Raw genomic sequence first — 55,205 nt, 5'->3', positions numbered from 1 at the left:
GCCTCAGATAGGCGCGCTTCATATCGGTATCATCGAAGGAATAATCGAAGAGGCCGTCCGCTGTGATACCGGAGACGCCGATCACGGCGACATCGAACCACAGCGCCTCGAACTGGGCGATGGCCGCAGGCCCGCCGGTCGACATCTCGTCGGCCCGTACGCGGCCGCCGGCAACATAGACTTCGGGCACACCGCCATTCAGCGCCGCCGCGATCCTGAGGCTGTTGGTGAACACCTTGGCGTGCGGAAGGTCCCTGAGGTGCTCGGCCATCAGATAGGTGGTGGTGCCGACATCCAATGCGATCGTGCGGTATCCCGAAACCAGCGCGGCCGCGGCCGTGGCAATCGCGGCCTTCGGGTCGCGGCGCTGGCGCAAGCGCGAATCGAAACTCGGCTCTTCGCTGTCCATGGCGACCAGCGGCGGGTTGTCGGCCTCGATCGCGCCGCCATGGATTCGGACCAGCCTACCCTCGCGTTCCAGTTCGACGAGGTCGCGGCGGATCGTCATGTCGGAAACGGCAAGTTCGGCCGCTGCCGCGGCGACGGTGAGCGACCCCGTCCGGCGCAGCAAAGCCAGGATGCGTGCCTGCCGGTCGTGCGCGAGAAGGCGCTGACGATCGGCGTCGCGCGGTGCGCCATGCGGCGATGTCTCAGGAAGGGTGGTGTCGTCTGCCATCGATGTATCCGGTGGGTAAGCCGCCGACGAAGCGGTCTGCTGATCTTCACACTATCGCATGATCGAACATTTTCAAACAAAAATATGTTTGCAGTGTTCGATTTTATTGGTATGCATCTCGATATCAACAAAATGCGTTTCGCCATCAAGCAGAGAGAATACGACCATGCCAGCTGTCTCCGTCACGCCTCCCGTGCTTGCCGAACTCGCGGGCAAGCGAGCCTTCGTGACGGGCGGTGGCGCGGGGATCGGCCGGGCGATCGCGACCGCCCTGACGCGGCAGGGCGTCGCCGTGGCGATCGGCGATCTGGATCCCAACGCGGCACGTCAGGCGGCTGAGGAAATTGGTGGCGGTGCCGCCGCCGTCACGGTCGATGTCCGCCGCCGCGATTCCGTCGAGGCGGCCTTCTACACCGTACTGGAAGCGCTTGGCGGCTGCGACATCCTGATCGCCAATGCCGGCGTGTCCACCATGCAGCACGCGCTCGATCTGACCGACGAAGAGTGGGACTTCAACTTTTCGGTCAATGCCCGCGGTGTATTCCTGGCAAATCAGATCGCTGGACGGCATTTTGTCAAGCAGGGCACGGGCTGCATCGTCAACACCGCCTCGCTTGCCGCGAAGGTCGGTGCGCCGCTCCTGGCGCATTATTCGGCATCCAAGTTCGCCGTGCTCGGCTGGACGCAGGCCTTTGCCCGCGAGCTCGCGCCCAAGGGGATACGCGTCAATGCCGTCTGTCCGGGGTTCGTCAAGACCGGCATGCAGTCGCGCGAAGTCGAATGGGAGGCGCATCTGCGGCAAGTCACGCCCGAACGGGTGGTCGCCGACTATATTGCGCAGACGCCGCTCGGCCGGCTCGAGCTGCCGGAGGATGTCGCCGACGTCGTCGTGTTCCTCTGCTCGGATCAAGCCCGCTTCATGACCGGCCAGGGCGTCAACGTGACCGGCGGCGTCTACATGACCTGACGGCTTTCGGCGGCTGTAGCCGGATACTGATGCGGGCACGCGCCTATCCAAAAAAGTGAACACATATGATCAGAAGTTAGGCTTTTAATGTTATATTTTGTTCTCTAAGATGACCGTTCGCTCGACTTCGGCCTTCGGCGTCAGCCGGGTCAGACCGGTTCATGAGGAAAGTCTATGGCGTCTATCGAGCTCGATCGCGTTTCCAAGCTCTACGGCAATGGCAATTACGGGGTGCATGAGGTCGATCTCACCATTCCCGATGGTGAATTCGTGATCTTTCTCGGTCCGTCGGGATGCGGCAAGTCGACGACGCTGCGGATGATTGCCGGCCTGGAGAGTATCTCCTCCGGCGATCTTCGCATCGGTGGCAAGAGCGTCGCCAATGTCGCGCCGCGCGACCGAAACGTCGCCGTGGTGTTCCAGAGCTACGCGCTCTATCCGCACATGTCGGTGCGGCAGAATATGGCCTTCGGGCTGAAGATGCGCGGCACCGACGCGGCGGTCATCGATGCCAAGATTGCAGACGCCGCTAACCTGCTCGGTCTGCAGAATCTTCTCGGCCGCAAGCCGGCAGCGCTTTCGGGTGGCCAGCGGCAGCGTGTCGCGCTCGGCCGGGCGATCGTTCGCGAACCGGCGGCCTTCCTGCTTGACGAACCGCTGTCCAATCTCGATGCGCAACTGCGTGCCGAGATGCGGCTCGAACTCGTGAAGCTGCACCGGCGCCTCGGCCGCACCATCGTCCATGTCACCCACGACCAGGTCGAGGCGATGACCATGGGCGATCGCATATGCATCATGCGCGATGGTCGCCTGATCCAGGCCGGCCGGCCGCTTGAAGTCTATGCCGACCCGGTCAACACCTTCGTCGCACGCTTCCTGGCGACGCCGCCGATGAACCTCATTCCGGCCACGCTTCAGGCCGCACCTGGCGAAGGGCTCTCCGTCCTGACCGACAGCGGTGCCGTGCTTGCCGTCCCCGCCCGCCACCGCAACGCTTATGGCGAGCGTGCCGGGCGCCGCGTCATTCTGGGCGTGCGGGCCGAGGATTTCCACGAAAGCCCCGACAAGCCGGACTGGCAGAAGATTGCCGTACGGGTTGTGGCCGTCGAGGCTCTCGGCGCCGAGAACGTCCTGATCGGCCAGATTGCCGGTCACGCCACCGGCAGGGATGATGCTCACCCCGCGGGGGGCGACAAGCCGTTGGAGATCGCCGCCCGCCTCAGCCGTTATTTCACGGCGCCCGTCGGCTCGATGGTCGAACTCTACATCGACCCGCTGCCGATGCACCTCTTTGATCCCGAAACCGAACTGGTCATCGCGCGGCCGAGCCTCATGGGGGCCACGCGATGACCAGCATGGACAGAAACGAACGGCCGGCCTTTCGTCGCCGCTTCGGCTTGCATTTCGGGCTGATTGTCGTCTGCGCCATCGTGCTGCTGCCGCCGCTCTGGGTGCTGCGGACAAGCTTCGTCCCCGAGCAGTTGTCCTACAGCAACGAGCTGATGCCGGCCTTTACGACGGACAATTATTCGGCGCTGCTGTCGAGCCGCTTCGGTCAGTCCTACCTCAACAGCCTGATCGTCGCGCTCGGCTCGGTTCTGCTCGCATTGCCTTTTGCCGCCACCACCGGCTATGCCTTCGCCCGCTTCCGCACGGGCGGTCGTTGGGCGCGTTTTGCCGTTCTGGCGACGCAGATGTTGCCGCCCGTGGCGCTGGTGCTGCCGACCTTCACGCTGTTCCGAAGCCTGGAGCTCAGCAATTCGCTGACGGGGCTGATCATCGTCTATGCCGCGCTCAACCTGCCTTTCCTGACCTGGATACTGATGGGCTTCTTCGAGGGCATTCCAGTGGATCTGGAATGGGCGGCGATGACCGACGGCGCGACCGCCTGGGGCGCCTTCTGGCGTATTGTCCTGCCGGTGTCGATGCCCGGTATCGCGGCCGCCGGCGTGCTTGGCTTTATCCTGGCGTGGAATGAGTTTTTGTTTGCCCTGGTTTTGAGCGGGCCGAAGACGGCAACCATACCGGTTGCGCTTGCGGCGTTGCAGACCTCGAACGGCGTCCAGATCGCCAAGGTTTCTGCCGGCGTCGTCCTTGCCATCCTGCCGCTGGTCGTGGCTTCCCGCTTCATCCAGCGTTTCATCGTCCAGGGCTTGACGTTCGGCAGCGTGAAATAGGCCGGCCGCTCCGAGAGCCGACATGGCTCGCTAGCCGGTTATGAAATCGTGGCGGGATCACCGCCGCGTCCAGAGGGAAAGAGGAGTAGAGAGTTATGACTTGGAACAAGCAGACCTTGATCAAAATGCTGATGACGGCCGTGAGCGGGGCAGCTGTTGTCGGCGCATCGCTTCCGGCCAGGGCGGCTGAGCCCATCACCTTGCACGCCTTGATGGAGGACGTGCCGGAAACCAAGATCATTGAAGCGCTGTTGCCCGAATTCGAGAAGCAGACCGGCATCAAGGTCGAGTTCGAGAAGATCGGCTATCCTGACATGCACGACAAGCTGGTGTCGCAGCTGACCGCGCCGCAGAGCTATTACAATGTGCTCGAGGTCGACTTCCTGTGGGCCGGCGAATTTCCGGCGGCCGGCTGGCTGGCCGACCTGAAACCCTTCGTCGAGAAATCCAAATACGATCTGAGCCCCTTCATTCCCTCGACGCTTGACCTGCTCGGCCGAACCAAGGACCAGCTGTTCCTGGTGCCCATGTACAACTACTCGATGGGCCTCCTCTACCGGAAGGACCTGATCGGCGATGAGAAGCTCAAGGCCGCCTACAAGACGGCAACCGGCAAGGAGCTCGCTTTGCCGACGACGCTCGAAGATTATGTGGCGATTTCCAAATTCATGAAGGCCAATGCCGGCGTCGCCGGAGCCGCGATGCAGGGCCAGCGCGGCGATCCCAACAGCATGGAATTCTCCAACTACCTGTTCTCCGCCGGCGGCAGCTACCTCAATGCCGACGGCAAGGCGAGCCTCGACACGGCAGAGGCCAAGAAGGCGCTCGATCTCTATGTCGACAATATCCAGCACGGCGCCCAGCAGGGTGCCGTGTCGGCGACGCTCGACGACACCATGCGCCTGATGTGCAGCGGTTCCGCCTTCAGCATGGTCACCTATTGGTGGATGCTGCCGCAGATGGACGATGCCGTGAAGTGTCCGACGGTCGCCGGCAAGGTCGGCCTGTCGGTGATGCCGGGCGGCCATGGCGAGAGCGGCGGTTGGGGCTGGGGCATTCCCAAGAACACGTCGCCGGAAGAGCAGGAAGCCGCCTGGACCTTCATCCAGTGGGTGCAGAGCAAGGATGTTTCGGTGAAGCGCGCGCTCGAGGGCCACGCGCCCGTGCGCAGCGATGTCTATGCCGATGCGGCGGTGCTGGCGAAATATCCCTTCTACAAGACCGCTCAGGATGTGGTGGCGACCGGCAAGTCGTTCCCGATCTTCACCTATTCGGCGCAATACGAGGATCTGCTCGGTACCCAGCTTTCGCTGGCGGCTGGCGGCCAGGCGACATCGGACGCGGCGCTGAAGGCAGCTTCCGACGGCCTGCAGGGGCTCCTCGACAAATAGCGGTCCGGCTCGGCAAGGAGATCCGGCGCGGCGGTGTCAGCCGCGCCGGATCTTCCAGACCCCGGATCTTGACGAGATCAGCAACGCCACCCCCACCAAGGCTCGGCCACGATGCACAATGCGATCAAAAAAGGATGGGCTGCCCGTGGCCGCGAGTGGCGGACCGGCTGGGCCTTTGCCTTGCCCGGCCTGCTGCTGCTGGCGATCGTGATGGGCTTTCCCCTGGCCTATGCCTGCATCCTCTCGATCTCCTCGATGACCTTGATCAAGCCGCAGCTCCTGCCGCTTGTCGGGTTAAAGAATTTCGCCTCGATGATCGGCGATGAGCTGTTCTGGAACGCGCTCTGGCTCACCGTGCGCTATTCGGCGGTGACCGTGGTCGGTGAATTCGTGATCGGGCTCGGCATCGCCCTGATGCTCAACCGGACGGTCCGGATGAAGCCGGTCTATTTCGCGGTTCTGACCATTCCCATGGCGATGTCGCCAATCAGCGTCGCCCTGATCTGGCGCATGCTGCTCCAGCCCAATCTCGGCATCGCCAATCATCTCATGGAGATATCAGGCCTGCCGCGCCTCGACTGGCTAGGCACGCCAGGCATGGCACTCTGGACGATGGCGGCGATCGACATCTGGCAGCAAATGTCCTTCGTCGTGCTGATCCTCGCCGCGGGGCTCGCCGCTTTGCCGCGCGATCCCTATGAGGCTGCTGAAGTGGACGGCGCGCGCGGCTGGCAGCAATTCCTCTACATCACGCTGCCGATGCTTCGGCCGGTCGCGGCGATCACCATCATCATCCAGCTGATCAACGAATTCCGGACCTACGATCTGCCCTATGTCCTGACCAAGGGCGGGCCGGGCAACGCGACCGAAGTGCTGAGCTTCTTTGCCTATCGCCGTGCCTTTCTCGGCCTTTCGCTCAACGAAGGCGCGGCAGCCGCGTTCGTGCTGCTGCTGATCGTCCTTCTGCTCACCGTGATCTTCTTCGCCGTCCTCGAACGCTCGCAATCGGGAGAGGGCCGGAAGTAGGGCTGTTAAGCCTTGAGCAATCTATGCGGTCTATCCTGGCTTGCAGATTGTCGAGGGAACATGAAACGCCAGCCGCTTCTGCTTTTCGCCTTTCCGTTTCTCATTCTGGCGGTCCTGGCAGGGGAGCGCATGGCGACCTTGTTGCTGGGCATCTATCCAGCCAGCCCCACCGCATGGTGGCTATGGCTTGAACTGCGCCCTCTGTCGACGGTGCTTTGGCAGCAGGTGGATGTCTGGCTGGGCGGTTCCATGGCTTTCGAAGCCGCTATCCTTGCCGCCGCATCGATCGTCTGCTGGATGGCGTGCCACGCCAAGCGGTCGGCTTTCTTCTTCCTCGCCAACCATATCGCCCTGATTTTCGCCGGGCTGATGATCGCGGTCGGCAGCCATTCGGAAACGGCGAGCACGATTGCCGAATTTACGTCGCCCAAGGGTCTTCCGTATTCGCTGGCCGTCGATTTCACCTTGAAGAACAGCCTGGTGCTGCTTTTGGGCTTCGTGGCCTGTGCCTACTGCCACATCGCCTTCCTCACCGAGGTGCGGGAGCGGTCCGTCCGGGCCATCCGCATCCTGGCGCTGCAGCGCGATCTCTAGATCATTCGCCACTTACACCTTGCACGATCCGGGCTCTGCCGGGTCTAGTTGATCCGGCGGTAATAGACCTTGCCGTCGGGCTGCTGGATGCGCTGGTAGTTGGAGCTGGGAGCAGGGGGCGACGCCGATGCGATTCTCCTCCTGGGTGCGGGCGCTTCGATGACGCCGGGTTCGCTCGCGCTCTCGCCGCCGAGGGCTTCGGGCGCTTGCGCCAGCGTGCTGGTAGCGATCTCGGAGGGTTCTTCCGCACCCGGCATGGCCTCGCCGCCGGCGACCGGCATAGTCTGCCCAAGCCGGGCAATGCTGGCATCGATCTCGTTGAAGCTGCCTTGCAACTGGCTGTCCAGTTTCTCGAACCGGCTCTGAAAACCGTTGTTGACCGTGTCGAGCCGGGCTGCGATCCGCTGCTCGAACGCGCCGAGTTGCTCCAGCCGCGCCTCGACGAAACGCAGGTCGCTCATGCCCCGATAGAGATAGACCGCGGCCGCCATGTTGACTGCGGTGATCAGAAGCGCGCCACCGGCGACGATGACGGCGATCGTCTTTGCCTTGCTGGGTTTCCCGGCGGCAGCCGGTTCGCGCTGTTCCTGGTTTCCGATATCGATCGCCGGCATGTCCGGTTCGCTGATCATCGTCATTGGACCACCACCTTTGCGCCGACCGCGACGCGTTTGAAAAGATCGATCACATCCGTGTTGGTGAGGCGAAAACAGCCCGATGTCCCGTCGAAGCCGACACCCGACGGGTCGTTGGTGCCGTGTATGCGGTAGAGCGTGTCGCGCCCGTCCCGCGACAGGTAGAGCGCCCTTGCGCCGAGCGGGTTGTAGGGGCCGGCGGGCACCATTTTCGGCAGCTCCGGCTGGCGGGCGCGCATTTCCTGCGGCGGGCGCCACTCCGGCCATTCGGTCTTCGCCCCGACCTTGACGATTCCGGTCCAGCCGAACCCGTCGCGCCCGACGCTGATCTGGTAGCGCAGCGCCTGGCCCTGGCGGGTCACCAGGTAAAGCGCCTTCTCGTCCTTGCGGATGATGATCGTTCCCGGCTGCTCGGCGGTTCTAAAGGCAACGGCCTTGCGCAGGCTGGGTCCCATCGCCGGCAGCGGCGGCCGCTCCGAAAGTGCTGATCGCGCCTCGGCGAAGCCGTGGACGGACAGCGCCAGCGCCAGGCCGAGCACGCAGGCGCCGGCGAGCTTTGGGGCGATCCGGTATCTATCGGGCAGCGTCATCGAGCCGCTCTTTGAACATCCGCTTCAGATCCTTGTTGAAGCGCGCCCGCCCATCCACTTCGGAAGGCGGGATGGCCCGGTTCAGCGCATCGGTCAGAAGCGCGTTGTCGAGCGCGACCGACTTGATGTGCGGCGCCTTGAAGATCTTTTCGAGCTCGCTGCGCGAAAAATGGTTCCCGAACCATTTGCGCTTGTGCTTGTTGGCGACCAGCGTGATGCTGACCGCATTGCCGCGCAGCTCGCGGATCTTTTTGTAGAGCCGCTTGCCTTGCCGCAGCGAAGCGACATTGAGTTCGAACACGATGAAGATCTCGTCGCTCGTCGACAGCACGGAATTGTGCCAGGGCGTTTCGAGATTGGGCAGGTCGATGACGATGTCGTCGAAGCGGTAGGCGACGAGGTCGAGCAGCCGGAAGACGAAATCGCTGCCATGCGGCTCGAACGGCAGTTGCGGCCGCTCGAATGCGTAGAGGGTGAGGCCGGACGGGCGCGACAGCTTGATGACGTCCATCAGCTCGACATCGAGCCGCTCCGGCTGGCCGATGATGCCGGCAAGGTCGAACTGGTTGAACAGATTGAGATAGGCGCCGCAATTGGCGCTCTGGAAATCCAGGTCGACGAGACAGGTGGACGCCGCGCGCTCGCCCGATTTCGACGCCAGGAATTCGGCCGCCGACAGCGCCAGCGTCGTGGCGCCGGCGCCGCCGCTGGCGCTGATGAAGGTGATGATCCGGCTCTTGGTTCCCTGGTTGCCGGTGTCGTGGAAGGTCACCGCATTGAGCAGTTCCTTGCCGTCGAGCGGCTTGTGCAGCCAGTCCGAGGCGTTCATGCGCACCAGCACGCGCGTCTGCTCCGAGCTCAGCTCGTCGGAAACCGCGATCAGCGGCACGCTGGCCCACAGCGCGCGCGCCTCGACGATGCCGGGCCTGCCGAGCAACTCGCCATTGCCGAGATCGAGGATGACGATGCCCGGGCGCGTGTCGGCCGGCGGCCCCTTGAGGAAGTCGCTCGTCTCGGAAACCCTGACATCATAGATCGCCAGCGCATCGAGCCGCGTCGCCACATCGCGCTTGAAATTCGGATCCGACGAAAACAGCGCCACCTGCTTGCGCTTGGTCGGCGTGACCTTGGTGTTGATGGCGTTCATGGCCAGGTACTCTTCAAATCTTCGCCCGTGACCGTGCTCAGCATGGAGGGCATGGTGATGTTTCCGAATCCGAGCAGTCCGCCCAGGAAGAAGAACTGGAAGGGATGATTGGTGATGCTGACCGTGATGGTCGGCACTGGCCCGCCGGGCCGCGTCCAGTAGCCGAGGCCGGAGGCCTGGTATTGAATACTGACTTCGGACTTGGCCAGCATCGGCAGGAATGTCTGCATTCCGGCCCGGCTGCTGTTGCCGCTGAAAATGAAATTAAAGGCATCCTGGCTTACATTGAGGTTCTGGCATGTAGCGCCTGTGCCGCAAAGGCAAGTTACGCTTCCCGCGGTATTGGCGGTGCAGATATAGTTGTAAGTGTTTGCGGGTACCGCAGTGCCAACTTTGGTTAAATCGCTCTGCGTTATCGTCTCGGCTAGAAGCCCGCTGGCGACAGGGGTAGAAATCTGCGCCAGTCGTGCGCCGGCTTGCACCGCTTTATTCCCGGCGTTCCATTGATAAAAAGCGTAGCCGAAATCGACGAAGCCAAGCAGAAGCGTTAACAGCAGCGGCATCACTATGGCCATTTCGACCATTGTCGCTCCGGACTGGTTCGCCCAAAACTTGATGCGCTCCGTCACCATCCAATGACTCGCTCCTGATGGGACACGCTGAGGGTCAGTGGACTAAACCCAAGATATGACAGGAATCCGAAGCCTGAATAAGAATAGGAGGTAGTGACGTCCACGACATCAACAGTGGTCGTGCTGCTAAGATAAAGCTGCGTGCCCGTGGCCACATCAACCGCGTCCAGTGAGACCGCCTTGGTGATGTCAACTGTCGCCGGCAGCCATCCGGTCACTCTGGCGCTGCCGTTAGCGACCGCCCCATTGGCAGCAAGGTTCTGGGCTCGGCCCTTGCAAGTCGCCCAATCGCTGCTGCATCGTGCCATGTAGCGACCCGCATCCTCAACGCCGGCTTCGAGAAGCAGGCGCGTGTTCAGGATGTTGGAGAACTCGAACACACCGGCCGACAACAGCAAGACGAGTGGTATCGTGATCGCGGCTTCCACCAAAGCGGCGCCACTTTCGTCGCCTTGGAACCGTCCAATGATTCTGCGGAGCCTGGTCATGTCAGCGCTACCGATACAACTGGGCTTCGTTGCGGAATGCTTTGTCTACAAGAGTGTTATTTGCAAATCCGCCATCGACATCGACGATCTCAAGGCTGATCGCCTTCTCGGCGCCTGTACCGTCCGGATTGTCCTCGTCGTTGGGATTCACCTTCTGGATGGGGTTGTTCAGAAAGACGCTCGCATAGCCATCCGGCTTGACCGCGGTGTGCCCGTTCAGCTTCGCCTGGTTCGCATTGCAGTCGATGATGGCCATGTTCATCAACCGGCGGCTCGGATCCGCCTTGGTCAGGTCTCCCTTATAGCACGAAGGCGTTCCCACTTCGTTTGAAGGCCCTTTCGATTTGTCCCCTACGATCCCGGCCGCGATTTCATAATTGTAGACATCATACCTGGATGCGGGGACGTTACGCTTGAGCGGATCAGTCTTCGCCGGGAGGTTCGGATAGGATGCGTTCTTGTGGTTAGCGGCCCAGTAGGCAGTCCAGAACGAATTCGAGGCGATCGGCAGCGTCATGCCCTTAGCGGAGTCATAGCCGGTGCCGTCCGGGAGAGGCAACGCGGAACCATCCGTCGCGACATCAAACTTGTTGCAATTGCTGTTCTTGCTGGCCCCCTTGCGGACATTGCTCGCCGGGCGGTAGCCAAGGTCTGTGTTGTTTTTCAGATTGCCCTGATAAAGATCGAAGCGGACATTGAGGCCAGTATTGACCTGACCCAAGGTGACACCTGTTTTCGTGGTCAGCGAAGTGCGGCTGTAGCAGGTGCCGGCGGTCCCCTTGGCCATCCCCTCCTGTATCGAGGTCAGACCGTTTTCCAGCAGGCCAAAGTTGCCGGGACCGGGGTTGCTGTCGACCTTTAGGACACGGAATTCTCGGCTATAGGTGTCGCCCGAAGCGAACGCCTGCTGGATCGTCTTGCTGGTCAACGGGTCGTTGGTCTCGAACGGATTGCACATGAAAATTGGCACGGTTTCGCAGATCGACTGGACAAATCCGGCCACCGCTTGTGGCTTTATGTCCATGGTGTTGCTGCCGCCGATAAAGCTTGCCGGAAAGATTGTCGCAAAAGCGCCGGCACCATCCGTCAAGCCGGAAGCATTCACCGTCACCAGGGAGAATGTCACCGCTTTGGGGTCGGTGCTTGCCCAGTTGACACCATTGGCGTCGACACCGGCGGCGCTCAAAGCGATGCTGTCGTCGGCAGGTATCCCGGTCAAATATGTGACGGTCACATCAGCCACGGCGAGCGTGTGGTCGTGAGAGGTAGGACCGTCAGATGTCGAAAACTTGGTTTTGTTGGTGAGCAGGGTTGTCTTCGCCAAATTGGCTCGCGTGATCGAATCCGCTCTGCCGTCCAGTTCCGCAGCCGTCGCAAGCGCTAGCGCATCGACACCCTTCTGCAGATCGTTGTGAAGTCCGTTGGCTCGGCTCATATCGATGGCCAGCAGGGCGAAGCCGATAAGCACGGGCAGCATGATAGCCACGAGGATCATCGCTACGCCGCGTTGATCGTTCCAGAAGGCTCGAATGGTCCCCAACATGACCTTACTCTCTGCTTTCCTGCGCCAGGGGCCCTCGCATGCCCGGCGCCCTCCGCATCCTTCGGTTCAGTTCACGGCGTCACACCTGACCCGCCGACATTGACCGTGATCGCCGGTGGTGGCGGCGGCGGCGGTGGATATTTGTAGCCCTGGGCAACGGCAGCGGCGCGCGCGCCGTCACCCTCGATCTTGGTATTCCTTGAGTTCGGGTTGAGCGGGTCGACCGTCTGCAGCAGCGAATTGAACTTCTGCGTGTCGCCGGCGGCCAGGGTCACCGAATCGTAGTGGTTCAGATAGTCCGCGGCGCAGCCCGACAGCGCGCCGGCACACAGGATGAGGATCAAGGCGCTATTTCTTGACATAGAGCATCTTGTCCTTCGATTTGAAGTCGAGCATGTGGCCATAGGGGCCGGTGACGCCTTCGCCATGTTCATATTTGCGGACCATATCCTTGGTCACCTCAAGCTGGCCGAGCACGAAGAATTCGGGATCGTTGGCAGGCCGTGTCTTGTCGAACGGCGTCGCCAGTTGCTCGCCGGGTTTCACCGGCCGCACGATGTGCGGCGTGACGATCACCACCAGCTCGGTCTCTTCCTTCTGGTTGCTCGAACTGCGAAACAGCGTCCCGATCACAGGCACCTGGCCGAGCCAAGGCACCTGGTCCTGGAGCTTGGTGGTCTTGCTGGACAGAAGCCCGCCGACCGCGAAGCTCTGGCCGTCGCGCAACTCCACGACGGTCGACAGTTTGCGGTTGGTGAAGATCGGGTCGCCGGCGGTGGTGAAGCCGGTCAGGTCGCTTACCTCCGGCGCCAGGTTCATGTGGATCTTGCCGTCGTCGAGTACGACCGGTGTGAACAGCAGATTGACGCCGAATTGCTTGTACGTGATGCTTATCTCGCCGTTTTTGTCGAGAGTGCGGATCGGCACTTCACCGCCGGCGTTGAAGCTGGCCTGCTCGCCGGAAAGCGTGGTGAGGTTGGGGTTTGCGAGCGTGCGCACCGCGCCTTTGGACTCGAGCGCCTCGATGATCAGATCGACCTTGATGTTGCTGTCGATGACGCGCGTGATCAGCGCTCCGAAGGGAGCCGAGTTGGACAGGAGGCCGCTGAGCAGACCGCCCGGTCCGAGCACGACACCGTCCTCGTCGACGGCAGCAACACCGGTACCGGTACGGGTCGTGCCATCGCCGTTCCTGCTCTTGATCGACACGCCGAGATCGCGGCCGGTGTTGCGCTTGGCTTCCAGTACGCGCACTTCCAGATTGACCTGCTGACTGTCGTCGACGATGACGGAATTGATGACGGCGTCGGGTCCATATTGCTGCGCAACCGCCATGATCGCCGCCAGCGTGGCGCCGTCCTTGACATGACCGCCAAGCCTGACCCTGCCGTTGACCGAGCCGACTTCGATGCGCGACTTTGGCGCCACCTGTCGGATCGCCTGCGCCATGTCGCTGACATCGACGCCGACCTCGATCTGGAGGGCGCCGAGCGAGCGCTTGTCCGTCGAGAACAGATTGACCGTGGTGGTGCCGGCGCCCTTGCCGATGACATAAAGCGTGCGGTCGGTCATCGGCTGCGCATCGGCGATCTTCTCGTCGCCGACAACGATGTCACCCAGATTGGCACTCACCTGGATCGTTACCGATTGCGACATTGGCAGGAAGATACGATGGACGCTGGGGGTCGAAACATCGATGAAACGGTCGGCCGCATCGGCCGCCAGGCTCGACAGCAACAGCGCCGCCAGACACGACAACGCGGCCGCCGCTATCCCTAACCAAGAACCCCGCATCCCCGTCTCCCCAATTTACTGCCGGTGGCAGCACCGTTTTATTAGCCGCACCTTATCATGGTTGTCGCGGCACGTCATATGTCTCGAGCTTCACGCCCCGGAATACGCCGATCGTCGCTCGTGCCGGAGGTTCAGGCTGCACGTATTTGACCACTTCCTTGACGACTTCCTTCGTCTCCGGTGCCGCGACAGGAATCGGTTTAGCCCGGCCCAGTTCGTCGAGACGGCTTCCCACTTTTTCCACGGCCTGGGTCAACCCGGCAATCTTGTCCTCGGCGCGCTTGCGCTCGGCTGCAGCCTCCGCTTCCGCCGCTGCCTTCTTGTCGAGCTCCGCTTGCCTGGCGGCGACATCGGCCGGCGTCTCGCCGGTCAGATCGGAAAGCGTCACCCGTTCCGTGGTCTCGCCCTTGCTGGCTGCGGCCTGGCGCAACGCCAGCGACAATTGCCCGGCCCCTGCCGCCAGTGTCAGCTTCTGCGCGTCCCTGGTGCTGGCTTCCAGCGTCACGGACTTCACCACCGTCGGGCTGTCCTTGCTTTCGTCGGCCACCTGGTCGATGGCGAGCACCTTCATGCTCTGCAGCAGCACGTCGACGAAACTCTTATCCGTGCCATCATCGCCGCGCGCCGTGCGGGTGAGTAGAATATCGACCCGGTCGCCCGGGAAAACGAAGCCGGCGACGCCGAGCACGTCGTTGACCCGGATGGATACGGCCTTCATGCCTTCGCCGAGCACCGCCGAAAGCGTGGCGCGCTGGCCGGGGCCGGTGATCTTGGTAGCAAGAATCGGCTCATTGACGCCGATCGCTTGCAATGCCTGCTTGGCACCGTCGCCAGCTAACAGCTCTTTTGCTGATCTGAATGCCCCGGCTGGAACCGCACCCGCCGGCCATGCGACTTCCCGCAGGTTATCCGTGCTCAGAGCGTCACCGAACTTCAGCGGCATTGCCGCAACCACGACCGTGCTGCCTTGGACGAGGCCTGTTTGCGCCATGGCGCTTCGCTGGCCGGCCAGCCAGATATTGACCAGAACCACGGCCAGAACGCCGAACACGCCGGCGAGCACGATCATGATAAGTGTGTTGGCGCGCATAAGCCCAAACCCCAAAAAAGGCAGCACAACGGCCGAGTGACCTGAGTGATTTTCAGGCCCGGATCTGATCCGGGCCTGAACTCCGTTAGCTAATCAGCTGCCGATGCCGGTAGCCGCAGCGCATCCACCTTTACCAGTGACGACGCTAGCGGCCTGCAGGCTATCGCAAAGGTTGGTGAACCGGCCGCTCACCCAGCCGCCGATGGCGATCACAGTAAGGATCGATGCAACGGCGATGATGCCGATAAGGATGGAATATTCGACCATGGCAGCGCCGTTTTCATCGTCACGGAACAGCCGGGTCATCGTCATGAGCTTGTTCATGTCAATTTCTCCCTTTGGAGGCTCGAACCCGACGAGACAGAGCACGGGCCTGAACCCCATCAGCTAATCAGCTGCCGACGCCGGTAGTCGCAGCGCATCCACCTTTGCCAGTGACGACACTAGCGGCCTGCAGGCTACTGCAAAGGTTGGTGAACCGGCCGTTCACCCAGCCGCCGATGGCGATGACGGTAAGGATCGATGCAACGGCAATGATGCCGATGAGGATGGAATATTCGACCATGGCAGCGCCGTTTTCATCGTCGCGGAACTGCCGGGTCATCGTCATGAGCTTCTTCATGTCAATTTCTCCCTTTGGAGGTTGGAACCCGACGAGACAGAGCAAGAGATGAAATCCATACCCAAGCATCCCCCGTCATCTCGATCCTAGGTCCCGAGAAAACGCGGAGTCAAACGAGATTAAGGGTTCCTTAACTTTCATGTACATGATTCGGCAAGAAGATCACAGCTCCGAATGTTATCAACAGCTTGATTCCTTTCATTTTTCAAGCGCCTTAACCATTCGTTCACAATTTCGCCGCGGATGTGGCAAGATTGAGGAAGCATTAGCGATAATGCATATTCCTTTATATCTAAGGGGTTAGCTGGAGACATCGGGCGGTTCGTCCCGAAAAATCGGATGAGTGCGGAAAGCGAAATCGAGCCTGTGGCCACGAACCGGCAGCCATATCAAATAAGTGCGTTATTACAGCCTCATGATCTTAACTATGTATAAAGTATTGAGGGTACGGCGGCCACTTGGGCGCTTGTGCCTGCCGTGGTTAACAGTTAGTTTCCGCTAATGAGGGATTAAGGGGAGTATAAGCGATTATGCTGGGGCGATTCATCAAGGGGCCTAGCGAGCAGCAGCCAGCGCCAAAGGCGGAGTCGCTGACTGTTCTGCCCGTTGCTTCTGCTCCTTCACCAGCCGCTGATATTGAATCGCATGGCAATGATTTTCTGACGATCAAGGTCGAACTGCATCGCCACTTGATCGACCGGTTCAACCTGACCGCGCTTGAAAGTGCTTCCAAGGATGAGATCCTGAATGAGATCCGTCCGATCGTGCGCGAGTTCGTTCGAAATCGGAACGTGCCGTTGAACGCACGCGAGCTGGATCAACTGACCAGCGACACCGCCGACGAGATGCTGGGACTTGGGCCGATCGAGCCATTGCTCAAGGACGATTCGATTACCGACATCATGATCAACACCCACAAGCGCGTTTTCATAGAGCGGCGTGGCATGATCGAAGAGACCGCAATCCGTTTCCGTGACGAGGCGCATCTGTTGCGCGTCATCAACAAGATCGTTTCGGCCATTGGCAGGCGTGTCGATGAATCGTCGCCCATGGTGGATGCGCGGCTGGAGGACGGCTCTCGCGTCAATATTGCGGTGCGCCCGATCTCGGTGGACGGCCCGCTGGTGTCGATCCGTAAATTCTCGAAAAATCCCTATTCGCTCGAACGCCTGATGGCATTCAACTCGATCCGGCCGCCCATGATCGAATTACTGCGGATCGCAGTCCAGGCGCGCAAATCGATCCTGGTTTCCGGCGGCACCGGCAGCGGCAAGACGACCTTGCTCAATGCGCTGTCGAGCTACATCCCCTCGAAGGAGCGGCTGATCACCATCGAGGATGCGGCCGAGCTGCAATTGCAGCAGCCGCATGTCGGCCGGCTTGAGACGCGCCCACCCAATGTCGAGGGTCGGGGCGAGGTGCGCCAGCGTGAATTGCTGAAGAACGCGCTTCGCATGCGGCCGGATCGCATCATCGTCGGCGAAGTTCGCGGCGAAGAAGCTTTCGACATGCTGCAGGCGATGAACACCGGCCATGAAGGCTCGATGACGACCATCCACGCCAACACGCCGCGCGACGCGATCTCGCGGCTGGAACAGATGGTCGGCATGGCCGGGATGCCGATGACGCATGATTCAATCCGCGCACAGATTGCCTCCGCCATCGACATCATCGTTCAGACGCAGCGTCTTTCGGACGGCGGCCGGCGTGTCACCTCCATATCGGAACTGACAGGCATGGAAGGCAATGTCGTGCAGCTTCAGGAAATCTATCATTTCGTCCGCCGTGAGGTGACAGCCGAGGGCAAGGTCATCGGAGATTTTCGCGCAACCGGTGTCCGTCCCCGCTTTGCGCCGGAGGCCGCAACCCTGGGACACCATTTCGCCAAGGACGCCTTCAACCCGCAGGTTGCCCTCTGATGCCGACCGGTCAAGCTCTGCTCTATTTCATCTACATGCTGGCGGCGGCTTCACTCATTCTCGCTGGCGAAGCCTTTTATCTTTCCTTTGCCGGCCGCCGCTCCCGGTCCATGGCAGTCAATCGCCGCTTGAAGCGGCTCGCCGGCGAGGTCCCAGCCGAACAAACGTTGCAGGGATTGCTGCGAGAGCGCGGCCTGACGGACTCCGGCGATTTTCTCTTTGGTATGGTCTGGTTGAACAGGCTCTATACCCAGTCCGGTATCACCGGGAATCCGTTGACCTTCGCCGCAACGTTCCTGCTTGCAGGGCTGGCAATCGCGTTGCTGCTGGCGTTCCTTTTCAATGTATCCACCTTGGCATCGCTTATCGTCTTTCTGGTCGTTGGGCTGGTTCTGCCGCTTCTCGTCCTTCGGCGTGCCCGTAACAAGCGAATCCGGAAGTTTGCCAAACAGCTGCCGGATGCGCTCGACATGATTGTTCGGTCGCTGCGCGCCGGACACCCTGCTTCGGTCGCCATCGGTCTGGTCGCGCGCGAAATGCCAGATCCGCTCGGCACCGAGTTCGGCATCGTCTCCGATGAGATAACCTTTGGCCTCAGCATCGAGCAGGCTGTGCGAAAGCTTTCGCAGCGTGTCGGCTTCGAGGGTCTTCAGCTGCTGTCGGTGTCGCTGTCGATCCAGGCAAAGACGGGCGGCAATTTGACCGAAATTCTGGCCAATCTTTCCTCGGTTATGCGTGAACGGCAGAAATTGCGAATGAAGATCAGGGCTCTTTCGGCCGAAGGGCGCGTCTCCGCGTGGATCATCTCCTTGTTTCCTGTTGTGATGTTCTTCGCACTTCAAATCCTTGCCCCAGCCTATTACGGCGGCGTCTGGGGCAACCCGCTCGTCTACCCGGTATTCCTGATTTTCGGGTTGTGGGCGCTGCTTGGCGACTTCATCATGTACCGGATGGTCACTTTCGATTTCTGACTGGGAGCGACGAAAGAAATTGTTTTCCAACATTCAGGACCTGGGTTTCTTGGTGTCCATTGCCGTCTTTGTGGCGGCGGTGTCCCTCTTCCTGTTCGGTGCGCTTGTCTTCCTCCCGGCTCTGCAGACACGAAAGCTCGTCGCACAGAGCCTGATGGGCGAAGGAATTACAGACCGCCGATCCATGCTCGGACAAGACCAGCTTGCCAAGCTTGCAGCGCAACGGCCGGTCGATGCTTACTTCAAGTCGATCGAGAAGGAGCGGGAAGAGCCAAACGCCTTGGAAGCGAAGCTGTTTCGCGCCGGCTTTTATCAATCAAGCGCACCGCTGATTTATACGCTGTGCCGCCTGGCCGCCGTCTGCGTCGGTTTCCTTGCAATGTATGCACTCCTATCGCGGGCTCTGCCGCCGCACCTGCCGGGTTTCATCACCCTTGCCGGTTCTGCCCTGTTCGGCCTCGCCTGCATGGTGCTTCCCGCCATTCTGCTCGACCGTTTCGAGAACGGCCAGAAACAGATCTATCGCCGAGCCTTCCCCGACTTCATGGACATGATGATCACCTGCGCCGATGCCGGCATGAGCCTGGAGGGGGCAGTCGAACGCGTCAGCCATGAAATGGCCGCCACCCACAAATGGCTGGGAATACAGCTGTCGATCATGAATTTGCAGTTGCGTGCCGGCAAGCCGTTGCGGGAAGCGCTACGTGAACTCGCCGATCGCATCGGACTTGACGAGGCGCGGGCATTGGCCGTGCTGTTCCGTCAATCGGAAGAACTGGGCACCAGCCTCACCGATGCCTTGCGTGTTTATAGCGCCGAAATGCGCGGGCAACGAATTCTGAGTGCAGAGGAACGCGCCAACTCCCTGCCGGTCAAGATGATGATTCCGTTGGGGCTATGCATCTTTCCGGTCGTCATGATGGTCATCATGCTGCCGGTCATCATTCGCATGAAGGGCATTTTCTTCTAGTTTGGTATATCATTTGCGCCTAATGTGAGTCGGGGACCCCAGGGGACACATCTATGAAGAGGGTTATCGCGGCCGCGGCCTGTCTGCTCATGGCGGTGCTTGCCGGCTGCCAGACGGCGGACACAACCGACGGTGTCGTGCGCACCAACGAGCCGTCGAAGGGCGACGTAACGTCTTTTGGCGATGCTTTCGACGGGCTGAAGACGGTCAGCGACGTCGAGTATTACGCCTCGGACCAGGCCGTTGCCGAAGCCAAGAACCAGTTCCGTGCCGAGAATTACGGCAATGCCGGCGCGCTGTTCTTCAAGGCGACGCAATTGGCGCCCAATGATGGCAACGCCTGGATGGGGCTGGCCGCCTGCACCGACCGGATCCACCGCTTCGACCTGTCCGACAAGGCCTATGCCAGGGCCTTCAAGCTGGTCGGCGCGACGCCCGAATATTACAACAACGTCGGCTATTCCTACCTGCTGCGCGGCAAGTTGCAGGATGCCCGCTCGAACTTCCTCAAGGCTTACGAACTGGCGCCCAACGACCCGACCGTCGCCAACAATCTGAAGCTGCTGTCGTCCAGCGTGCAGAATATCGAGCGCTAGCATGCTGCTCGTCGAAGCACTGCTGCTGAAGGTGCTCGCAATCCCTCTGCTGGCAAGGATTGCCTGGGTCGATTTTACCACCCAGAAGATTTCCAATCGCGACGTGCTGCTGCTGCTTTGCCTGGGCGCGGGGGGCTTGCTGCTGTTGTCGCTCCAGTCCGGGTCGTGGTGGGACATGGGACTGAGCGCCGGTGCAGGGCTTCTGTTGTTCGTCGCGTTCTTGCCGTTCTGGGCCTTGCGCAAGATCGGCGCCGGCGATGTCAAGCTGATAGCAGTCGTACCCTTCCTGGTCGGCGGCAGCGGTCTCGCGGTGTTTTCGGTGCTGCTTCTGGTTTTCGCCTTGGCCACCGCGGCGATCGTGAAAAACCCCTTCCTGCTGCCGGCGGGCGCTTTTCGGCTCATCGTCCAGCATCTGGATCGCAAGGGCATGGTGCCGTTCGGCGTGCCGATCTCGCTGGCCGCGATCTGTACGCTGGCGTTCCTGATCTACAAGAGCTTGATCCTGGCGAGCAGTTCTGGGATCCTCAATCAGCTCAACTGACCTCGACAGTTCGCGCGGCTGAACGCGCTGCGATCGACATTTCCCCGAAGCCTTCGCCGGCGCGTTGGCTGACGGAACAAACGAAAAACCCGCCTGTGCGGCGGGTCACTGGCGCAAATCAGCACCATGGACAAAAATGTACCATAGCTGAGTGCAGGGAGTCAAGAAAAAATTCCTATCGCGCTGCCCTGCACAAAAACGACGACACTGCCGAACTGGCTCCCGCCAGGCCTTTCGTCGAAGTTCGGAGCCGTGGGTCCGGTCACGGAGAGCTTGTCGAGAAGCCGGGTCGATGGCTAGATAAACAATCACAGGGAGAAGGCAGCATGGCACTTCACCTTTCGGCGGATGCTCCGGTCTCGGTCGCGGCGCCTCCACAGAAGTATCTGTTCGGTCCGTTCATCGATTTTTTCATGCTCGGCGGGAGCGCGTTCCTGATCCTGCCGATCCTGTATTTCGTGCCGCTCAAATATGAGGGCGTCGTGGCGCTGGCGGCGTTCTTGCTGTCGCATCTCATCAACCAGCCGCACTTTGCCCATTCCTACCAGATTTTCTATCGCAATTTCGCACGCAAGGTGCGCGGTGACGGATACGACAGAAGTCTCCAGATCCGCTACATCATCGCGGGCATTGCCGTCCCAATGATCATGGTCGCTTTCTTCGCCTATGGCTCCGTAACCGGCAACGCCCGCCTGCTGGGATATGCCACCAACGCGATGGGCTTTTTCGTCGGCTGGCACTACGTCAAGCAAGGCTATGGCATGCTGATGGTGGACGCGGTGCTGAAGCGCAAATTCTTCAGCGACCAGGACAAGAAAGCGCTGCTGTTCAACGGATATGCCGTGTGGCTGTTCGCCTGGCTCCAGACAAACGTGGTGATCACCGAAAGGCAGTACTGGGGCCTGGACTACTACACATTCGCTGTCCCGCCCTGGCTCCTCAACATCGCGCTCGCGGTCGCCGCTGCCTCCTCGGCGGCCACCGCCGTGATGTTCGTCAATCGCTGGCGCAAACATGGCGGCGCGCTGCCGTATAACGGCGTCGTCGCTTACGTCGTGTCGCTCTATGCCTGGATTCTGTTCGTGGCCCTAAATCCGCTTTGGCTGCTCGTGGTGCCGGCGCTCCATTCGTTGCAGTATCTGGCGGTGGTCTGGCGTTACCAGACCAATGTCGAGCGCGACCGCGCGGATGCCGTCAAGGATCCGGAATTCAGGGTGCTGTCCATTCTTGGGCCGATGTACAGGCTGCGGGTGCTGATATTCATCGTCGCCGGCACAATTCTCGGTGCTCTCGGTTTCTGGCTCGTGCCGATGGCGCTAAGTGCCCTGGTTCCCTACGACAAACAGGTGCTCGGCTCGTCGCTTTTCCTCTTCATCGCGTGGATATTCATCAACGTGCACCATTACTTCCTGGACAATGTGATGTGGCGTCGCGGCAACCCGGAAGTCTCGAAATATCTGTTCCGCTAACCCTCAGTCCGTTGGATGTTCAGTCCCGCAGGAGATCGAACATCAGCTTGAAGAAGCGGTCCGCGTCGACCTCATGGGCGATGCGGGCATTGTCCTTTTCACCGCGCTCGCCCCAGTAGTCGGCGATGGTCGCGCCGAAGGCGTAGGTGCCGGACAGGTCGACGCCGATATGGGCAGGGCGAGTGCGCACCAAGGTCGGGTCGATGGCCAGCGCCAGCGCCAGCGGATCGTGCATGGCGCCGCCGACGCCCATCGAGTTGCGGTGCAGCTTCTCGTAGAACAGCAGCCAGTCGTTGACGAGCCGGCCGAGCGGCGTGTCGATGGTGGCGAGTTCGGCATATTGCGGCGCCTCGATCAGCACCTGCATGGTGACGTCGAGGCCGACCATCAGGATCGGCACGCCGCTGTCCAGCACGATCTTCAGCGCTTCGGGATCGCAGAACGCGTTGAATTCGGTCGGCGTGATGATCTCGCTCTTGCGGTAGAACACGCCGCCCATCCAGATCAGTTCCTTGATCTTGGGCAGCACGTCGCGATGCTTGAGGATCATCAGGCCGATATTGCTGAGCGGGCCGGTGGCAACGACCAGGATCGGTTCGGGCGCGGCGCGCAGCCTGTCGGCCAGGAAATCGACGGCATGCTGGTCAACCGGCTTGATCGTCGCCTGCGGCAGGTAGGGCGAGCCCTCGAGCCCGCTCGGGCCATCGGCGGTGCCGAGCACCAGCGGGCGCGCCAGCGGGCGGTGACAGCCCTGCGCGACAGGCACGTCGCCGGCGCCGATATACTCCAGGATGCGCAAGGCATTGGCGGTCGTCTTCTCGACCTCCGCATTGCCGCAGGTCGTGGTGACGCCGATGAGTTCGATGGCCGGCGAGCGATGCGCCATGACCAGCGCGATGGCGTCGTCGTGGCCGGGGTCGCAGTCGAACAGGATAGGAGTTGGCTTGGTCATCATGTCGTCTTTCACGCCGCCCGCTCGTAGCGCGCTATGGTTTTCTTGAAGCCGTCGAGGAAACGCCGGCCGTCCAGGCCGGTGCAGATGCGGGTGGTCTTGGGCCCGCCGCCGGGCAGCAGTTGCCGGCCGCGATAGGCGACGGTCTGGCCGCGCGCCAGCCTGCCGTCGAGCACGACGTCGGCGAACAGCGGCTCGGTCATCGTCGCCAGGCCGGGATCGAAAGCCAGCGCCACGGTGATCACGTCATCCATCGGGAACCCGACGAGGTCGAAGAATTCGCGCCAGATGTCGATGTAGATCGGGAAGCTGTCGGCGATCATCTCAAGGACGGGATTGTCCTTGGCGACGGCCTGCATGTCGGCGATGTCGTCGCGCGTCAGCATCGAGTCGGCGACGCGGTTGTCCTCGCAGATGTCGAGGGGGACGAGGATCTTCTCGACATCGGCGTTGAGCACGATGCGCGAAGCCTCCGGATCGGCCCAGATGTTGTATTCCGACAGGGGTGTGATGTTGCCCGGCGTCTGGAAATTGCCGCCGAGCACGATCAGCCGCTTGAGTGCACCGGTCAATCGCGGCTCCTGCAACAGCGCCATCGCCGCGTTGGTCAGCGGGCCGGTCGTCACCAGCGTGATCTCGCCCGGATTGGCCATGACCGTCTCGATGATGAAATCGACCGCATGTCCCGACGTGGCCTGCCGCACCGGCGTCGGCGCCGGCGGGTTGAACTTCTTCAGGCGATCGCCGAAGCGGGCGACAAGCCGTTTTTCGAAATGCACCGGCGCCTCCATGTCGGCCTTGGCGTTGCCGACGATCGGCCGCCACGCGCCGGCGTGAACCGGGATATCGTCGCGCCCGGCGAGCGTCAGCGTGTTGAGGACGACGTTGGTGACCTGTTCGATCGGGCCGGCCGCACCGGTCACGGTGGTCACGCCCTCGAGCCGGAGTTTGGGATTGACCGCTGCAAACAGCACGGCGAGAATATCGTCGCCGGCTGAATCCACGTCGAGGATTATGCGTTCCATAAAGGCTTCCTTCACTGGGGATTTTTGCCGCCGGGTTCGGTGTTCCTGTCTACCGACAGCAGTTTCCGCATCGATTCCAGCGTCTCCGCGATGATCCTTGGACGCGCCCGGTAGGACAGCGCGAACAATGCGATCAGCGCAACGACATAGGGGACGGTGAGAACCAGGTAGGACGGATAGCCAAACGTCTGCAGGCGCAACGAAAAGGCATCGGCGAAGCCGAACAGCAGGCAGCCGGCCAGCACCTTCAGCGGATCGCCGTTGGAAAAGATCAGGATCGCCACCGCCATGAAACCACGGCCCGACGACATGTTTTCGGTGAACATGGTGATGTAGCCGAGGGACAGATGCGCGCCGGCGAGGCCCGCCAGCAATCCGCACAGCAGGGATGCGATGTAGCGGACGCGGGTGATCGAGATGCCAAGCGCCTCGGCGGCTTCCGGCTTTTCGCCGACGACGCGGATATAGAGGCCGAGCCGCGTCCTGTTGTAGCAGACGACCAGCAGCGGCACGGCGATGAAGGCGGCATAGACGAGCGGCGTGAAGCCGGAGATCAGCGGCGCCCAGGAGCCGAGAAGGTCGCGGGCGCCGGGCAGCTGGACTTTCGGCAGGCCGACGATGCCATGACCGACGATCGAACCGCGCGTGCCGAAGATCGCTTTCATCAGCGAGATCGTCATGCCGCCGGCCAGGATGTTGAGCGCCAGCCCGACGACAACTTCATTGGCCTTGAAGCTCACCACCAGGACAGCAAAAACCAGGGCGAAGACGAGCGCCGCCGCAACGCCGCAGGCGACGCCCGCCAGTGCGGAACCGGTCCAGATCGAACCGAGGACGGCGAAGAAGGCGCCGACCAGCATCTGCCCCTCGAGGCCGATGTTGAAGATGCCGGCCTTGGTGGTGAACGAGCCGCCAAGCGCGACCAGAAGGATGGGCGCGGTGGTGCGAAGCGTCGCCGCGATCAGCGCGACGTTGATGAGCTTGTCTAGAATTTCCATCGCCGCTCCCCTGCCTGGCTGTCGCCGCGCTTTCTCACCAGCACCTGGGCCGACACGCTGAGGATGATCAGCGCCTGGATCACGGTGATGATTTCGCGCGACGCGCTGGTATCGACCTCGAGCAGCAGCGATCCGTTGCGCAGGGCGCCGAAGAACAGTGCGGTGAAGATGGTGGCGACCGGCGAGCCATTGGCGAGCAGGGCGGCGATCAGCCCGTCGAAGCCGAAACCGGGAGCAAATCCTTCCATGAAGCGGTGGTGGACGCCGAGCGTCTCGACGCCGCCGGCCAGCCCGCCGACGGCCCCCGAAAGCAGCAGGACCAGGAAGCCCTGCCGTTTCACGTTGACGCCGCCATATTCGGCGAATTTCGGCGCCGAACCGACCATCGTGACGCCGTAACCCCATCTGGTGTAGCGGAAGACAAGGGCCGCGCCGACCGCCAGCACCAGGCCAATGACCAGGCCCCAGTTCAACCGCGAAAAAGTGAAGATCTCCGGCAGATAGGATGTCGCCAGGATCGGCGGCGTCTCCGACCAGCCGCCCGGCCGCTTGAACAGGAAGATGGTGAAATAGGATGTGAGCAGCACCGCCACGTAGTTCGACAGGATCGTCGAGACGACCTCGTTGGTGTTGTAGCGGGCGCGGAAATAGGCGGGGATGGCGACCCAGGCCGCGCCTGCCACGACCGCCAGCGCCAGTGCTGCCAGCGTGTGGATGCCCGCGGGCAGGGGCATGGCAAAGCCGACCCAGGCGGCGGCGAAGCCGCCGAGGAACAGCTGGCCCTCGATGCCGACGTTGAACATGCCGCCGCGCAAGCCGATGCAGGCAGCGACACCGCAGATCAGGATCGGCGTCGTCTGCAGCAAGGTCCCGGCAATCTTCTCCTGATCGCCGAAGGCGCCGCGCAACAGTGTCATGAACACACGCACCGGGCTTTCGCCGACCATGAGGATGATGATCGCGCCCATCAGCAGTGCCACGCCGATGGCGATGACCTGGCCGGAAACGGCACGCAAATGGTCTTTCATGATGCGGTCTCCGCGGCGAATTCCGGCGCGGCCACGCCTGCCATCATCATGCCGATGCGCTCCTCGTCGGCATCATCGCCAGAGACCTCGCCCATGATCCGCCCGTTGAACATTACCAGGATGCGGTCGGCAAGGGCGGCCAGTTCGTCGAGTTGCACGGAAATCAGCAGGATCGCGCGGCCGGCGGCGCGCTGTCGCATGATCTCGTCATGAATGGCCTCCTGGGCGCCGATGTCGACGCCGCGCGTCGGCTGGTCGATCAGCAGGAAATCGGCGCCATTGGTGAATTCGCGTGCCAGAACGACCTTCTGGATGTTTCCGCCCGAAAGCCGCTTGACCGCATCGCCCGGTCCGCGCGCGCGAATATCGAAGCTCTTGATCAGCGTTTCGGCGTTTTGATTTATGGCATTCCAGTTGAGCATGCCGCCACGACTCCATGGTGCGCGATGCTGGCGGCCCATCAGGGTGTTGGCCGCTATCGAAGCGTTGCGATCGACCCCGCGTACCATGCGGTCGCCTGGAACATGGGCGAGGCCTGCCTGGCGGATCGCGGCGGGCGAGAGATCGGTGAGATTCTGGCCCTTCAGCCAGGCCCCGCCATGGCTTGCCGGCCGCAGGCCCGAAAGCACTTCCGCCAGCTCCGTCTGTCCATTGCCGGCCACACCCGCGATCCCCACCACCTCGCCGGAGCGGACCGTGAAACTGGCATCGCGAAGGGCTGGCAGCAGGCGATCGTCGCGCGCCCACAGATCCTTCACTTCGAGCACCACGTCGCCGTGCAGCGAAGCGCGCGGCCGGCGGTCGAAGCTCACTTCGCGGCCGACCATCATGTGCACCAACTCGTCCTTGCTGAGCTCGGCCGTCGGCCTGGTCGCCACCTTCCTGCCGTTGCGCAGCACCGTCACCGTGTCGGACACTTCCATCACTTCTTCCAGGTGGTGCGAAATGAAGATCACCGTCATGCCCTCGGCCACGAAGCTGCGCAGCGTCTGGAACAGTTCGCGGCTCTCCTGCGGCGTCAGCACGGCGGTCGGTTCGTCGAGGATGATGGTGCGCGCGCCGCGCACCAGGACCTTCAGGATTTCGATGCGCTGTTCTATGCCGACCGAGAGCAGCCCGACGCGCTCGGTCGGATCGACCTGCAGGCCGAAGCGCTTCGACAGGTCGCGCGTTCGCGCCACCTGCGCAGCGTGGTCGATCAGTCCATGGCGACGGATTTCCATGCCGAGAAAGACGTTGTCGGCAACCGAGAGCGAGGGAACCAGCTTGAAATGCTGGTGAACCATGCCGAGGCCGGCCTTTATCGCCATGGACGGGTCGGCGATCACGATCTCTTCACCGTTCAGCCGGATCGAGCCTTCGTCCGGCTGCAAGAGGCCGAACAGGATGTTCATCAGCGTCGTCTTGCCGGCACCGTTCTCGCCGATGATGGCGTGGATCTCGCCGCGGCGGACCGCAAGGTCGATGCCGTCATTGGCGACGAATGCGCCAAAACGCTTGGTGATGCCGGTCAACTTGACGGCCATCGCGGCATTGCTGTGGAGGGTCGGCGACCCCGGCGTGTTCGACAACATGGCTCTCGCAGATTGGACACTGATCCGCCGCGGCAAGCCGCGGCGGATCAGTCTAGCGCTTTCTTGGGAGGGAGGCGCTGATGTTGGCTTATTTCGCCTTGGCGATCACGATCTTGCCGTCGACGATGCTCTTTTTGATCTCGTCGAGCTTGGCGGTCATCTCTGCCGGGATCTTGGCGGCGATGTCATCGCAGACCTTGACCTCGACACCGCCCGAGGCGAGGTCGAAAGTGCGGGTGCCGGCGGTGATCTTGCGGCCCTCGACCTCGTCCTTGATCAGCGTATAGACGGCGATGTCGCCGCGCTTCAGCATGCTGGCGAGCACATTTCCGGGGGCCGAGCCGCACATGTCGATGTCGACGCCGATCGAATATTTGTCGACCGCGGCACTTGCCTGCATCACGCCTTCACCCGTCGGGCCGGCGACGTTGTAGACAATGTCGGAGCCTTGGCCGTAAAGCGCCTGGGCAAGTTCGCTTCCCTTGGCCGGGTCGTCGAAGGTTCCGGCGAAGACGGAGTTCACCTTGACGTCGGGCGCGGCATATTTGGCGCCTTGCTCGTAGCCGCCCAGGAAGTTGCGGATCACCGGGATATCGCGGCCGCCGACAAAGCCGATGGCCTTGCCGTCGCCGATCTTGTCGAAGGCGGTGCCCTTGGCTTCGATCATGCCGGCAAGCGCGCCGGCGACGAAGGATCCCTGCTCCTCGGCGAAATTGGCGTAGATCATCTTGGGGTTGTCGAGGACGCCATCGATGAACACGAAGCGTTGGTCAGGATATTCGGCGCTGACCTTTTGCAGCGAGTCCACCAGCTCCCAGCCCATCACGAAGATCAGGTCGTACTGTTTGCCCTTGGCAAGATTCTCGAACTGCTGCTGGTAGTCGAGCGCGCGATTGCCGGTGTCGACCAGCTTGAGATCGATGCCGAAATCGGTCTTGGCCTTGTTGAGGCCGTTGACGATCGAAACGCCAAAACCCTGTGCAAAGTATCCCGAGATGGCGGCCACGGAAACCTTGGCCTGTGCGGCGGCCGGTCCGAACGAAATGGCAAGCATCGTGCCGGCCAGGAATAAACTCTTGAGCGCCCTTTTCATGTCATTCCCCTTCAGCTTTTTTCAGCTTTTGAAGCCACGCTTTGACCATCCCCCACACATCGCCGGGACAACGGCGAGTTCGTTGATGGTCATATGAGTTTAGGAGCGGCTTAACAGGCTGTCAATCGTCATCCGATGCAGTTTTCTTGGCCCTTCGCCCGCTTGCCCGACGTCTGTGCTTGACAAATGTCGATAGGCATAATTGTTGATACTCTAACGAGTTTTATGAACGACGGGATGAAGGAAGAGAACAATGCCGGCTGTGGTGGTCAGGAAATTTCTGGTTCAGATCGAAGAGATATTCCATGAGGGCGGACCCCACGCGGCACGCCCGCTCAAGCGAGGCGCGATCGTCGCGGTCATCGCCAACCCTTTTGCCGGACGCTATGTCGAAGAGATCACCGGCTTCATGGAAGACCTGAAGCCGCTCGGTCTCGATATGGCTCGGCGCCTGATCGACGCCATTGGTGAGGGCGGCCAGGCCATCGAAGGTTATGGCAAGGGTGCCATAGTCGGCGCCGCCGGCGAGCTTGAACATGGCGCGCTCTGGCACAATCCGGGCGGCTACGCGATGCGCGAACTGCTCGGCAATGCCAAGGCGATCGTGCCTTCGACCAAGAAAGTCGGCGGCCCCGGAACGCGCATCGACATCCCGATCACGCACATAAACGCCTCCTATGTGCGCAGCCATTTCGATGCGATCGAGATCGGCATTGCCGATGCGCCGCGCAGCGACGAAATGGCGGTCATCCTGGCGATGACCACCGGCGGACGCGTCCATGCACGGGTCGGCGGCCTTGCCGCCGCCGACATCAAGGGCGAGGACGGATTGCGATGAGCCCGGAAATCCGCCGTATCATCACCATCGTCGAGGAAACCCGGATCGAAGGCGGGCGGCCTGTCGATCCGCCGACGCGGCGTGCCGCAGCCATTGCGGTCATCCGCACCCCCTATGCGGGTACCTACGTCGAGGATCTGTCGGCACTCAGCGCCATCGGCGAAGCGTTGGGCGAAATCTTGCCCAGGCGCGCCGTCGCTGCTCTGGGCATTGCCGGCGACCGGGTCGAGAGCTTCGGCAAGGCGGCCGCCGTCGGCGCCGATGGCGAGCTCGAACATGCCGCCGCCATCCTTCATCCAAAGCTCGGCGCCCCGTTCCGCGACGTGCTGGGCAAGGGCGCCGCGCTCATTCCTTCATCGAAGAAGCGCGGCGGCCTCGGCGTGCCGCTCGATATTCCGCTCGGTCACAAGGATGCGGCGCGGGTGCGCAGCCATTTCGACGGTATGGAAGTTCGTATTCCCGACGCACCGCGTGCCGACGAGATCGTCGTCGCTATCGCCGTCACCGATTCCGGCAGACCGCACCCGCGCGTCGGCGGACTGACCAAAGACAAGGTCGTCGGCAAGGACGGCGTCAGCTAGGATAACCGACATTCAGGCGATGCCGGCCTGCAAACGTTGATTTCCTGCGCTTCCCGTGCTCGCGTACCCGAAAGTACGCTGCGCTCCGGTTCTGAGAAATAAAGATATTTGCGACACACAAAAAAGTCGAAGAAATAGAACCGGAGTTCAGTTTCCAGCCGTCGGATGAGTTCTGTTTGGCGTCCGAAATGATGCAACTCGACGAGGGCGTTCTTAGCCGGTTTCGACTATGAACATCCGTGCCTCTTGGGCTTCCCGACGCTCGGCCTTGATCGGCGCGTATCTCTCGGAATTGTAGAACGCCAGCGCTTGGGCGAGGGTTGCAAATTCAAATACGCCGGCCATCGGGAGCGGCGCGTCCTCGCCCTCAAGAACCTGCGCAACAGGGCCGAAATGTAAGATGCGCCCGCCGGCCTCTTGCAGAGCCGCTTGAAAGCGCGGAGCGACAGCCGCCTGTTTGGCGGCGTCGATGATGCGCAGATTGATATGCACGTACGCTGGCATGGAATTCTCCTAATAATGCATATACACTATTATCCGAGGATGAAATTGTCTAGAGGGCGGACGTGAGCGGTTTTGATCCGGAAACGTTGAAAGGCGTCGCGGCGGAGTGTCCGGGCTTTCAGGCTCGTGCGACGGCGCGTGCGGTCACGCGCTATTACAACGCCTGCTTCAAACCGCTCGGGCTGACGGCCGAGCAGTTCAGCCTCCTCGTGGGCATCGGAGCGGTTGAGGGAACGACACTCGTCGATCTTGCGAACAGCGCGGGAGTCGACCCGACGACCCTGAGCCGAAATCTTCAGAACTTGGAAGGGCAACTTTTGGTTCATTCAAAGGGCGGACGCGGCCGCTTGGGAAAGCAGATTGGCCTAACGATATCTGGGCGCAAGCTTGTCGTCGATGCGCTCCCATTGTGGAACTTGGCTAAAGCGGAACTGTCCAGTCGCTTGGGCAAAGAAAAACTGCGTTCCGCTAGCAAGCTGATGGCCGAGCTGGCCGAGGCAGCAAAAACTTCGCGCATATAACGGCTCGTCGCGACCTGAACCTCAACATACCCTGAACGTCGTCAACTGGGGACGATTTCCGGCACCCGCATCGCCGGCGGGGTGTTGCGGCTCCGGCCGGTCCGCACCACGCCGTCGATGACGACCATTCCAATGCCTGGAAGATTGCCGAGCGCCACGCTGTCGAGCAGCCCGTCGCCGGCGCCGCCGATCGCCTGATCCATGAAGATCAGGTCGGCGGCGCGACCGACCTCGATCAAACCGCGATCGTCCAGTCCGCGCACGCGCACCGTGTTGCCGCTGGCAAAACAGAACGCCACTTCCGGCGCAATACCGCCAAGCGAAGCCAGCATGGTCAGGGTCCGCAGGATACCGAGCGGCTGCACGCCGGATCCGGCCGGGCTGTCGGTGCCCAGGATGACGCGCGAAAGTTCGCCGCGCTGCCTTGCCAGGTCGAGCACGAACAGTCCGGTGCGCAGATTGCCGTTGTGGACGATTTCAAGCGCCCTCGAACCCTTCTCGCAGATCTGCCGTATTTCCGCGTCGGGCAGGGCGGTTGGCCCGCCATTGACGTGGGCGACGATGTCGGCGTCGACCTCCAGCACGACATCCGCGCCGATGCGGCCGGAGCCGGGCAGCGACGGGCCGCCTGTGTGGGTCATCGAGGTCATGCCGTATTTGCGCGCCCAGGCGATCATCTTCCGGCCGGTCGGCCCATCCTTGACGCCGCCAAGCCCGACCTCGCCGACAAGCGTCACGCCGGCCTCGGCGAGACTGCGGAAGTCTTCCTCGGTAAGGCCGGGTTCCAGGATCGGTGCCCCGGCCAGGATCTTCATGCCGTTCGGACGGAAGTTGGAGAAGGTGCGCTGCGCCGCGATCGCCAACGCCTTCAGCCCGACAAGATCGCGCGGTCGGCCCGGTGTGTGGACCTCGCCAGCCGAAATGATCGTGGTGACGCCGCCATGCACGGTCGAATCCATCCAGCCGATCTGGTTCTGCCGGGGCGTCCAGTCGCCGGCCACCGGATGGGCGTGGTTGTCGATAAGACCCGGCGCGACCGCACAGCCCATCGCATCGATGATCGTCGCCGCGCTGCCGCCATCAATGTCGCCTGCCTTGCCAATGCCTGATATGCGTCCATCGCTCACGACGATGGTGTCGGCGTCGATGATCGGTTGTGCGAGATCGCCGCTCAGCATGAGACCGATATTGCGGACGACGAGCGTGTTGGCAGACGACTGGAGGTCGGACGACATCGGTTCTCACTTTTGCTGTTATGGAAAAAAGGACTGGACGAGGCTTATTTGCCGCCGTCGCCATTCGATGGGTCGTCGTCATTGATGCGCTGGAGCAGGCGAAGCAGCGTCGCCTGCTCAGCCGGGGAGAGCGGCGACAGGAACCGCCGCCCGACCTCGACGCTGCGTTCGAGGCGCTCCAGCGTATAGTCGGTCCCTTTGCTGGTCAGCGCGATCATCGTCAGGCGTTGGTCGGTTTCGGAGGCGCTGCGCGTGATCAGCCCGTGTTTGAGCAGTTTACGCATGACGATGCTGATGGTCGACGGGTCCATCGCCGTCAACCGGCCGAGATGGTTCTGCGAGACTTCGCCATGCTTGAGGATCGTGGCGAGCGCCGCGAATTGCGTTGGCGAAAGGTCTTCGCCGGCCATGACCTGCTGGAAGCGCAGTGTCGCGCGCTGATGCGCCCGGCGGATGACGTGCGCCGGGTGACGGTCCAGTTCATAGCCGGTCTCGGCGTATTGCTGCAGCACTTGCTCGCGGCTCGGGGGTGCATCGCCGCTCGGCGTTTTCGAGGTCGCGCCTTTTTCGGATTGCGGTTTCTTTTCAGTCGTCACACCGGACTCCTATCGCCGCTGTCTCGGATGTCGCCGGTTTGGAAAAGCTCAAGCCGCGACCTCCGCTGGTTGAAGCGACGTCCCGTCGCGGAGGGCTGCGACGACATCAGCCGAATCGCTGACCACGCCGAAATGGGTCGCTATGTCGTAGAGCGAGCTTTCCTGCTCGCGCGGTCCCGTCGCTGCGCAGCAATCGCTTGGCACCACCACCTCATAGCCCTGAAAAAAGGCGTCATGGACGGTCGAGCGCACGCAGATGTTGGTGACCACGCCGAAAATGACCAACTGGTCGACCTGCATGTCTTTCAGCGTCAGGTCGAGGTCGGTTTGAAAGAAGGCCGAGTAGCGCCGCTTGATGACATGGATCTCATCAGCGCGGGCGCCGAGATCCTCGATGATCTCCGGCCCCCAGCTTCCATCCAGGCAATGCGGTGTGCGCTTCAGCCATTCGCGCTCGCGTCGCATGCCCGGCCGGTGGCTGTCATGGACCCAGATCACCGGCACGCCGGCGGCGCGCGCGGCCTCGATCACGGCCAGTTGCGGCGCGACCAGCGTCTCGTACCCAGGCAGGACCATGGCCCCGCCGGGCTTGCAGAACTCATTGACCATATCGATGACGATAACGGCTGCACGGCGTGGATCGAGGCGCACCGCATCATCGTGCCGATGTGAGGAAAAACTGTCCACGGGCATGGCGAGCTCCTTTGACCGATCGTTGATGCTCATACAAAAAACCCTAGTGGATGCCAAGTCAATCCCGTTCGACGCAAAGCGTGCTGGTCGGCCTTGCGCACCGCGCTCCGACAAGCGTATGCGCTATTTGCCCATCGCGAAATGGCCTTGACAACGCTTGTCAGGCATGTGCTCGATTTGTATGACCATCAATGATATTCAAGCCGCTGAATTGCGGAGCCGAGGCCGAGATATGAAAACCATCGTCACCGGAGCCAGCGGCCTGCTTGGCCGCCATGTGGCCGAGGCTCTGGTTGCGGCCGGCCACGATGTGCTTGGTGTCGACGCCGTGGTGCCGGGTGAGGTCGCATGGCGCCACGCAACCGCCGATTTGACCGATCTGGGATCGACACTGCAGCTGGTGCGCGATTGCGATGCCGTTGTGCATGTCGCGGCCATTCCGCGGCCGACCGGCCGGGCCGGCGGCGAGGTGTTCAAGACCAACATCGCGACCGCCTACAATGTGGTCGAGGCAGCCGCCATGGCCGGCGCCAGGCGCTTCATCTATGCCTCATCCTTCAGCGTCTTCGGCTATCCCTTTTTCGAAAAACCTGTGCGACCGCCCTATCTGCCGGTCGACCTGGACCACCCGGTCGGCGCGCAGGATCCGTACGGCCTGTCGAAATGGCTGGGCGAGGAAATCGTCGACGCGGCGGTGCGCCGCGGCGCCTTTTCGGCGGTCAGTATCCGCATGCCGTGGATCCAGACGCCGGGTTCATTTTTCGAGGGCGTCGGGCCGCGCCGCGCCACTGCCGACAGTGCCCGCGACCTGTGGGCCTATCTCGACGCGCGCGACGCCGGGCAGGGCTTCCTGCGGGCGCTTGAATGGCAAGGCGACGGCCATCTGCGCGTCCTGCTCAGCGCCGCCGACACCTTCATGGAAGAGGAAACCGAAGCGCTCGTGCGCCGGGTCTATCCCGATGTCGCTCTATCGCGGCCGATCGCCGGTTTCGGTACCGTGCTCGACACGGTCCATGCGCGCGAAACGATCGGCTTCGAACCACAATATTCATGGCGCTCCTATCCAAAGCCGGAGACCGGGGGATGAAACGATTCGACCAGAAGAAGATCCTTGTCACTGGCGGCGCCGGCGCGATCGGCGGCGCGGCGGTGCGGCGTTTCCTTGACGAAGGCGCGCGCGTCGCCATTGTCGATCGCAATGGCGCGGCGGCGCAGCAGCTGGCTCGCTCACTGGGTGAAAACGCCATTGCCATCGAAGCCGACGTCACCGATGAAGCGGATGTGCGGCGCGCCGTCGAGGCGACCGTCGAGACGTTCGGCGGCCTCGACGTGGCGTTCAACAATGCCGGCATTTCCGGCGTCGTCGCTCCCGTTCACGACCTGCCGGTCGAGGACTGGGATACGACCATCCGTATCAATCTGCGCGGTATCTTCCTCGTCCTGCAGGCATCGCTTCGGGCGATGATCAAGGCGGGGACCGGTGGCTCGATCGTCAACATGGGCTCATCCATGGCCGGTTGGGACGTCCTTTCGGGCGGTGCCGGCTATGTCGCTTCCAAACACGGCGTGGTCGGCCTGACGCGGGTTGCGGCGCTCGATGCCGCGCCCTACGGCATACGCGTCAATGCCATTTGCCCCGGCGTGATCGAGACGACGCTTGGCGTGCCGGCTTCCGGTGACGGCGAATTCAAGAGCAGCGTCCAGCATTTCGCCGACCGCATTCCATTGCGCCGCATCGGCCAGCCGGACGATGTCGCGGCCGCCGTGGCTTTCCTCGCCTCCGACGAGGCGAGGCACGTCACGGGCGTGGATTGGCTGATCGACGGCGGCCAGACCTTGCAGAGCTGGGCCAACGCCCCTGATGGCGGTGCGTTTCCGAAATTTCGCTAAAGTCTTTTCGGCGGCATTGCCTGGATGATCCGAACGGCAAGATCGAGATCGGCGAGCCCGCCCGAAAGCGGCGTGCGCGGCTTAACGCCGGCAAGAATGCAATCAGCGAAATGCAGCCATTCGCGGCGGAACGACGTATCCGGAACGCCAGGCAAAACGCGTTCGGATGCAGCCTCGCCTGTCGTTTCACGTAGCCGGACAGTCGCCGAGGCATTGCGGAAATAGGGGTTCTGGAATTCGATCCGCACCTCGTCGCGCTCGCCATGCACGTGGATCCACTCGTCCCACCATTCATACTGGGCAAGTGCCATGTCGAAGAGGCAAGGGACGCCGCCATAATCGAGCACGGCCAGCAGCTGGTTGGGACCGGTCTGCTGTGCATGCACGACGCAGTCCGGCGTGCCGAAAGCGCCGCGCATGACGGCAAGGTCATGGCTGGCGAGGCTGAGCAGTACAAGATAGAGATCGCGATAGCCGGCATGGTCCACACCGAGCGCCGCCTCGATGCGCCGAGCGACCGTTTCGCGTCCCGCCGCCAACACATCGGCCGGCACGTCGGTGACCCTGGTCTGCGTGTAGAGTTGGCCATAACGGTCGAAGCGGCCCGCGAAATCGTGGACATGGATCGATTTCGGCCGGCCGATGGCGGCGATGCGCTCCAGCCCGATCTCATAGCCGGGATCATAGAATTTCATGTAGCCGACAAGGGCGACGAGGCCGCTCCGCTCGGCCTGCTCGACCAGCGGGCGCGCCTCCTCGGGCGTGAAGGCAAGCGGCTTCTCGACGATCAGGTGCTTGCCGGCGCGGATTGCATCGGCAACCATCTCGCCATGATCGTAGGTGCAGATCACGACCGCATCGACATTCGGATCGGCAAGCAGCGCGCGATGGTCCGTATATCTGGCAGTGACGCCATAATGTTCCGCGACCTTGTCGACCGTGCCGGGAGAGATGTCGCACAAGGCGGCGATGCGAAACGCCGGCAACTCCATGAGATAAGGCAAGTGCATCAGCTGGGCGATCTCGCCGCAGCCGATGACGCCGACGCCAATAACGCGATCCTGCATGTCAACCCTTCACGGCGCCGGCTGTCAGGCCGGCGATGAACTGCCGTTGCATGGCGACGAAGACGACGATCACCGGCAGTGTCGTGATCGTCAACGCGGCGAAATAGAGCGTCCAGAGCGAGTCGTATTGCTGGAAGAAGCTGACCAGCCCAAGCGGGATGGTCTGCACCAAAGGGTCGCGCAACAGCAGGAAGGCCAGGAAGAAATCGTTCCAGATCTCGATGAAGCCGAAGATGAGGATCAGCGCCACGCCCGGCCGCACCAGGGGCAGCATGATGTGGATCAGGATCTCGAGCCGGCTGGCGCCATCGATGCGCGCGGCATCTTCGAGGTCGGCCGGCAACGTGATGAAGAAGCTGCGCAGAATGAAGACCGAAAGCGGCAGCGAGGTCGCGGCATAGATGAAGGCAATGCCGAGCCGGCTGTTTATCAGGCCAAGATCGCGCGCCACCAGGAACAGCGGAATGGCCATCACCTGCGGCGGCACCAGCATGGCCGCAACCGCGACTGCGACCACAAGACCGCGTCCGGGGAAACGAAGACGCGCCACCGCATAGGCGCACGGCGTCGCGACGGCCACCAGGATGATCAATGCCGAGCCGGTGACGAAGATGCTGTTGACGATGCGCGATCCCATGCCGGCGATCCGCCAGGCATCGGCATAGTTCTGCAGCACCAGGCTCGATGGCGGACCCCAGACATTGCTGAGCATTTCCTGCTTGGTCTTGAGCGAACCGAACAGCACCCAAAGCAGCGGATAAAGAGTCTCGAAGAGCACGAGAATGAGCGCGGCATAGATGCCGCCAAGTTCGAGGATGCCGCGCATGCCGAGGCGCTGCATGAGCCCGCGACGGCGAGAGCCGGCGGCGCCATCGTTCAGCGAAAGGTTGGCGGCTCTCATCAGACGTCGAGCCTTTGCCGCCGCATCAGGGCCAGCAGGCCGACGCTGGCCAGCCCGACGATCATGAAGAGAACGTAGCCGATCGCAGCGGCGTAGCTCATGGCGCCGTCCTGGAAGGCCTTGCTCATCATGTAGGTGAGCACCACTTCGGTGGCGTGGTTCGGGCCGCCCTTGGTCAAGACATAGACGATGTCGAAATTGCGCACGAAGGCGCCGGAAAGGCCGAGGATGGTGTTGATGAAGATGATCGGCATCATCATCGGAACGGTGACGTGCCGGAAGCGCTGCAAGGGGCCGGCGCCGTCCATCTTCGCCGATTCATAAAGCTCCGAGGGGATCGTCTGCAGCCCGGCCAGATAGATGACGGCATGGAAGCCGAGCCATTTCCAGACATCGACGACGATGATCGAGTAGAGCGCGATGTCGGCGTCGCCGAGCCATGATCGTTTCAGCCCGGCGAGGCCGATGAGATCGAGCCCGCTGTTGAGCAGGCCGAAGACGGGATTGTAGATCCAGGACCAGAGCAGGCCGACGGCGACGAAGGACATCGTCACCGGGATGAAGGCGGCGGCGCGAAAGAAGGCGCGGCCAAGCAGCGCCCGGTTCAGAAGCAGCGCCAGCCCGAGGCCGAGCGCGTTTTTCAGGACCACGACGGCAACGACGAAAATCAAATTGTTGCGCAGCGCGCCGAGGAAGGTGCGATCATGCGCCAGCCGCATGTAGTTGGAAAAGCCCGCCCATGTCGGGTCGGAAAACCCGTCCCAATTGTGCAGGCTGAGCCAGAAGCCGTTGACGAACGGCCAGAGGTAGAAAAGACCGAAGAGGATCGCGGCGGGCAGGATCATGACGAAGGCCGTAGCCCCGTCCCCGGCGTCGAAGCGCCAGGTGCCGGATCGGCTCGAAACAGGAGCCGCCTCTTGCGGTCGCGTGCTCATGTGGCCTTCGCGCCTTGCGGGGTCAGCACCAGCCCGAGCGTGTCCCTGATATAGGCGATGCTCTCGAGCGTGCTTTGCTCTGCTGTCTTCTTGGACGCATCCAGCTCGATGATGGCGAGGCCATCGTAGTTTGCCTCCAGCAGGGCGTCGGCGATGCCGGCAAGATCGACGACCCCGGCGCCGAGCTCGCAAAAGGCGCCATAGCGGTCATAGCCCTTCAGCGCCGGATCGACCCTGGTGTCCTTGAAATGCATATAGCGCACAGCCGAAATGTAGGTCTTGACCGCGTCGACCGGATCGGAATTGGTGTGGGCGAGATGCGCCGGATCGATGCACAGGCCGGCGAGGTTGGTATCCAATTCATCCATCATGCGATCGAGCTGGTCGCGGCGCTCGATGAAGGTGTCGAGGTGCGGGTGATAGACCGTCTCGATGCCAAGGTCCTTCGTCCGCCTGCCGATATCCTCGAGCGCCCGGCAGAAGGCGCGGTAGTCGTCGGCCGTGTGCGCCCCGGCAGCGGCTTCCGAGGGACCGCCGCCGAGAACCAGCACCGGTGAGCCAAAGCCCTTCAACATCCTGGTCAGCGCGACGAGCACGTCACGCTCATAAGGCCAGGCGACGGGGTTGGTGAAGATCGCATTGACGTAGAAGGAGGAGAGCTTGATGCCATATTCGCTCTGGCCTTCCGACAGCAGCGCATAGCGCCGCAAGATGTCGGTGTCGGTGGTCACCCCCATCGGCGCCTGATTGCCGAGCTGCATGTATTTGCGGGCGTACTGGTCCGACAGGCTGGTGAAGGCGAGGATCTCGAACCAGCCGAAGCCCTGGTCGGCGAGAAACTTGATGGCTGGCCGGAGCGGAAGGCCGGTCAGGTCCCAGCTGTTCAGATGATAACCGATCGAGAAGCGCTGCCGTTCGGCGCGATGTGTCGTCATGTGTTCTCTCCGATGGGCGAGGCTGCCCGAAGCAGGCAGCCTCTGTTCTTCTTTCCTGGCGCATCAGCCCGGCTGGATGGGCGCTCGCTTGCAGGCGCTACTTCAGGGCCTCATTTGGGCGGCCAGCTGCCCTGGGCCTTGAGGTCGTCGAAGATGGTCTGGATCGATGCGGCGGCGTCTTCGGGCGTCGTGGTGCCGCCGACGATGCCGGCGATTGCCGAAGCCGTGGCGCTCGCGACCTCCGAGGGCCAAATCCAGTCGAGGAACTTGATCGTGTTCGGGAAGGCCTGCTTGCGCAGTTCGACGGCATAGGCATCGTCGACCTGCGCCACGCCCTTGATCGAGGCCGCGATCGGCTGTTCCGGCGCGAGGTAGAGCGTCGCGACTTCAGGCCGTGTCAGATATTCGATGAATTTGACCGCGGCATCGAGCTTCTCGGGCGGGATCGAGGAGGCGACGCACATGCCGTTGTCGGCACCGCCGCCATGGCCAGGCGCGCCCGGCGTTCCGTCCATTTTCGGAAAGGCGAAGACGCCCCATTTGAAGTCCTTGACGCTCGACTGGAGCGACGGGATTTCCCAGGTGCCGCCATAATACATGGCGCTCTTGCCGGCGGCGAAGGCCGCACGCATGCCGTCCTGGTCGACGGAAAGCGAATCCTTGGAAAGGATGCCATCATCGACCCATTGCTTGATCAGCTTGAACCCCTCGACATCGGGCGCGTCGGTGAACTTCGCCGTGCCCTCGAGGTTCTTCTGCGTCTTGCCGACCGGGTCGCCCGATGCCTGCGAAAAGGTCTCGAAGTACCACATCGGCCACATCACGGTGTTCGAGCCCTGATGCAGCAGAGGGATCACGCCCGCGGTCTTGAACTTCGGCACGGCTGCCTTCAGGTCGTCATAGGTTGGCGGGACAGGAATGGCGAGCTTCTGAAAGAGATCGACATTGTAGAAGATCGTCGATGTCGACAGCGTCGAGATCGGCACGCCATAGACTTGCCCGTTGACCGTGAAGGCGCCAAGTGCAGCGGCGTCGATCCTGTCCTGGAACGGCTTGATCTTGTCGGTAATCGGCATCACCAGTTTGCGCCTGACATAGGCACCATTGGTGTAGAAGGCCGGGCAGGCGATCAGATCCATTTCCTGATTTGCAAGTTTTGCGGTCATCACGCGCTGAATGGAATCGGTTTGTGGCCCCTGGGCATCCCACTCGATCGCGGCGACGTCGGGGTTGGCCTTGAGGAAGCCGTCGATAACCTGCTGCTGGATTTTCTTCTGCTCGTCCGGCGGCTGACGCGGCGCGAGTTCGTCGAGCGCCGAGCCGCCGAAAATCTTGAGCGTGATCCCTTCGGCGTGGCCGATGCCGGGCACTGTAATCAGGCCGAGGCCTAGCAGTGCGGCGGCAAGGATGGGAGCGGCGGGACGTTGTTTCGGACGATGGGTCACTCTCTGCTGAAGGGGCATCTGGCTCTCCTTTACGCCAATGCCGAGGGGCAACCTCGGGACCAATATTGTTGATGGTCATATGATCTTGGTCGCCTGTTGATGTTTTTGTCAATCGGCAAGAATGCCTATTATTTCATCGATCGCACCGCCCCCTTTCGTGTTCGGCGTGGCCCGTGCGGTGTTCGATTTGCTTGAGCATTGATCTGCAAGAATTCGGCAAACCAATTGTCGGATGCCGGCCGCTCCCGCTAAAGGCCAGGCCCCATTCGCGATCTACTTCACGCCGATGCCGGCGGTCAGGCCGCCATCGATCTTGTAGTCCGCGCCAGTGCAGAAGCCGGCCTTCGACGAACACAGGAAAGCGATAAGTTCGGCCACCTCCTCCGGCTCGCCGATGCGCCCGATGGGGTGCGCTTCGCCGAAGCGCTTGTAGGCGGCCTCGACATCGGCGTCCGTGCCGTTCTCGCCGCGGGCGGCCTTCTCCAGGATCGGAGTGCGGATCGAGCCGGGGCTGACGGAATTGACGCGGATGCCGGAGCGCGCATGGTCCAGGGCCAGGGCACGCGTCAGCGTGTGGATGGCGCCCTTGGTGGTGGCATAGGCGGCGACGTTTTGCTGGCAGGCAAAGCCCTGCACCGAAGCGACGTTGACGATGGCGCCGCCGCCCCTGCGGACCATTTCCGGGATGCCGAAATGCGCGGTCAGATAGATCGACCCGACATTGACCGCCATCGCCTTGTTCCAGGTCTCGAAATCGGTGCTGACGGCGGTTCCGTACGGATGCACCGCCGCCGAATTGACGACGATATCGAGGCCGCCGAACCGCTCCACGCCGGCCGCGACCGCGTCGCGAACCTGATCGGGCACGGAGACGTCGGCGCCTATGACCAGCGCCCCGGCTGCGGAGCTTTCCAGCTCCGCTTTCAGTAGAGCGTTGGCCGCGCGGTCGATGCCGCAGGCGACGATCGCAGCGCCCCCTGCAGCGAGGCGTCTGGCGGTTGCGAGGCCAATCCCGGTCGTCCCCGTCACCAAGGCAACCTTGCCGTCGAAATCCTTCATTGGGAAAACTCCTTCATTCGCTGTCCGAAACCGGTTCCTAGTTTGACACCCATTGTGGTCCAACAATAGGTTGCCATCCTCTCGCAGAAGGAAGCGGCAATGGAACAGTGCTGGCGCTGGTATGGACCAAACGACCCGGTAACGCTCGATCATGTCAGGCAGGCCGGTGCGACCGGCGTGGTGAGCGCCTTGCATGATATCTATGACGGGCGCGCCTGGCCGCTCGAGAGCATTCTGGAGCGCAAGCGTGTCATCGAGGCCGCCGGCCTGACATGGTCGGTGGTCGAGAGCATTCCGGTCCACAACTCCTTCAAGATCGGCGCGCCGGAACGCGAGCGCTACGCCGGCTACTATCGCGACTCAATCCGCGCGCTCGCCAAGGCCGGCATTGCGACGGTCTGCTACAATTTCATGCCGGTGGTCGACTGGACCCGCACGGATCTCGCCTATCGGCTGCCGACGACGGGCTATGCGCTGCGTTTCGACGCCATCGATTTCGCGGCCTACGACCTGTTCGTGCTGAAGCGCGTCAATGCCGAAGCCGGCTATACCGCTGCCCGTATCGCCGAAGCGGAAGCGCGGCTGAAGGAATTGAGCAGCGAAGCGATCGACAGGATCGAACGCAACCTGATCGCCGGCCTGCCGGCGACCGAGCGCAGCTATGACAGGGACAGTTTTCGCGAGGCCCTGGCGGACTACGATGCGATCGGACCAAAGGAGCTGCGCCAAAACCTTGCCTGGTTCCTGCGCGAGATCATTCCGGTGGCCGAAGAGGAGGGGGTGCGCATGTGCATCCATCCCGACGACCCGCCCTTCTCGCTCTATGGCTTGCCACGCATCGTTTCGACAGCCGAGGATGCGCGTTTCATCCTTAACGCCGTCGACAGCCCCGCCAACGGCCTGACGTTCTGCACCGGCTCTTATGGCACGCGCGCCGACAATGACATCGTCGCCATGGTCAAGGAATTCGCCGACCGCATCCACTTTGTCCACCTCCGCAACATCACCATCGAGGATGACGGCTCGTTCTACGAAGCCGAGCATCTCGAAGGCGGCACCGACATGGCGCATGTTATCCTCGCTCTGATGCAGGAAGAGGCGCGCCGTCGCAGGGAAGGCCGTGCCGACTGGCGCATTCCGATGCGACCAGACCATGGCCATCTGCTTGCCGACGACATCGGCAAGACCAGGATCAACCCCGGCTATTCGCTGATCGGCCGGCTGAAGGGCCTCGCCGAGCTGCGCGGCATCATGCGCGCCATCGAGCGGTTCGAGCTGGCTTGAAGCCGTCCTGCCGGTCGGCTGGCGGGATTTACAGACGATCACGCGCGATTGCGCTTCCGCTGCGACTTATACGCTGTCGCACTGGAAAGTGCGGTCCACGAGAGGCATGGCGGGTAAAGCACTTGTCGGGAAATTATTTGCCGACAGGTCATAATATGCAGCGCTGACGTTCTTCCATCCGGCCCGGATTGGACTTCCTGTTGCTTTGATCGGCACGCCTTGCGTGTCACTTTGAGATGCATTCATGCTCGAAGCTCTTGCCGGTGGTCGCTTCTACTTCTCCTAAGCCAGGGCAGAGAAAAGAAGGAAGCTGACCATGCCCAGAATTGTGCCGGTGCTTGACCTGAGCCGCCTCGAACAAGGTGCGTCCGAGTATCGTACCTTTCTCCTGGACCTGCGTACGGCAGCCCGGGACGTTGGCTTCTTCTATCTCAGCGGCCACGGAATTTCCGCCCCGGAGATCGACGACGTGCTCGATGCCTCGCGACGGTTCTTCGCGTTGCCGGAGGCCGACAAGCTGGCCATCGAAATGGTCAAATCCCAGCAGTTTCGCGGCTACACCCGCGCCGGCGGCGAACTGACCAAGGGCGCGGCCGACTGGCGTGAGCAACTCGACATCGGCGTCGAGCGCCAGCCCATAGCGCAGGGACCTGGAGTTGCACCGTGGACACGGCTGCAGGGGCCGAACCAGTGGCCGTCTGCACTGCCGGAGCTCAAGCCGGCACTGCTTGCATGGCAGGCCAAGGCGACCGCGGTGGCCATTCGGCTGCTGAAAGCCTTCGCACTATCGCTCGATCAGCCCGAGGACGCCTTCGACGCGATCTATCGGGACTCGCCCAACCATCGCATGAAGATCGTCCGTTATCCCGGCCGTGACGCGACCGAAGGCGACCAGGGCTTCGGCGCGCACAAGGATGGCGGTTTCCTCACCCTGCTGCTGCAGGACGACAACAAGGGCCTGCAGGTCGAATATGACGGAAGCTGGGTGAATGTGGATCCGCTCCCTGGAACGCTGGTCGTCAACATTGGCGAACTGCTCGAACTGGCATCGAATGGGTATTTGCGTGCCACCATTCACCGCGTCGTGACGCCGCCTGCCGGCGTCGAGCGGATCTCCGTTCCCTTCTTCTTCAGTGCGCGGCTGGACGCGACCATACCGCTTCTGACCCTGCCCGAGGAATTGGCGGCCGAAGCGCGCGGGCCGGCAAGCGATCCGGACAATCCGTTGTTCCGCGATGTCGGCACCAATGTGCTCAAAAGCCGACTGCGTTCCCATCCCGACGTGGCACGCCGCCACTATGCCGATCTTCTCCAGGCCGGAGCGGCGGGCTCGTGAGCTCAGCTCTGCACGAATTTTCGCCGCTTCATATGTTTTTTGGAATGCCATTCGTCGCCAGGGCTTCGAGATAGGCGCAAAAAGGTAAAATCGTTTAGCGGTTTCCTCCCATTCCGCTGGACGGTGTTCCCCTCTGAAGGTTCAAACCTTCTTTTGGCCGGGCCGCATTCGAGCCCGGCCATTTTTTGTCCTGGTCCGGACAGCGCAAAACCTATGCTGCAAAAGGCCGGCGTGGAGGAACAGGATATCTTCCCGAGTTGCGCGGACCGTCCGATCCTGAGTTTAGGATTCGAGCGCTAGTGCTCGACTGTATCGATCGGTCGAAACGACTTTCATGACACAAAAACAATTGCACCTCGGCGCCTTCATGCGCCCCGTCAGCCTGCATACCGGCGCCTGGCGCTATCCGGGCGCCTATGCCGACGCCAATTTCAATTTCGCGCATCTGAAGCGCTTCGCCCAGACCTTGGAGGCGGCGAAGTTCGACGCCTTCTTCATGGCCGACCATCTGGCCGTTCTCAACATGCCGATCGAGGCGCTGCGGCGCAGCCACACGGTCACCTCGTTCGAGCCGTTCACGCTTTTGTCGGCGCTCGCCGCCGTCACCGACCATATCGGGCTGGTCGCCACCGCATCGACGACGTTCGACGCGCCCTATCATGTTGCCCGCCGCTTCGCCTCGCTCGACCATATCAGCGGCGGACGCGCCGGCTGGAACATCGTCACCACGTCCAATCCGGATGCGGCGCTCAATTTCGGCCTCGACGAGCATGTCGAGCATGACGAGCGCTACCGGCGGGCCCGGGAATTCTACGATGTCGTCACCGGCCTGTGGGACAGCTTTGCCGACGATGCCTTCATCCGCGACGCCGAAAGCGGGTTCTATTTCGACCCGGCCAGGCTGCATGTGCTCGACCACAAGGGTGAGCATCTCTCGGTGCGCGGCCCACTCAACATCGCGCGGCCAATCCAGGGCTGGCCGGTCATCGTGCAGGCCGGCGCCTCGGAGGCAGGACGCCAGCTGGCGGCGGAGACAGCGGAGGTCATTTTCGCCGCCCATGCCGATCTCGCGGCGGGGCAGCGCTTCTTCGCCGACGTCAAAGGCCGTGCGGAAAGGCTTGGCCGGTCGCGTGACGACATCAAGATCCTGCCCGGCGCCTTTGTCGTTGTCGGCGACAGCGTCGAGGACGCGCAGGCCAGGCGGGCGAAGCTCGACAGTCTCGTCTACTACGAGAGCGGCATCGCCTCGCTGTCGATCGCCATCGGACATGACGCGTCCGGTTTTGATCCCGACGCGCCCTTGCCCGAAATCCCCGAGACCAATGCCTCGAAGAGTGGCCGCGAGCGCGTCATCGAACTGGCACGCGAGGAGAACCTGACCGTCAGGCAGCTTGCGCAAAGGCTGGGCGGCTATTCCGGCCTTGCTTTTGTCGGCACGCCTGAAACAATCGCCGACGAGATGGAGGAATGGCTGATCGGCGAGGGTTCCGACGGGTTCAACATCATGTTTCCATACCTGCCCGCCGGGCTCGATGATTTTGCCGAGAAGGTGGTGCCGGATTGCACGGCGAGGGATCTTCAGGCGGCAATATGAAGGGTCGACACTGCGCGAGAATCTCGGCCTGAAGCGTCCGCCCAACCGGTTTTTCGAGGTGAGCCTTCTTCGCAGGGAGATTTTCGATGTCGATCCAGTCCAACACCCGCATCGTGCTCGCGGCGCGGCCACAAGGCCGGCCGAAGCCGGATGATTTCCGCATCGAGACGGTTGATGTCGTCCAGCCGGGAGAGGGCGAACTGCTGCTGCAGATCCTCTATCTGTCGCTCGATCCCTATATGCGCGGGCGCATGAACGCTACGAAATCCTATGCCAGGCCCGTCGATGTCGACGGCGTGATGGAAGGCGGTACCGTTGCGCGCGTCGTGATCTCTCGCCACCCGGAATTTACCGAAGGGGATATCGTGTTGTCCCATTCCGGCTGGCAGAGTTTTGCCTTGTCCGACGGTGTGGGGCTGCGCAAGCTGGATCCCGCTGCGGCACCCATCACGACGGCGCTTGGCGTGCTCGGCATGCCGGGCTTCACGGCCTATGCCGGTCTGCTCACCATCGGGCAGCCGAAGCCTGGCGAGACGGTCGTCGTGGCGGCCGCCAGCGGCGCGGTCGGGTCGGCCGTTGGCCAGATCGCGCGCATCAAGGGCGCGCGTGCCGTCGGCATTGCCGGCGGTGCCGACAAGTGCGCCTTCGTGCGAGACGAACTCGGCTTCGATGCGGTCGTCGATCACCGTGCCGATGATTTTGCCGAGCAGTTGAAGGCAGCCTGCCCCGGTGGCATCGACATCTATTTCGAGAATGTCGGTGGTCCTGTCTGGGACGCGGTGTTTCCGCTGCTGAACGAATTTGCGCGTGTGCCGGTCTGCGGGCTGATCGCGCAGTACAACGTCATCGCGGATGCCGGCGTCGACCGGTTGCCGGTATTGATGCAGCAAGTGCTGCACCGCAGCCTGACGATCAGGGGGTTTATCCAGCGTGAATTTGTCGACCAGCGCCCGGCCTTCTATCGTGAGATGGCCGAATGGATATCGTCCGGCCGCGTCCGCTACAGGGAAGATATCGTCGATGGCATCGAAAATGCACCACAGGCCTTTCTAGGCCTTCTCGATGGCAAGAATTTCGGCAAGCTCATCGTGCGTATCGCGGAATAAATGCCGCGCAACGATCAGGCGGGGCTGCTTGGGTAATTTCTGCCGCAGCCGTGGCCGCGGGGCGTGATTGCCAGCAGCCGCCGATCAGCCGGTTGCCCCGGCTGCCGATGACGCTGAGCGGCGAGAAACGCAACTTGCCGATCTGGGCGATGGTCGCGGCGTCGCGCTCGCGCAGGCTTGGATTGCTCACGGCACGGTTTCTGTCTCGAGTGCCGGCAGTGCCGCCGCCAGCCGGTCCGCCCATTCCTCGATGCCGGACCGTGTCGACAAAAGATCCTGCCGGATCTCGACGAGGACGGCGGCGATGCCGCGATCGTCGCCATGGATGGGCACGGCGTAGTCGGCGTCGCGGCTGATCACATAGGGCACGTTGGCCGCGACATTGAGCGCCGCATCGGTGCGCAGGCCCGAAAGGATCGCTTCGGCGAGACCTCTTGCTTGGTCATGCAGCACGCCGGCATGCCAGGGCCTGCTGACGCCGAGGAAGACCGGCGTGAAAGAATGGATCGTCACGATCCGCGTCTGCCGGCCTGCTTGTGCCCGGCGGTCGAGATAAGCGGTCACCCGGTCATGGAACGGCGAAAAGATGATCTCGGCGCGCCGGGTCCGCTCCGCCGCATCGATGCCGACATTCCCGGGAATGTCGGTGTCTTCCGACAGTACCGGAATGCTGCCTGGCGTGCCCAGTGGCCGGTTGAGGTCGATCAGCAGCCGCGAATAGCCGCTGAGGAAGGCCGGAGCATCGAGCTTCGACGACAGCAGGCGGGTCACTTCGGCGGCGCCGATATCCCAGGCGATGTGGCGCTGCAGATGGTGGGCATCGAGGCCAAGCTGTAGATACTCGACCGGCATGTGGTTGGACGCATGCTCGCACAACAGCACGATATCGGAACGGCCGTGCTCGTTGAGGGCCTCGACGGCCTCGGGCCAATCTTTTTTTGTCACTGCGGTCATCAATAGAGCGTCCGGTAGAGATCGCAGATGGAGGCCGGATCGAGACCGGCAAGACGCTCGGCTTCATGTCGCTTGAGGCCGACGAAGGTTTCGATGAAGACGGGCGCGAACCATCCCGTCACGGTGCCGTCGGCCAGCAGCGCGTCCAGTGCCGCGGGCAGGGTTTCGGGCAGGCGCACCAGACCAAGACTTGCCCGCTCCGCCTCGCTCATCAGTGTCGGGTCGCCGGTGACCAAAGGTGGCGACGGCAGGCCCGCCTCCAGCCCCTCCAGCCCGGCGCGGATGATCGCCGCCAGCGACAGATAGGGATTGCCGGTGGCGTCGGCGGCCCGGTATTCGATGTTGTATTGCCGCGCCGGATCCCGTCCGCCGATCGTCACCGTCGGGCAGATGCGCAGCGACGCCTCGCGGTCGCGGTCGGCAAGCCAGGTGTAGGAAGAACTCCAGCTGTGCGGCTTCAGCCGGTAGAAGGACGACACGCTCGACGCCGTCATGGCGGTCATCCCAGGCAGATGGCGCAGCACGCCGGCACAGAAGGCGCCCGCTTTGGCGGAAAGGCCGCCCGCCAGTGCCGGATCGTAAGTCATCGGCTTGCCGGCCTCGTCGACGAAGCTGAAATGGATGTGGACGCCGTTGCCGACGGCGGTTGGCGCTGTCTTGGGGGCGAAGCTCGCACGCCAGCCGGCATTGCGCGCCAACTCGCGCGTGATTTCGCGGATGGCGACGGCGCGGTCGGCCGCCGTCAGCGCGTCCGCCGGCTCGTGCGTCACCTCGAACTGCTCGTCGCCGAATTCGGCGATGACCACCTCGGGCGCGACGCCGGCTTCCTCGAGCGCCGCCATCAGATTGGGCGCGAAAGGGTCGGCGCGGCGCAGTGCGGCGAAAGACATTGAATGCGCCGGTGGGAAGCCGCCGTCGGCAACGTTGAATTCGTGCTCGAAAGCGGCGATGACCGACAGGCCGGTTGCGGCTTTCAAATCGGCCAGCGCGTCTTTGAGCATCGTGCGGGTGCAGCCGAGCCATGGGCTGCCGTCGAGCTCGACGATGTCGCCGGCGACCATATCGAATGGCGTTGCCGATCCGGTGCGTGTCGTGCGAAAGCGCGCTTCGAGATCGGGGATCAGCCGCAGGTCGCCCGACGAGCCCCAGGGGTTGGGATCGACGATCGAGTTGAACGGTGTCAGCGACAGATTGGCCTGCAGCCAACCGACGCCGGTCGTGGCGGTCTTCTGCAACTTGCTTTCGGCAACGAAACGGCCCCGCGTGACGGCGGAGAGATCCGTGGTGACGACGGCAACCAGAGGCTCGACAGTCGACGTCATGCCGGTTTTCCCAAAGCGTTGAAGCGGTCGACGACCGTGTCGGTGTCAGCCACCCAGCAGTAGCCGCCGAAGGCCTTGAGCGCGATGTCGTGGCGTTCCTGGGTGATGGTGGCGCAGGCATCCGATACGCAGGTGACAAGATAGCCGCGGTCGGCGCCGTCGCGCACCGCCATGTCGACGCATTGATCGGTCAGCACGCCGACCACGACGAGATAGCGGATGCCGAGGTTCTTGAGGAGATAGTCGACATTGGTCGAATTGAAGATGCCCGACGACGTCTTCGGCAGCATGATCTCGTCGCCAACCGGCGCCAGCGATGCCACCGGCAGTCCTTCGGGGAGACTGGGCGCAACATGGATCGGTGTCAGCTTGTGGTCGAGCGAGCGCTCACGGCCGTCTTCGGTCAGGCTCTGAATGATGGTGTGCAGCACCTCGACGCCATTGGCCCGCGCCGCCGCCAGCAGGCGCTCCTGGTTGGGGATCGTCTGCGAGGATGTCTGCCGGTAAAAATAATGATCGGGGCCACGTTCCGGATGCGACGGATCGGCGCCCGGCTCCAGCCAGATGCGCTGCATGTCGACGAGCAGCAGTGCCGTTTCGCCGGCACGGAAGGCTTCGTCTCGTTTGGGTAGGGCCTGGGTCATGCTTTGTCGTCCTGCTTTGCTGATTTGGGTCCCGGTGTCTTGCGGGGGCCGGGTGTCTTGCGCGCGCCGTTCTCTTGCGGTTCGCTGTCGAGCGTCACGGCATTGGCATGCCGCACCTTTTCGAGTCGCTCGATGCGGGCGCGGGCCTCGTCGCCCAGCGTCGAAACGATATGGGCGACCAACGCTTCCATCTGTGCGATCGCCGGCGCCAGCGTGTCGTAAGGTGAGGCGACTTCGAGCGGGCTGACGATGGTGACTTCGGCGAGATCTGATATCGGCGACAGCCATTGGTCGGTGAACAGGAGGATGCGCACATCGAGCGCCGCCGCTTGTTTTGCATAGGCCATCACATCGAGTTGGTAGCGGCGGTAGTCGAAGACGACGAGCACGTCGCGCCGGCCGAGGTCGGCCAGCGTGTCGAAGATCTGCGGAGAGAGCACGCCGAGATCGCGAACCCCGGAGCGGAACTGCACGAGATAGCCGGCCAGCATGCCGGCGATGTGGCGGCTGAACCGGCCGCCAACCATCACGATCTCGCCCTTGGCCTCCATCAGCAAGCGGGCCGCCCGCTCGTAAGTCTGGACGGGTGTCGCGGCGGTGGCTTTCTGCAAGGCCGTGGTGACGCTATCGAGATAGGCCAGCACGGCGCTGTCGTTGGAACCGCTCTGCCGCTTGGCCTCCATCATCAGCAGCGGCGAGTGCAGTCTTGCCTCGACTTCGGCCAGAAGCCTCGCCTGGAAATCCGGAAACCCTTCATAGCCGAGCTTCATCACCAGCCGCACCACGGTTGGATCGCTGACGCCAGCGCGCCGGGCGAGCGATGAGGCGGTGCCGAGGCCGGAGGTCGGATAGTCCGTCAACAGCAGTCGGACGATCTTCTCCTCCGACGGCGTCAGCGCAAGATCCCCGCGCATCAGAACATCGCGTATCGCCATGGGCCTCCCCGGAATCCGTGTTCTCTTGTTTTGTCGAGTTTATTACAGAGATTTAAATCTCGGTCAACAATGAAGAGATGTTGACATTGCGCGACCGCTGGCCCTACCTTGTCGAAAAGCAGCCAAGAGACTGTGGGGAACAGCCATGCGAAATGGAAGCGACGTCATCGTCGTCGGTGCCGGTATTGTCGGATCGAGCGCGGCCTATGATCTGGCCAAAGCCGGTGTGAAGGTCACGCTGGTCGAGCAGACCCATCCCGCCGGCGGCCCGTCGGGCAAATCGTCGGCGCTGCTGCACGCCTTCTACCTGATGCCGGAACTGTCGCAGCTATCCATCCGTGGCCGAGAGATCCTGGTGTCGCTGCCCGAAGTCGCGGGCGAAGGATCCTTTGTCACCGAAATCGGCATGATGTGGGTCTGCGGCAACGACAACAAGGCGAGCTGGACGTCGGCAGCCGAACGCATCCGCGCCGAGGGCGCGCGCATCGAGATATTGTCGCCGCAGGCCTTTGCCGATGCCGCACCGGGCTTTGCCCTGGACAATGTCGCGCTGGCGCTGTGGGAACCCGAGTATGGCTATGCCGATGCCTTCGGCGCCACCAATGCTATTGCCCGTGCCGCCCGCGCCAGTGGTGCCAGGATCATGCAGAACACGTTGGTCGAGAGCCTCCAGCGGCAGGGCGACCGCATCACGGGCGTCATCTTGACCGATGGAACGATGCTGGAGGCCGATACGGTCGTCCTGGCCGCCGGGCCGTGGACGCGCCGGCTGCTGGCGACAGTGGGCCTCGATCTGCCGCTGCATGTCGAGCGCCATCCGATGGCCGTGCTCGACGCTGCCGGCAAGGCAAGGCAGGTCATGCCGTTCGCCTGGTGCGACGACATTTCCTGCAACTATGCGCGGCCAGACAATGACGGCGTCATCCTCGCCGGGACCTGGGCCGGCGGCGGCACCGGCCTGCGCCACGAACATGCGGGCCGTCCACGCTTCGTCGAAAATCCCGATGATTACATGGAAGGTGTCGAGGAGCAGGAATCGGTCGAGATCCTGGAGACCTTCGCCAGCCGCGTGCCGGCCATGGCCGAGCTTGGCATCCGGCCGGGCTATGCTGGTCTCTACGACATGAGCCCCGACGATCTGCCGGTCATCGGCGCCATGCCTGATGTCGAAGGGCTGGTCGTTTCGGCGGGGTCTTCCGGCCACGGCTTCAAGACCGGGCCGGCAGTCGGCGAGGCGGTGGCCAGGCTGGTCACCCAAGGCGCGCAACCGATCCTGGCCCCGTTTTCACCCGATCGCTTCAGGGCCGCGTGATGGCGTCGGTGACGACGAGCGAGAGCAAGAGTTCCGGCTTCATGCCGGCCGCGTTCCGCAACGCCACGGCCGATGCCCTGTGCATGGTCGCGGTGCTGTTGCTGGTGGCGCTTGCCGCCTTCATCTTCGGCGGCGCCGCCATGCAACGCGTCGTCACCTATGCCGCGATCATGCTGACGGCGGTGCTCGGCCTGCAGATATTCTCCGGCAACAGCGGCATCGTCTCGTTCGGCCAGGCGGCCTTTGTCGGCCTCGGCGCCTATGCGACAGGCATCCTCACCATGCCGACGGCACTGCAGCGAACGGCTCTGCGCGACCTACCGCAATTCCTCGCCGGCCATCAACTCTCCTTCGTCGCAGCGCTGGCCATCGTCCTGGCTCTGGCGGTCGTCGTCGGCCTGCTGACCGGTGCGCCGCTGCTTAGGCTTTCCGGATCGAGCGCCTCGATCGCCACGCTGGCCATGCTGATCATCGTCTACACGCTGCTGGTCGCCGGGCGCGAGATCACCCGCGGCAGCCAGCCTTTCTACGGCGTGCCGCGTGAGGTCGGGCTGTGGACCGCTGCCGCAGTCGCTTCGGTGGCGCTGGTGGCGGCGAGGCTGTTTCGCGAAACCTCTTTCGGCCTTGCCAGCCGAGCCGCCGCCAATGACGAGCGTGGTGCGGCCGCCGTCGGCGTCGACCAACGCACGGCGCGTCTGGCCGCCTGGGTGGCGGGTGTCGTCGCCGCCATGGCTGCCGGCGCCATGATGGCGCAGTTTCTGGGTGCGTTCTCGCCACGCGATTTCTATTTCGACCTGGGCTTCACCATGCTTGCCATGCTGATCGTCGGCGGCATGACCTCGTCGCTCGGCGCTTTCGCCGGCGTCATCGTCACCATCGTTTTGGTCGAAGTGGTGCGCCGCTTCGAAGGCGGCGGCGAAGTGCTCGGCCTGCATCTGCCTGTCCTGTTCGGCTTGACCCAGGGCGTGCTTGCCATCGCCATGATCCTGGTCATCTGGCGACGCCCGACCGGCCTGTTCGGCGAGCGTGAGCTGAACCTGCTGCGCCGGCCCGGACGCCAGGCCGTGACGGCTTCGGCGGCACCTCCGCAGCGTGTCGAGAGTGACCGGCTCTCCGCCGAGCATCTGTCGCGCCGCTATGCCGGCGTCGTTGCTGTCGACGACGTCAGCCTGAGTTTCGAAACGGACAGCATCACCGGCATCATCGGCCCCAATGGCGCCGGCAAGACGACGCTGCTCAACATGCTGGCCGGTGATGTCAAGCCAAGTGCCGGTACTGTGTCGATGGGTGGCGCGGTGCGGCAGGCTTCTGCCTTCCGCTTCGCGCGCTCCGGCGTTGCCCGCACCTTCCAGAACATCCGCGTCTTCCCGCACATGACGGTGCTGGAAAACGTCGTCGTCGCCGCACGCCAGGTAGAGCCTGATCTCGTCCATGCCGAGGCGGCGGCAATGGGTGAACTTGCGCGCATGGGGCTGGAGAGATTTGCCGATCAGCCGGCCGCCAGGCTTGCCTATGGCCAGCGACGCCGGTTGGAAGTGGCACGTGCGCTGGCGTTGAAGCCGCGCTTCCTGCTGCTCGACGAGCCAGCCGCCGGAATGAACGCCGTCGAGACCGCCGAACTGGTTTCCATCCTGTCGACGGTCCGCACCGAGCGCCGCATCGGCGTCGTCCTGATCGAGCACGACATGCGGCTGGTGATGAACCTGTGCGAACGCATTGTCGTCATCGATCATGGCCGCGTCATCGCCGACGGTACGCCGGGCGACGTTCAGAAGAACCCCGCCGTGATCGCAGCCTATCTCGGCAGCCGCACGGCGCGCGCCAAGACCGCAACGCCTGAAAACCAGACCGCATAGACCGCAACGACCAACGACAAAAATCCAGAAGGAGAACCGACATGCCAAGCCTCTATCGCCTCCATCGCGCCGCCTTCTGCGCTGCCGTGTTCGGCATCGCCACCCTTTCGACGGCCAGCGCCGAGGAGATCATCATCGGTGCCGCGACCGCGCAGACAGGCGGTCTTGCCCCTTACGACCAGCCGGCACTTGCCGGCCTGCGCATGTCGCTCGACGAACTCAACGCCAAGGGCGGGTTCGGCGGCAAATACACCGTCAAGCTGCTGATCAAGGACACCCGCTCCGACACCGCGCAGACCGCCACGGTCGCGCAGGAGCTGATCGATGCCGGCGCCAAGATCATGATCACGCCGTGCGATGCCGATCCCTCGATTTCCGCCGGCCAGCTGACCCAGCCTCTCGGCATTCCGACCCTGACGCTGTGCGGCTCCGCCCCGGTGCTCACCGGCGCGGTCGGCGATGTCATGTTCGGCACCTATCCCGCCGACAATGTACAGGCGACGGCGGTTGCCGACTTCGCCGTCTCCGAAGGCAAGAAGAAGGTGTTCCTGCTGACCTCGCCGGACTCCACCTACACCGCCAATCTGCCGGAATATTTCGGCAAGGTGTTCGAGAAGAAGGGCGGCACCATTGTCGGCCGCGGCACTTTCAGCATGGGCCAGCCCGACTTTTCCGCCGAGATCACCAACATCAAGGGCTTGGCCGATAAGCCCGACCTGATCATGACGGCGGCCTATGAGCCCGATTTCCCAGCCTTCATCCAGCAATTGCGCGGCGCCGGCGTCACCATCCCGGTCTATGGAGCCGATGCCATCGGTACGCCGACCATCAAGGCGCTCGGCAAATTGGTCGACGGCGTCGTCTACACCGCGGCCGGCTATGCCGAGCCGGGCAGCAAGCTCGAAGCCTTCAACGCCGCCTTCACCAAATATGCCGGCCATGCGCCGGAATCGACCTATGAGGTCAATGGCTACGAGATCGGCCTGATCCTCGACCAGGCGGTCAAGACGGCCGGCTCCGACGACCCGAAGGCGATCCGCGACGCCATCGCCGGCCTCAAGGATTTCGAAGGCATCACCGGCAAGATCACCTATGCCGGCACCGACCGCATGCCGCTGCGGCCAGTGGCGCTGATGCGCTACGAGGGCGGCGAA

General features: G+C 62.6%; 56 protein-coding genes and 1 pseudogene (2 of these 57 cut by a window edge). 24 read left to right on the top strand and 33 right to left on the bottom strand.

Annotated features, from left to right (window positions below):
* Window positions 1-676, bottom strand: partial view of a DeoR/GlpR family DNA-binding transcription regulator gene (locus AC0L2D_RS05845; protein ID WP_473540569.1) — the 5' portion only. The gene continues 185 nt to the left of window position 1, outside the view; only the first 676 of its 861 coding nucleotides appear in the window; the start codon lies at window positions 674-676; its stop codon lies off the left edge, out of view.
* Window positions 677-842: 166 nt separating this feature from the next.
* On the opposite strand from AC0L2D_RS05845, the gene AC0L2D_RS05840 reads away from it, so the two are divergent.
* The 6 genes from AC0L2D_RS05840 to AC0L2D_RS05815 all read left to right on the top strand — a co-directional run bounded on the left by AC0L2D_RS05840 (window position 843) and on the right by AC0L2D_RS05815 (window position 6,831).
* Complete coding sequence (locus AC0L2D_RS05840) at window positions 843-1,643, top strand: SDR family NAD(P)-dependent oxidoreductase (protein WP_473540568.1); 801 nt, start codon at window positions 843-845, stop codon at window positions 1,641-1,643.
* 174 nt (window positions 1,644-1,817) lie between these two features.
* Window positions 1,818-2,993, top strand: coding sequence for an ABC transporter ATP-binding protein (locus AC0L2D_RS05835; RefSeq protein WP_013530270.1), 1,176 nt, complete (start codon window positions 1,818-1,820; stop codon window positions 2,991-2,993).
* Complete coding sequence (locus tag AC0L2D_RS05830) at window positions 2,990-3,820, top strand: carbohydrate ABC transporter permease (protein ID WP_013530271.1); 831 nt, start codon at window positions 2,990-2,992, stop codon at window positions 3,818-3,820. The genes AC0L2D_RS05835 and AC0L2D_RS05830 overlap by 4 nt, the downstream gene beginning before the upstream one ends.
* 95 nt (window positions 3,821-3,915) lie before the next feature.
* Complete coding sequence (locus AC0L2D_RS05825) at window positions 3,916-5,211, top strand: ABC transporter substrate-binding protein (protein ID WP_081714225.1); 1,296 nt, start codon at window positions 3,916-3,918, stop codon at window positions 5,209-5,211.
* Window positions 5,212-5,322: 111 nt separating this feature from the next.
* The gene (locus AC0L2D_RS05820; protein ID WP_473540567.1) at window positions 5,323-6,237 is read left to right on the top strand and encodes a carbohydrate ABC transporter permease; all 915 of its coding nucleotides are present in this window, start codon (window positions 5,323-5,325) and stop codon (window positions 6,235-6,237) included.
* Window positions 6,238-6,297: 60 nt separating this feature from the next.
* Window positions 6,298-6,831: a hypothetical protein gene (locus tag AC0L2D_RS05815; RefSeq protein WP_473540566.1), complete on the top strand. Its 534-nt coding sequence runs from the start codon at window positions 6,298-6,300 to the stop codon at window positions 6,829-6,831.
* Window positions 6,832-6,875: 44 nt separating this feature from the next.
* Here the strand turns inward: AC0L2D_RS05815 and AC0L2D_RS05810 are convergent, their stop codons facing one another.
* From AC0L2D_RS05810 to AC0L2D_RS05760, 11 genes are all read right to left on the bottom strand, one after another.
* Window positions 6,876-7,469, bottom strand: coding sequence for a hypothetical protein (locus AC0L2D_RS05810; RefSeq protein WP_473540565.1), 594 nt, complete (start codon window positions 7,467-7,469; stop codon window positions 6,876-6,878).
* The gene (locus AC0L2D_RS05805) at window positions 7,466-8,056 is read right to left on the bottom strand and encodes a L,D-transpeptidase (protein WP_275953958.1); all 591 of its coding nucleotides are present in this window, start codon (window positions 8,054-8,056) and stop codon (window positions 7,466-7,468) included. The genes AC0L2D_RS05810 and AC0L2D_RS05805 overlap by 4 nt, the downstream gene beginning before the upstream one ends.
* Window positions 8,040-9,203: a CpaE/TadZ family protein gene (locus AC0L2D_RS05800; RefSeq protein WP_013530277.1), complete on the bottom strand. Its 1,164-nt coding sequence runs from the start codon at window positions 9,201-9,203 to the stop codon at window positions 8,040-8,042. The genes AC0L2D_RS05805 and AC0L2D_RS05800 overlap by 17 nt, the downstream gene beginning before the upstream one ends.
* Complete coding sequence (locus AC0L2D_RS05795; RefSeq protein WP_275953957.1) at window positions 9,200-9,835, bottom strand: TadE/TadG family type IV pilus assembly protein; 636 nt, start codon at window positions 9,833-9,835, stop codon at window positions 9,200-9,202. Before AC0L2D_RS05795 ends, AC0L2D_RS05800 begins: the two co-directional genes overlap by 4 nt.
* The gene (locus tag AC0L2D_RS05790; RefSeq protein ID WP_275953956.1) at window positions 9,829-10,323 is read right to left on the bottom strand and encodes a TadE/TadG family type IV pilus assembly protein; all 495 of its coding nucleotides are present in this window, start codon (window positions 10,321-10,323) and stop codon (window positions 9,829-9,831) included. Before AC0L2D_RS05790 ends, AC0L2D_RS05795 begins: the two co-directional genes overlap by 7 nt.
* Before the next feature lie 7 nt (window positions 10,324-10,330).
* Entirely contained in the window at window positions 10,331-11,866 is a 1,536-nt protein-coding gene (locus tag AC0L2D_RS05785) for a pilus assembly protein TadG-related protein (protein ID WP_275953955.1), read from the bottom strand.
* A gap of 71 nt (window positions 11,867-11,937) precedes the next feature.
* A complete protein-coding gene (locus AC0L2D_RS05780) occupies window positions 11,938-12,228 on the bottom strand; it encodes a hypothetical protein (RefSeq protein WP_275953954.1) in 291 nt (96 codons plus the stop codon).
* A complete protein-coding gene (locus tag AC0L2D_RS05775; RefSeq protein WP_275953953.1) occupies window positions 12,215-13,660 on the bottom strand; it encodes a type II and III secretion system protein family protein in 1,446 nt (481 codons plus the stop codon). The genes AC0L2D_RS05780 and AC0L2D_RS05775 overlap by 14 nt, the downstream gene beginning before the upstream one ends.
* A 55-nt stretch (window positions 13,661-13,715) precedes the next feature.
* Window positions 13,716-14,750, bottom strand: a complete 1,035-nt coding sequence (gene cpaB, locus AC0L2D_RS05770) for a Flp pilus assembly protein CpaB (protein WP_346016449.1) — start codon at window positions 14,748-14,750, stop codon at window positions 13,716-13,718.
* A gap of 93 nt (window positions 14,751-14,843) precedes the next feature.
* Window positions 14,844-15,074 (bottom strand): Flp family type IVb pilin, encoded by a 231-nt coding sequence (locus tag AC0L2D_RS05765; protein WP_275953951.1) that lies wholly within the window; start codon window positions 15,072-15,074, stop codon window positions 14,844-14,846.
* Between the two features lie 67 nt (window positions 15,075-15,141).
* The gene (locus AC0L2D_RS05760; RefSeq protein WP_275953950.1) at window positions 15,142-15,372 is read right to left on the bottom strand and encodes a Flp family type IVb pilin; all 231 of its coding nucleotides are present in this window, start codon (window positions 15,370-15,372) and stop codon (window positions 15,142-15,144) included.
* A gap of 530 nt (window positions 15,373-15,902) precedes the next feature.
* Here AC0L2D_RS05760 and AC0L2D_RS05755 point away from each other — a divergent pair.
* The 6 genes from AC0L2D_RS05755 (at window position 15,903) to AC0L2D_RS05730 (ending at window position 21,838) form a co-directional block, all read left to right on the top strand.
* The gene (locus tag AC0L2D_RS05755; protein WP_275953949.1) at window positions 15,903-17,291 is read left to right on the top strand and encodes a CpaF family protein; all 1,389 of its coding nucleotides are present in this window, start codon (window positions 15,903-15,905) and stop codon (window positions 17,289-17,291) included.
* Window positions 17,292-17,326: 35 nt separating this feature from the next.
* On the top strand, window positions 17,327-18,262 hold the full coding sequence (locus AC0L2D_RS05750) for a type II secretion system F family protein (RefSeq protein ID WP_275953948.1): 936 nt from the start codon (window positions 17,327-17,329) through the stop codon (window positions 18,260-18,262).
* A 19-nt stretch (window positions 18,263-18,281) separates the two neighbouring features.
* Entirely contained in the window at window positions 18,282-19,232 is a 951-nt protein-coding gene (locus tag AC0L2D_RS05745; RefSeq protein WP_275953947.1) for a type II secretion system F family protein, read from the top strand.
* A 53-nt stretch (window positions 19,233-19,285) separates the two neighbouring features.
* The gene (locus tag AC0L2D_RS05740; RefSeq protein ID WP_275953946.1) at window positions 19,286-19,828 is read left to right on the top strand and encodes a tetratricopeptide repeat protein; all 543 of its coding nucleotides are present in this window, start codon (window positions 19,286-19,288) and stop codon (window positions 19,826-19,828) included.
* A 1-nt stretch (window position 19,829) separates the two neighbouring features.
* The gene (locus AC0L2D_RS05735; RefSeq protein WP_473540564.1) at window positions 19,830-20,369 is read left to right on the top strand and encodes a prepilin peptidase; all 540 of its coding nucleotides are present in this window, start codon (window positions 19,830-19,832) and stop codon (window positions 20,367-20,369) included.
* 326 nt (window positions 20,370-20,695) lie between these two features.
* Window positions 20,696-21,838 carry a hypothetical protein gene (locus AC0L2D_RS05730; RefSeq protein WP_473540563.1) on the top strand — a complete coding sequence of 381 codons (1,143 nt, stop codon included), beginning with the start codon at window positions 20,696-20,698 and terminating at the stop codon, window positions 21,836-21,838.
* A 19-nt stretch (window positions 21,839-21,857) separates the two neighbouring features.
* Here AC0L2D_RS05730 and AC0L2D_RS05725 read toward each other — a convergent pair whose 3' ends face one another.
* From AC0L2D_RS05725 to AC0L2D_RS05700, 6 genes are all read right to left on the bottom strand, one after another.
* Window positions 21,858-22,805 (bottom strand): nucleoside hydrolase, encoded by a 948-nt coding sequence (locus tag AC0L2D_RS05725; RefSeq protein ID WP_024502284.1) that lies wholly within the window; start codon window positions 22,803-22,805, stop codon window positions 21,858-21,860.
* Entirely contained in the window at window positions 22,802-23,815 is a 1,014-nt protein-coding gene (locus AC0L2D_RS05720) for a nucleoside hydrolase (protein WP_082826727.1), read from the bottom strand. The genes AC0L2D_RS05725 and AC0L2D_RS05720 overlap by 4 nt, the downstream gene beginning before the upstream one ends.
* Window positions 23,816-23,826: 11 nt before the next feature.
* Window positions 23,827-24,813 (bottom strand): ABC transporter permease, encoded by a 987-nt coding sequence (locus AC0L2D_RS05715; protein WP_013530293.1) that lies wholly within the window; start codon window positions 24,811-24,813, stop codon window positions 23,827-23,829.
* The gene (locus AC0L2D_RS05710) at window positions 24,801-25,841 is read right to left on the bottom strand and encodes an ABC transporter permease (protein ID WP_473540562.1); all 1,041 of its coding nucleotides are present in this window, start codon (window positions 25,839-25,841) and stop codon (window positions 24,801-24,803) included. Before AC0L2D_RS05710 ends, AC0L2D_RS05715 begins: the two co-directional genes overlap by 13 nt.
* Window positions 25,838-27,415 (bottom strand): ABC transporter ATP-binding protein, encoded by a 1,578-nt coding sequence (locus tag AC0L2D_RS05705; RefSeq protein WP_473540561.1) that lies wholly within the window; start codon window positions 27,413-27,415, stop codon window positions 25,838-25,840. Before AC0L2D_RS05705 ends, AC0L2D_RS05710 begins: the two co-directional genes overlap by 4 nt.
* Window positions 27,416-27,503: 88 nt before the next feature.
* Entirely contained in the window at window positions 27,504-28,508 is a 1,005-nt protein-coding gene (locus tag AC0L2D_RS05700; protein ID WP_027162243.1) for a BMP family lipoprotein, read from the bottom strand.
* Window positions 28,509-28,761: 253 nt separating this feature from the next.
* Here AC0L2D_RS05700 and AC0L2D_RS05695 point away from each other — a divergent pair, with 253 nt between their 5' ends.
* Window positions 28,762-29,346 (top strand): amino acid synthesis family protein, encoded by a 585-nt coding sequence (locus tag AC0L2D_RS05695; protein ID WP_013530297.1) that lies wholly within the window; start codon window positions 28,762-28,764, stop codon window positions 29,344-29,346.
* Window positions 29,343-29,927, top strand: a complete 585-nt coding sequence (locus AC0L2D_RS05690) for an amino acid synthesis family protein (RefSeq protein ID WP_473540560.1) — start codon at window positions 29,343-29,345, stop codon at window positions 29,925-29,927. Before AC0L2D_RS05695 ends, AC0L2D_RS05690 begins: the two co-directional genes overlap by 4 nt.
* Before the next feature lie 213 nt (window positions 29,928-30,140).
* Here the strand turns inward: AC0L2D_RS05690 and AC0L2D_RS05685 are convergent, their stop codons facing one another.
* The gene (locus AC0L2D_RS05685; protein ID WP_013530299.1) at window positions 30,141-30,431 is read right to left on the bottom strand and encodes a DUF1330 domain-containing protein; all 291 of its coding nucleotides are present in this window, start codon (window positions 30,429-30,431) and stop codon (window positions 30,141-30,143) included.
* A 62-nt stretch (window positions 30,432-30,493) separates the two neighbouring features.
* On the opposite strand from AC0L2D_RS05685, the gene AC0L2D_RS05680 reads away from it, so the two are divergent.
* Entirely contained in the window at window positions 30,494-30,952 is a 459-nt protein-coding gene (locus AC0L2D_RS05680) for a MarR family winged helix-turn-helix transcriptional regulator (protein ID WP_027162241.1), read from the top strand.
* Window positions 30,953-30,993: 41 nt separating this feature from the next.
* On the opposite strand, the gene AC0L2D_RS05675 is transcribed toward AC0L2D_RS05680, so the two are convergent.
* From AC0L2D_RS05675 to AC0L2D_RS05665, 3 genes are read right to left on the bottom strand one after another with little or no spacing between them, the layout of a single operon-like run.
* A complete protein-coding gene (locus AC0L2D_RS05675; RefSeq protein ID WP_027162240.1) occupies window positions 30,994-32,187 on the bottom strand; it encodes an amidohydrolase family protein in 1,194 nt (397 codons plus the stop codon).
* A 44-nt stretch (window positions 32,188-32,231) separates the two neighbouring features.
* Entirely contained in the window at window positions 32,232-32,783 is a 552-nt protein-coding gene (locus tag AC0L2D_RS05670) for a MarR family winged helix-turn-helix transcriptional regulator (protein WP_027162239.1), read from the bottom strand.
* A gap of 48 nt (window positions 32,784-32,831) precedes the next feature.
* Window positions 32,832-33,476 carry a cysteine hydrolase family protein gene (locus AC0L2D_RS05665; RefSeq protein WP_027162238.1) on the bottom strand — a complete coding sequence of 215 codons (645 nt, stop codon included), beginning with the start codon at window positions 33,474-33,476 and terminating at the stop codon, window positions 32,832-32,834.
* 232 nt (window positions 33,477-33,708) lie between these two features.
* On the opposite strand from AC0L2D_RS05665, the gene AC0L2D_RS05660 reads away from it, so the two are divergent.
* The gene (locus AC0L2D_RS05660) at window positions 33,709-34,563 is read left to right on the top strand and encodes an NAD-dependent epimerase/dehydratase family protein (RefSeq protein ID WP_027162237.1); all 855 of its coding nucleotides are present in this window, start codon (window positions 33,709-33,711) and stop codon (window positions 34,561-34,563) included.
* Entirely contained in the window at window positions 34,560-35,366 is an 807-nt protein-coding gene (locus AC0L2D_RS05655) for an SDR family NAD(P)-dependent oxidoreductase (RefSeq protein ID WP_013530305.1), read from the top strand. Before AC0L2D_RS05660 ends, AC0L2D_RS05655 begins: the two co-directional genes overlap by 4 nt.
* On the opposite strand, the gene AC0L2D_RS05650 is transcribed toward AC0L2D_RS05655, so the two are convergent.
* The 6 genes from AC0L2D_RS05650 to AC0L2D_RS05625 all read right to left on the bottom strand — a co-directional run bounded on the left by AC0L2D_RS05650 (window position 35,363) and on the right by AC0L2D_RS05625 (window position 41,708).
* Window positions 35,363-36,433, bottom strand: coding sequence for a Gfo/Idh/MocA family oxidoreductase (locus AC0L2D_RS05650; RefSeq protein ID WP_013530306.1), 1,071 nt, complete (start codon window positions 36,431-36,433; stop codon window positions 35,363-35,365). The genes AC0L2D_RS05655 and AC0L2D_RS05650 overlap by 4 nt on opposite strands.
* A 1-nt stretch (window position 36,434) precedes the next feature.
* Window positions 36,435-37,334, bottom strand: coding sequence for a carbohydrate ABC transporter permease (locus AC0L2D_RS05645; RefSeq protein WP_013530307.1), 900 nt, complete (start codon window positions 37,332-37,334; stop codon window positions 36,435-36,437).
* Window positions 37,334-38,269 (bottom strand): carbohydrate ABC transporter permease, encoded by a 936-nt coding sequence (locus AC0L2D_RS05640; RefSeq protein WP_473540559.1) that lies wholly within the window; start codon window positions 38,267-38,269, stop codon window positions 37,334-37,336. Before AC0L2D_RS05640 ends, AC0L2D_RS05645 begins: the two co-directional genes overlap by 1 nt.
* The gene (locus AC0L2D_RS05635; protein WP_064994637.1) at window positions 38,266-39,204 is read right to left on the bottom strand and encodes a sugar phosphate isomerase/epimerase family protein; all 939 of its coding nucleotides are present in this window, start codon (window positions 39,202-39,204) and stop codon (window positions 38,266-38,268) included. Before AC0L2D_RS05635 ends, AC0L2D_RS05640 begins: the two co-directional genes overlap by 4 nt.
* Before the next feature lie 110 nt (window positions 39,205-39,314).
* Complete coding sequence (locus tag AC0L2D_RS05630; RefSeq protein ID WP_473540558.1) at window positions 39,315-40,667, bottom strand: extracellular solute-binding protein; 1,353 nt, start codon at window positions 40,665-40,667, stop codon at window positions 39,315-39,317.
* A 255-nt stretch (window positions 40,668-40,922) separates the two neighbouring features.
* Window positions 40,923-41,708 (bottom strand): SDR family NAD(P)-dependent oxidoreductase, encoded by a 786-nt coding sequence (locus tag AC0L2D_RS05625; RefSeq protein ID WP_473540557.1) that lies wholly within the window; start codon window positions 41,706-41,708, stop codon window positions 40,923-40,925.
* Between the two features lie 99 nt (window positions 41,709-41,807).
* On the opposite strand from AC0L2D_RS05625, the gene uxuA reads away from it, so the two are divergent.
* The 4 genes and pseudogenes from uxuA to AC0L2D_RS05605 all read left to right on the top strand — a co-directional run bounded on the left by uxuA (window position 41,808) and on the right by AC0L2D_RS05605 (window position 47,028).
* On the top strand, window positions 41,808-42,992 hold the full coding sequence (uxuA, locus tag AC0L2D_RS05620; RefSeq protein ID WP_013530312.1) for a mannonate dehydratase: 1,185 nt from the start codon (window positions 41,808-41,810) through the stop codon (window positions 42,990-42,992).
* A gap of 316 nt (window positions 42,993-43,308) precedes the next feature.
* A complete protein-coding gene (locus AC0L2D_RS05615) occupies window positions 43,309-44,328 on the top strand; it encodes an isopenicillin N synthase family dioxygenase (protein WP_473540556.1) in 1,020 nt (339 codons plus the stop codon).
* Between the two features lie 334 nt (window positions 44,329-44,662).
* Window positions 44,663-45,980 (top strand): annotated as a pseudogene (locus tag AC0L2D_RS05610) (LLM class flavin-dependent oxidoreductase); the annotation flags it as partial.
* A 28-nt stretch (window positions 45,981-46,008) separates the two neighbouring features.
* Entirely contained in the window at window positions 46,009-47,028 is a 1,020-nt protein-coding gene (locus AC0L2D_RS05605) for an NADP-dependent oxidoreductase (protein WP_024502301.1), read from the top strand.
* Here the strand turns inward: AC0L2D_RS05605 and AC0L2D_RS05600 are convergent.
* The 5 genes from AC0L2D_RS05600 to AC0L2D_RS05580 are packed head-to-tail and all read right to left on the bottom strand — an operon-like array spanning window position 47,006 to window position 50,883.
* Window positions 47,006-47,218, bottom strand: coding sequence for a hypothetical protein (locus AC0L2D_RS05600; protein WP_473540555.1), 213 nt, complete (start codon window positions 47,216-47,218; stop codon window positions 47,006-47,008). The genes AC0L2D_RS05605 and AC0L2D_RS05600 overlap by 23 nt on opposite strands.
* Window positions 47,215-47,982, bottom strand: a complete 768-nt coding sequence (locus AC0L2D_RS05595; RefSeq protein WP_473540554.1) for an N-formylglutamate amidohydrolase — start codon at window positions 47,980-47,982, stop codon at window positions 47,215-47,217. The genes AC0L2D_RS05600 and AC0L2D_RS05595 overlap by 4 nt, the downstream gene beginning before the upstream one ends.
* Window positions 47,982-49,304, bottom strand: coding sequence for a type I glutamate--ammonia ligase (locus AC0L2D_RS05590; RefSeq protein WP_473540553.1), 1,323 nt, complete (start codon window positions 49,302-49,304; stop codon window positions 47,982-47,984). The genes AC0L2D_RS05595 and AC0L2D_RS05590 overlap by 1 nt, the downstream gene beginning before the upstream one ends.
* Window positions 49,301-49,948 (bottom strand): cysteine hydrolase family protein, encoded by a 648-nt coding sequence (locus tag AC0L2D_RS05585; protein WP_013530318.1) that lies wholly within the window; start codon window positions 49,946-49,948, stop codon window positions 49,301-49,303. The genes AC0L2D_RS05590 and AC0L2D_RS05585 overlap by 4 nt, the downstream gene beginning before the upstream one ends.
* A complete protein-coding gene (locus tag AC0L2D_RS05580) occupies window positions 49,945-50,883 on the bottom strand; it encodes a MurR/RpiR family transcriptional regulator (RefSeq protein ID WP_063172787.1) in 939 nt (312 codons plus the stop codon). Before AC0L2D_RS05580 ends, AC0L2D_RS05585 begins: the two co-directional genes overlap by 4 nt.
* Before the next feature lie 145 nt (window positions 50,884-51,028).
* Here AC0L2D_RS05580 and AC0L2D_RS05575 point away from each other — a divergent pair, with 145 nt between their 5' ends.
* The 3 genes in view from AC0L2D_RS05575 to AC0L2D_RS05565 are tightly spaced (at most 41 nt apart) and all read left to right on the top strand, a layout consistent with a single transcriptional unit that may run on beyond the window.
* Complete coding sequence (locus AC0L2D_RS05575; RefSeq protein WP_473540552.1) at window positions 51,029-52,195, top strand: NAD(P)/FAD-dependent oxidoreductase; 1,167 nt, start codon at window positions 51,029-51,031, stop codon at window positions 52,193-52,195.
* Entirely contained in the window at window positions 52,195-54,051 is a 1,857-nt protein-coding gene (locus AC0L2D_RS05570; protein ID WP_473540551.1) for a branched-chain amino acid ABC transporter ATP-binding protein/permease, read from the top strand. Before AC0L2D_RS05575 ends, AC0L2D_RS05570 begins: the two co-directional genes overlap by 1 nt.
* A gap of 41 nt (window positions 54,052-54,092) precedes the next feature.
* Window positions 54,093-55,205, top strand: the 5' portion of a protein-coding gene (locus AC0L2D_RS05565; protein ID WP_473540550.1) for an ABC transporter substrate-binding protein. The gene runs 54 nt beyond the window's last position; only the first 1,113 of its 1,167 coding nucleotides appear in the window; the start codon lies at window positions 54,093-54,095; its stop codon lies beyond the right edge, outside the window.

This window comes from Mesorhizobium sp. WSM4833 (assembly GCF_055811095.1).
Note: the sequence above shows the minus strand (reverse complement) of the source record. Positions and strands in the feature narration are given on the sequence as shown.

Bases quoted from the DNA above. Each gene is read 5' to 3' on its own strand.
- AC0L2D_RS05705 (WP_473540561.1), bottom strand. From the start codon at position 27,415: ATGTTGTCGAACACGCCGGGGTCGCCGACCCTCCACAGCAATGCCGCG.
- AC0L2D_RS05775 (WP_275953953.1), bottom strand. From the start codon at position 13,660: ATGCGGGGTTCTTGGTTAGGGATAGCGGCGGCCGCGTTGTCGTGTCTG.
- AC0L2D_RS05645 (WP_013530307.1), bottom strand. From the start codon at position 37,334: ATGAGAGCCGCCAACCTTTCGCTGAACGATGGCGCCGCCGGCTCTCGC.
- AC0L2D_RS05815 (WP_473540566.1), top strand. From the start codon at position 6,298: ATGAAACGCCAGCCGCTTCTGCTTTTCGCCTTTCCGTTTCTCATTCTG.
- AC0L2D_RS05635 (WP_064994637.1), bottom strand. From the start codon at position 39,204: ATGACGACACATCGCGCCGAACGGCAGCGCTTCTCGATCGGTTATCAT.
- AC0L2D_RS05570 (WP_473540551.1), top strand. From the start codon at position 52,195: ATGGCGTCGGTGACGACGAGCGAGAGCAAGAGTTCCGGCTTCATGCCG.
- AC0L2D_RS05630 (WP_473540558.1), bottom strand. From the start codon at position 40,667: ATGCCCCTTCAGCAGAGAGTGACCCATCGTCCGAAACAACGTCCCGCC.
- AC0L2D_RS05675 (WP_027162240.1), bottom strand. From the start codon at position 32,187: ATGTCGTCCGACCTCCAGTCGTCTGCCAACACGCTCGTCGTCCGCAAT.
- AC0L2D_RS05795 (WP_275953957.1), bottom strand. From the start codon at position 9,835: ATGGTGACGGAGCGCATCAAGTTTTGGGCGAACCAGTCCGGAGCGACA.
- AC0L2D_RS05760 (WP_275953950.1), bottom strand. From the start codon at position 15,372: ATGAAGAAGCTCATGACGATGACCCGGCAGTTCCGCGACGATGAAAAC.
- AC0L2D_RS05785 (WP_275953955.1), bottom strand. From the start codon at position 11,866: ATGTTGGGGACCATTCGAGCCTTCTGGAACGATCAACGCGGCGTAGCG.
- AC0L2D_RS05580 (WP_063172787.1), bottom strand. From the start codon at position 50,883: ATGGCGATACGCGATGTTCTGATGCGCGGGGATCTTGCGCTGACGCCG.
- AC0L2D_RS05755 (WP_275953949.1), top strand. From the start codon at position 15,903: ATGCTGGGGCGATTCATCAAGGGGCCTAGCGAGCAGCAGCCAGCGCCA.
- cpaB (WP_346016449.1), bottom strand. From the start codon at position 14,750: ATGCGCGCCAACACACTTATCATGATCGTGCTCGCCGGCGTGTTCGGC.
- AC0L2D_RS05585 (WP_013530318.1), bottom strand. From the start codon at position 49,948: ATGACCCAGGCCCTACCCAAACGAGACGAAGCCTTCCGTGCCGGCGAA.
- AC0L2D_RS05715 (WP_013530293.1), bottom strand. From the start codon at position 24,813: ATGGAAATTCTAGACAAGCTCATCAACGTCGCGCTGATCGCGGCGACG.
- AC0L2D_RS05740 (WP_275953946.1), top strand. From the start codon at position 19,286: ATGAAGAGGGTTATCGCGGCCGCGGCCTGTCTGCTCATGGCGGTGCTT.
- AC0L2D_RS05720 (WP_082826727.1), bottom strand. From the start codon at position 23,815: ATGGAACGCATAATCCTCGACGTGGATTCAGCCGGCGACGATATTCTC.
- AC0L2D_RS05640 (WP_473540559.1), bottom strand. From the start codon at position 38,269: ATGAGCACGCGACCGCAAGAGGCGGCTCCTGTTTCGAGCCGATCCGGC.
- AC0L2D_RS05765 (WP_275953951.1), bottom strand. From the start codon at position 15,074: ATGAACAAGCTCATGACGATGACCCGGCTGTTCCGTGACGATGAAAAC.
- AC0L2D_RS05665 (WP_027162238.1), bottom strand. From the start codon at position 33,476: ATGCCCGTGGACAGTTTTTCCTCACATCGGCACGATGATGCGGTGCGC.
- AC0L2D_RS05735 (WP_473540564.1), top strand. From the start codon at position 19,830: ATGCTGCTCGTCGAAGCACTGCTGCTGAAGGTGCTCGCAATCCCTCTG.
- AC0L2D_RS05650 (WP_013530306.1), bottom strand. From the start codon at position 36,433: ATGCAGGATCGCGTTATTGGCGTCGGCGTCATCGGCTGCGGCGAGATC.
- AC0L2D_RS05830 (WP_013530271.1), top strand. From the start codon at position 2,990: ATGACCAGCATGGACAGAAACGAACGGCCGGCCTTTCGTCGCCGCTTC.
- AC0L2D_RS05575 (WP_473540552.1), top strand. From the start codon at position 51,029: ATGCGAAATGGAAGCGACGTCATCGTCGTCGGTGCCGGTATTGTCGGA.
- AC0L2D_RS05790 (WP_275953956.1), bottom strand. From the start codon at position 10,323: ATGACCAGGCTCCGCAGAATCATTGGACGGTTCCAAGGCGACGAAAGT.
- AC0L2D_RS05800 (WP_013530277.1), bottom strand. From the start codon at position 9,203: ATGAACGCCATCAACACCAAGGTCACGCCGACCAAGCGCAAGCAGGTG.
- AC0L2D_RS05660 (WP_027162237.1), top strand. From the start codon at position 33,709: ATGAAAACCATCGTCACCGGAGCCAGCGGCCTGCTTGGCCGCCATGTG.
- AC0L2D_RS05690 (WP_473540560.1), top strand. From the start codon at position 29,343: ATGAGCCCGGAAATCCGCCGTATCATCACCATCGTCGAGGAAACCCGG.
- uxuA (WP_013530312.1), top strand. From the start codon at position 41,808: ATGGAACAGTGCTGGCGCTGGTATGGACCAAACGACCCGGTAACGCTC.
- AC0L2D_RS05825 (WP_081714225.1), top strand. From the start codon at position 3,916: ATGACTTGGAACAAGCAGACCTTGATCAAAATGCTGATGACGGCCGTG.
- AC0L2D_RS05655 (WP_013530305.1), top strand. From the start codon at position 34,560: ATGAAACGATTCGACCAGAAGAAGATCCTTGTCACTGGCGGCGCCGGC.
- AC0L2D_RS05840 (WP_473540568.1), top strand. From the start codon at position 843: ATGCCAGCTGTCTCCGTCACGCCTCCCGTGCTTGCCGAACTCGCGGGC.
- AC0L2D_RS05605 (WP_024502301.1), top strand. From the start codon at position 46,009: ATGTCGATCCAGTCCAACACCCGCATCGTGCTCGCGGCGCGGCCACAA.
- AC0L2D_RS05780 (WP_275953954.1), bottom strand. From the start codon at position 12,228: ATGTCAAGAAATAGCGCCTTGATCCTCATCCTGTGTGCCGGCGCGCTG.
- AC0L2D_RS05730 (WP_473540563.1), top strand. From the start codon at position 20,696: ATGGCACTTCACCTTTCGGCGGATGCTCCGGTCTCGGTCGCGGCGCCT.
- AC0L2D_RS05595 (WP_473540554.1), bottom strand. From the start codon at position 47,982: ATGACCGCAGTGACAAAAAAAGATTGGCCCGAGGCCGTCGAGGCCCTC.
- AC0L2D_RS05710 (WP_473540562.1), bottom strand. From the start codon at position 25,841: ATGAAAGACCATTTGCGTGCCGTTTCCGGCCAGGTCATCGCCATCGGC.
- AC0L2D_RS05625 (WP_473540557.1), bottom strand. From the start codon at position 41,708: ATGAAGGATTTCGACGGCAAGGTTGCCTTGGTGACGGGGACGACCGGG.
- AC0L2D_RS05695 (WP_013530297.1), top strand. From the start codon at position 28,762: ATGCCGGCTGTGGTGGTCAGGAAATTTCTGGTTCAGATCGAAGAGATA.
- AC0L2D_RS05615 (WP_473540556.1), top strand. From the start codon at position 43,309: ATGCCCAGAATTGTGCCGGTGCTTGACCTGAGCCGCCTCGAACAAGGT.
- AC0L2D_RS05590 (WP_473540553.1), bottom strand. From the start codon at position 49,304: ATGACGTCGACTGTCGAGCCTCTGGTTGCCGTCGTCACCACGGATCTC.
- AC0L2D_RS05820 (WP_473540567.1), top strand. From the start codon at position 5,323: ATGCACAATGCGATCAAAAAAGGATGGGCTGCCCGTGGCCGCGAGTGG.
- AC0L2D_RS05685 (WP_013530299.1), bottom strand. From the start codon at position 30,431: ATGCCAGCGTACGTGCATATCAATCTGCGCATCATCGACGCCGCCAAA.
- AC0L2D_RS05700 (WP_027162243.1), bottom strand. From the start codon at position 28,508: ATGAAAAGGGCGCTCAAGAGTTTATTCCTGGCCGGCACGATGCTTGCC.
- AC0L2D_RS05810 (WP_473540565.1), bottom strand. From the start codon at position 7,469: ATGACGATGATCAGCGAACCGGACATGCCGGCGATCGATATCGGAAAC.
- AC0L2D_RS05750 (WP_275953948.1), top strand. From the start codon at position 17,327: ATGCTGGCGGCGGCTTCACTCATTCTCGCTGGCGAAGCCTTTTATCTT.
- AC0L2D_RS05835 (WP_013530270.1), top strand. From the start codon at position 1,818: ATGGCGTCTATCGAGCTCGATCGCGTTTCCAAGCTCTACGGCAATGGC.
- AC0L2D_RS05805 (WP_275953958.1), bottom strand. From the start codon at position 8,056: ATGACGCTGCCCGATAGATACCGGATCGCCCCAAAGCTCGCCGGCGCC.